The organism is Caulobacter sp. GW821-FHT10A06, from assembly GCF_059415805.1.
Map to the genome: position 1 here is coordinate 278504 of NZ_JBWKNY010000002.1, position 56020 is coordinate 334523.

Genomic DNA, 56020 nt, shown 5'->3' on the forward strand with positions numbered 1-56020 from the left:
CGGTAGCTCAGTGGTAGAGCAGCCGGCTGTTAACCGGCTGGTCGTAGGTTCGAATCCTACCCGCGGAGCCACTCTTCCTCTCGAGGAATTTCTCAGACTTTTTATGAGTTTGAACGCCCTCGCGGGCGCGCGTCCTCGCGCGTCGCGGCGTTTCGTCCAAGGCCGATGATCGCCGCTTGCATCGACTCGAGTCGGCGGCTATCATCCGGCCTCTTCTGAAAGAGCGACCTGTTCCGCGGTAGCTCAGTGGTAGAGCAGCCGGCTGTTAACCGGCTGGTCGTAGGTTCGAATCCTACCCGCGGAGCCACTCTTCCCCAGGCGGGGATTCCCTGAAAATTAGTCCCAGGACGGTCTCGACCGGATCGTCAGCGGCACGCCGCCATCGGCGTGGACCGAGATCTTGTCGCCCTGGCGTTCGAAGGTCAGGTCGACCGTCTCGTCGCCGACCCGGAAGCGATCGACGCGCAGGCGATCGATGCCGATGGGCAGGCGCGGGTCGACCAGCTCTATCTCGCCGCGATTGGCGTCGACGCTGATCCCCAAGCACGCCTGCAGCAGCATGAACACCGAGCCGGCGGCCCAGGCCTGGGGCAGGCAGGCGACCGGATAGGCTACGGGTGGCTCGCCGGGCGAGCGCGGGAAGCCGCAGAACAGCTCGGGCAGGCGCATGCCCATGCGGCTGGCGGTTTCGAACATGTCGGCCGTCAGCTTCACCACCCCGTCACGCTCGCCGTAGCGCGACAGGCCCATGACGCACAGCGCCGAGTCGTGGGGCCAGACCGAGCCGTTGTGATAGCTGATCGGGTTGAAGCGGGCTTCGCCCGTCGCCAGCGTCCGCAGGCCCCAGCCGGAGTTGAACGGCGAAGACAGCAGTTGGTCGGTGACCTTGCGGGCCCGTTCGGGCGTGGGCAGGCCGCAAAACAGCAGGTGGCCGGGGTTGGACGACAACGGCCGGCACAGCTGGCCCTGGCCGTCGACAGCGATGCCGTAGAAGCCGCGCTCCTCCATCCAGAAGAGCTGTTCGACCTTTTCGCGCAGCGTGGCGGCCTTCTGCTTCCAGATAGTCGCTTGGCCGATCTCGCCGCGACGCTCGGCCAGGCGAGCCATGCCGCGATAGGCGGCGAAAGCGTAGCCCTGCACCTCCACGAGGGCGATGGGGCCGGACGGATAGCGGCCGTCGGTGTGGAAGACGCTGTCCTCGCTGTCTTTCCAGCCCTGGTTGGACAGGCCACTGTCCTGGCCGCGGGCGTAGTCGATCAGGCCATCGCCGTCGCTGTCGCCGTCGTGCTCGATCCAGTGCATGGCGGCGGTCAGGGCTGGCCACAGCTCATCGATCAGCTTGTCGTCGCCGGTGCGCTGCTGGTAGGCGCCGGCCAGGGCCACGAACAGCGGCGTGGTGTCGACCCCGCCGTAATAGCGGCCAAACGGCACCTCGCCCATGGCCGGCATCTCGCCCTTGCGGGTCTCGTGCATGATCTTGCCAGGCGCGCTGTCGCGGAAGGTCGAGCGCTCATGGGCCTGGTGGGCCGCCAGGTAGCGCAGCACCCCCTTGGCCAGCGAGGGTTCGAACCACAGGATTTGCCAGGCGGTGATGATCGCGTCGCGCCCGAAGGCGGTCGAGAACCATGGGATGCCGGCATAGGGGTAGGGGCCGGTCTCCATCTTGGTGGTTAGCAAGGCCAGGTCCGAGCGGGACTTGCCCAGCCACTCGTTGAACAGCCGGCCCGAGCTGTTCAGCCGCGCCCCGTGCCGGCGGCGCGAACGCATGTCCCAGCGCGCGCGGGCGGCGGCGTCGCGGAAGCGCTCTCGGCTGGGCGTGTGGCCGTCGACGATGCCGATCTCGATATAGAGCTCGGTCTCGCCCTCGGCATGCAGCGAGAACATGAACTCGGCCTTGTGCGCGCTCAGGCGATAGGGCGCGTCCGAGAAGGTGATGAACGAGGCGCGCTCGACGCCATCCAGGCCGATGTAGCTGTACGCCACGCGGCGGCCGTCGACATGGGGCGGACCCTTCACGCCGCGCTTGGCGCGATGGCTGCCGCGCACCTCGAACATGTCGCGGAAGTCGGCGTCGAACTCGAGCGCCATCGGCAGCAGCACGGTGTCGCGACTGTAGTTGACGAAGCGCACGCGCTCATACAGCCGCTCGCCCCACAGGAAGCGCTTGCGCTCGATGTGCAGCACGCCGGGCGGCCCCATGCGCTCGCCCGGATAGGGCAGGGCCTGGTTGGTGCCGTTGCAGGTGAAGAACACGTTGTCGTGCGCCACGGCCGCTGACAGCAGCGACATGGGACGACCGCCCAACGTCATCCGGTAAAACGACAGGATGCGGGTGTCGTTGTGGAAGAGACCATCGCCCTGGCCGGCGATGTCGCCGAACTCGTCGGCGACGATGAAGGTGTCCTTGTCCTTCAGGGCATAGAGATTCTGTGGCGCGCGGACCTCCGCCGTCACACCGTAGTCGACGGGGGCGTCCAACGCCGGCGCCAGATTCTCCATGGCCCCTCCTAAAAGCTGTTTCTAAGCACTGGCGGCCAGGTCGACGAGGGATGGGTAGACGGCGGCGCCGTCGCACAGCTTTTCGTAAAGCGCGACGTAGCGTCGGGCCATCGCCTCGGACGAGAACCTTGTGTCGAAACGCCGACGTACGAGGTTCCGATCCAGAGCCGACGCACGAATGATGGCTTCGGCCGCCTGATCGTCATTGTCGACGATGAAGCCGGTCACGCCGTCGTCGATGACCTCCGGCACCGAGCCGCAGCGATAGGCGACGACGGGCGTGCCGCAGGCCATGGCCTCGATCATCACCAGGCCGAAGGGCTCGGGCCAGTCGATCGGGAAGAGCAGGGCGTCCGCCCCGCCCAGGAAGGCCGACTTCTGGTGGTCGCCGATCTCGCCGATGAATTCGATCAGCGGGTCGCCGTTGATCATCGGCTCGATCTTGTCCTCGAAATAGGCGCGGTCGGCGGCGTCGACCTTGGCGGCGATCTTGAGCTTCTTGCCCAGGCGCTTGGCCAGCATGATCGCGCGGTCGGGACGCTTCTCGGGCGAGATGCGGCCCAGGAAGGCCAGGTAGCCCTCGCTCTTTTCCGAGAAGGTGTAGAGCTCGGCATTCATGCCGTGATGGACGGTGCCGGCCCAGTTGGCGAAGGGCAGGGGGCGGCGCTGGTCGTCGCTGATCGAAACCAGCGGAAACTGCGGGTAGCGCTTGTAGACCGCCGGCAGGTCCTTGAGGTCCAGGCGACCATGCAGGGTGGTGATCGTGCGATCGGCCCGGTCGGCGAAGAACGGGAACTGCACCATGTCGGTGTGGAAGTGGACGACGTCGAACTGGTCGGCCAGGGCGCGGACCTCGGCGATCTGGGCCAGGTGGGCGGCCAGGTCGGACTTCAGCGGCGCGGGATCAAGGCGGATGGCCTGGTCGCGGACGGCGATGAGCTTGGCCTTGGTCTGAGCCTCGGCGCTGGCGAACAGCGTGACCTCATGGCCAAGGTCGACCAGGGCGTCCGTCAGGTGGGCGACGACGCGTTCTGTGCCGCCATACAGGCGCGGCGGGACGGCCTCGTAGAGAGGAGTGACCTGAGCGATCTTCATGGACGGACCTTGGGGACGGGAGGAACTGAAACGCGGCACTGGTCCGCGAGAAATCAGTTCCGTCGGTCGCGTTTGGTTCCGCCGATTGCCCTTTTACGGCCTTATTGGCCTTGGGTGCGTCGTTCCAGTTGTTCCTGGCGCTCGCGCTCCTGCCGCTGGTTGCGCTGGCGGCGGCGGTAACGGCCATAGAACTTGCGGGCCACGCCATCGAGACGGGGCAGGAAATAGATGACGATCAGGGCGCAGATCGCTCCCGCGATCACAACTGGCGCACTCAACATGGCAATTTCCCCACGAAGCCTACAGTTCCGGCTTCCTCCCCCGTTGGCGGCTTTGCCACCCACGGCTGCTTATTTACCATAGGTCGATCTTGATCAATCGATGTTCCGTGACAACGACCGTCACTACTTCTGATGACCGTCCTTTGGTCTTTTTCAGCATGCCGGGGGAAGTCGATGACGCTTTTAAGGCCGTCAGGGGGCGATAGGCGGGCGAGCGCGGCCTCGGATCGCATTGCGTTTCGGCCGGACGCGGACCTATAAGCCTGCTCGAAAGTCCAGTCCTTCGAGGGATTCCATGAGCACCGACTTCGCCGCCGCGCGGCTGAACATGGTCGAGAGCCAAATTCGCACCGCCGACGTCACCGACCTGCCGCTGCAGGACGCCTTGCGGGTGGTGGCGCGCGAAGCCGTCGTGCCGGCGTCGAAGGCCTATCTGGCCTACGCCGACGCCGACATCGAATACGCGCCGGGCCGCTGGCTGCTGCGTCCGCGTGAAGTGGGCAAGCTGCTGCAAGTCCTGAAGCCGCGCGAAGGCGAGAAGGCCCTGGCCATCGCCGCGCCGTACGCGGCCGCCGTGCTGGAAAAGATGGGCCTGGCGGTCACCCGCCTGGACGGCGACGACCTGAAGAGCGTCCCGGCCGGCTCGTACGACGTGATCATCTGCGAAGGCGCCGTGGCCGTGGCCCCGAAGGCCTGGCAGGACGCCCTGGCCGCCGGCGGTCGCCTGGGCGTGATCGAGCGCACCGGCCCGGTGGGTCGCGCGGCCATCTATCTGCGTGCGGAAGACGGCGTGGGCCATCGCCAGGCGTTCGACGCCTCGCCGCCGGTTCTGGCGGGCTTCGAGACGGAGACCGGGTTCAGCTTCTAGATCGCCGACCACCCCGGCCGCCTGCCGCAACGTCTGCGTGAAAAAAGCTTAACTGGCGACGTCTGGCGGTCCGACTTACACGCGATCATATTGTGCAGGGCGCGACCTTCGCGTGATTGGGGATAGAATCTTGATGTCGAACCGTCGACGGGCCGGATTGCTGGCCGCCGCTTGCAGCGCCGGCCTGATGGCCGGGGCGTTCTCCGCGGCTCACGCCGAGTCCCTGGCCGACGCCGCCGCCCTGGCGTATCAGACCAATCCGACGCTGCAGCAGCAGCGCGCCGTCCAGCGCGCGACCGACGAGAGCGTCGTCCGGGCCCGCACCGGCTTTCGCCCGACGGTCAACGCCACGGCCGGCCTGACCAACTCGCGCACCGACCTGGCGCACCCATCCACCACCCTGGTCGGCGGCGTGCTGGTCACCGGTTCGGACGTCAACAAGGTCGGGACCAGCAGCGCCCAGATCCAGCTGTCGCAGCCGCTCTTTACGGGCGGACAGGCGACCGCCAACCTGTCAGCCGCCGAGGCCGACGTGCTGGCCGGTCGCGAAGACCTGCGCCGCGTCGAGCAGAGCGTTCTGGCCAGCGTGGTCGCCGCCTATGTCGACGTGCGCCGCGGTCAGGAAACCCTGCGCATCGCCAACGAGAACGTCGCGGTGCTGACGCGCCAGCTCGACGAATCGAACGCCCGCTTCGAGGTCGGCGAAATCACCCGCACCGACGTCGCCCAGTCGCAGGCCCGCCTGGCCGCCGCCAAGGCCAGCCAGTCGTCGGCCCAGGGCAACCTGGCCATCGCCCGCGCCACCTACGCCCAGATCGTCGGCCAGAACCCGACCGACCTGGCGCCCGAGCCGTCGCTGGCCAGCGTGCTGCCGGCCTCGGTCGAGCAGGCCTTCGACGCCGCCGAGGGCAGCAATCCAGCCGTGCTGGCCGCCCGCTATGCCGAGCAGGCCGCTACGGCGCGCGTGGCCCTGGCCAAGTCCGCCTATCTGCCGACCGTTTCGGCCGGCGCCAGCCTGGGCTATGACGCCGCCGAGGCGAACGGCAACGGCAAGCAATTCGGCCAGTACGACCGGCAGATCGCCGGTTCGCTGACCGCCCGCGTGCCGCTGTTCACCGGCGGCCTGAACGCCTCGAACGTCCGCGCCGCCCGCGAGCGCGAGAACGCCGCCCGCGTGGCGGTTGACGGCGCCAAGCGTCAGGTCATCCAGCAAGTCTCGGCCGCCTGGAGCACCTTGTTGGCCACCCGCGCCAACCTGGGCTCCAACGAAGAGCAGGTGCGGGCGACCCGCATCGCCTTCGAAGGCGTGCGCCAGGAACAGCAGGTCGGCCTGCGCACCACGCTGGACGTGCTGAACGCCCAGCTGGAACTGTCGAACGCCGAACTGGCCCTGGTGACGGCTCGCCGCGACGAATACGTGGCCAGCACCTCGCTGCTGCAGGCCATGGGCCAACTGGACGTGACCAAGCTGGCCTCGGGCGCGACCGCCTACGATCCCAAGACCTCGTACGACCGCGTGACGCACAGCGCCGGCTGGGTGCCGTGGGAACCGGTGGTTCAGGCGATCGATAAAGTCGGTGCGCCCTCGACCAAGTCGCAGCCTGCCTCTAAGTAGGTTTCGCGCCCGCGTCGATTCCGCCCAGGCGCGGACTTACGCTTGCTTAACACGCGTAAGTCTGCACCATCGCGGCGAAGCGTGTCCTAGAGCGCGCAAGGATTCGTACCTCTTTACGACGGCCCCGCATCATGTCCGATCAGAGCTCTCAAGAACCGACGATGGAGGAGATCCTCGCCTCCATCCGACGCATCATCTCGGAGGATGACGCGCCGGCGGAGCCTGCGGCCGAGGCGGCTCCGCCTCCGCCGCCGGAGCCCGAGCCCGAGCCGGTCATTGAGGATGATATCCTCGAGCTGACCGACCCGATCGCGCCGGAGCCCGAGCCCGAGCCGCTGGAAACCGTCGGCGACATCGACGTCTATTCGCCGGAGCCCGAGCCGGAGCCGGTCTACACGCCGCCGCCGGCCGCGCCGTCGCCGGTCTTCGATCGTGATGAAGTGGCCGAGACCCTGGTCGGCGCCACCGCATCGTCGGCGGCCGCCAGCGCCTTCGGCAGCCTGAGCTCGGCTCTGCTGATGCCCAAGGACGCCCGCACCCTGGAAGACGTCATACGCGAGCTGCTGCGCCCGCTGCTGAAAGAGTGGCTGGACCAGAACCTGCCGCGCATCGTCGAGACCAAGGTCGAGGAAGAAGTGCAACGGATCGCCCGCGGTCGCGGCGTCTAAGCTTCTTCCAGCACCTGGAAAATCGAGGCGGTCGCTCCGGCGGCCGCCTTTTTTCGTTTCCAACCGTCAGAAAACCCAGGCCCGCCGGTTTCCCGACCGGGCCGCAGATGGCATATCCCCCGCCATGCTCGAAAAGACCTTCGATCCCAAATCCGTCGAACCCCGCCTGTACGCCGCCTGGGAGGCCTCCGGGGCCTTCAAGCCCAGCGAGGATCCGAACGCCGAGCCGTTCGTCATCGTGATCCCGCCGCCGAACGTGACGGGCAGCTTGCACATCGGCCACGCGCTGAACAACACGCTGCAGGACGTGCTGACCCGCTTCCACCGCATGCGCGGCAAGGCCGCCCTGTGGCTGCCGGGCACTGACCACGCGGGCATCGCTACCCAGATGGTGGTCGAGCGTCAGCTGGCCGCCGCCGGCAACATCGGCCGCCGCGACATGGGCCGGGAAGCCTTCGTCGACAAGGTCTGGGAATGGAAGGCCGAGAGCGGCGGGACCATCACCAACCAGCTGCGCCGCCTGGGCGCCTCGTGCGACTGGTCGCGTGAGCGCTTCACCCTTGATGAAGGCCTGTCAGCCGCCGTCCGCAAGGTGTTCGTCCAGCTCTACAAGCAGAACCTGCTTTATCGCGACAAGCGCCTGGTCAACTGGGACCCGCAGTTCCAGACCGCCATCTCCGACCTCGAGGTCGAGCAGAAGGAAGTCGACGGCGCCTATTGGCATTTCGCCTATCCGCTGGCCGACGGCGTGACCTACCAGCACCCGATCGCCTTCGATGACGACGGCAAGGCCACCGAGTTCGAGACCCGCGACTACATTGTTGTCGCGACGACGCGACCCGAGACCATGCTGGGCGACACCGGCGTCGCGGTTCACCCCGACGACGAGCGCTACAAGGGCCTGGTCGGCAAGTTCGTGACCCTGCCGATCGTCGGCCGTCGCATCCCGATCGTCGCCGATGACTATGCCGACCCGACCAAGGGCTCGGGCGCGGTGAAGATCACGCCGGCCCACGACTTCAACGACTTCGGCGTCGGCAAGCGCGCCGGGCTGGAGGCGATCAACATCCTGACGCCGGAAGCCAAGCTGAACGACAGCGTCCCGGCCGAATATGTCGGCAAGGACCGCTTCGTCGCGCGCAAGGAGATCGTCGCCCGCGCCGAGGAAGAGGGCTGGCTGAAGGAAATCGAGAAGACCAAGCACATGGTCCCGCACGGCGACCGTTCGGGCGTGGTCATCGAGCCCTTCCTGACCGACCAGTGGTACGTCGACGCCAAGACCCTGGCCCAGCCGGCCCTGAAGGCCGTCGAGACCGGCGAGACGGTCTTCGAGCCCAAGCACTGGGAAAAGACCTACTTCGAATGGCTGCGCAACATCGAGCCGTGGTGCGTCTCGCGCCAGCTGTGGTGGGGCCACCGCATCCCGGCCTGGTTCGGCCCGGACGGTTCGATCTTCGTCGAGGAGACGGAAGAAGAAGCCTATGCCGCCGCGCGCGCCCAGTTCGGCGCCGACGTCGAGCTGAAGCGTGACGAAGACGTCCTCGACACCTGGTTCAGCTCGGCCCTGTGGCCGTTCTCGACCCTCGGCTGGCCGGAAAAGACCCCGGACGTCGCGCGCTTCTATCCGACCAGCACCCTGGTCACCGGCTTCGACATCATCTTCTTCTGGGTCGCCCGGATGATGATGATGGGCATCCACTTCATGGGTGAGGCCCCGTTCAAGCAGGTGTTCATCAACGCCCTCGTCCGTGACGAGAAGGGCGCCAAGATGAGCAAGTCCAAGGGCAACGTGATGGATCCGCTGATCCTGATCGACGAGCTGGGCTGCGACGCGGTGCGCTTCACCATGACGGCGATGTCGGGCCAGGCGCGCGACATCAAGCTCAGCAAGCAGCGCATCGAGGGCTATCGCAACTTCGGCACCAAGCTGTGGAACGCCTCGCGCTTCGCCCAGATGAACGAGTGCGTGCGCGTCGAGGGCTTCGATCCCGCGACCGTGCAGCAGCCGATCAACAAATGGATCCGCGGCGAGACGGTCAAGACCGTGGCCGAGGTCACCAAGGCCCTGGAAGGCCCGGCGTTCGACGAGGCCGCCGGCGCGCTCTACCGCTTTGTCTGGAACGTGTTCTGCGACTGGTACCTGGAGCTGGCCAAGCCGGTCCTGAACGGCGATGACGCGGCGGCCAAGGCCGAGACCCGCGCCACCGCCGCCTGGGCGCTGGACGTGATCCTCAAGCTCCTGCACCCGGTGATGCCGTTCATCACCGAGGAGCTGTGGGAGAAGACCGCCGAGTTCGGCCCGGCTCGCGACAGCATGCTGATCTCGGCCCAGTGGCCGGACCTGCCGGAAAGCTGGATCGACGCGGAAGCCGAGGCCGAGATCGGCTGGCTGGTCGGCACGGTCGGCGAGATCCGCTCGATCCGCGCCGAGATGAACGTGCCGCCGTCGGCCAAGCCGGCGCTGACCGTCGTCGGCGCTGGCGCGGAGACCAAGGCCCGCCTGGCGCGTCACCGCGACCTGCTGCTGACCCTGGCGCGCCTTGACGGCGCCCGTGAAGCCGATGCGGCCCCGGCTGGCTCCGTCCCGATCGTGATGGGCGAGGCCACCGGCGCGCTCGGCATCGCCGACTTCATCGACCTGGCTGCCGAGAAGACTCGCCTGACCAAGGAAATCGCCGGCCACGTCGGCGAGATCGAGAAGGTCGGCAAGAAGCTCGGCAACCCGGACTTCCTGGCCCGCGCCAAGGAAGAGGTCATCGAGGAAAACCGCGAACGCCTCGCCGACGCCGAAGCCGCCAAGGCCAAGCTCGAGGCGGCCCTGAGCCGTCTGGAGTCGGTGGGCTAGAAGCTCAGCACGCCCTCGGGCGTAGCTTTGAGAAGACCATAGCTGGAGACGCCCGGATGCGGCGTCTCCAGCGGATGGCTATGCGTGGCGGTGATCACCACCACCTTGGCTCCCGCCGCCTCGCCGGCCGCGATGCCCGCTGGGGCATCCTCGAACACCAGGCAATCCTCGATCCTGTGACCCAGGCGCTGGGCCGCCAGCAGGAAGCAATCCGGCGCGGGCTTGCCGCGCTCGACGTCCTCGGCCGTGACCAGCACGGCGGGGATGGGCAGGCCGGCCGCCGCCAGCCGCACCTTGGCCAGCTCGCGCGGGGCCGAGGTGACGACCGCCCAGCGGTCGGCGGGCAGGGCGTTCAGGAAGGCGGCCGCGCCCTCGATGGCGTCAATCCCGTCGGTGTCGGCGATTTCGGCCTGCATCAGCCATTGGACCTCGGCGTCCTCGTCGACATCGGGGATGTTGAAGCTGCGCACCGTCTCGACCGCCCGGCGGCCGTGGATGCTTTTGCACACCGCCTCGACGTCCAGGCCGTGTTTCCGAGCCCAGGTCCCCCAGACCCGCTCGCTGGCGACGATCGAGGTCAGGACCGTGCCGTCCATGTCGAACAGGAAGGCGGCGAACTCGCGATCGGGGAACAGCAGGGACTGGGACAACGCTACGCTCCGGTTCATGACCAAGGATTAACTGGGCCGGGACAGGCCAGGCTGTTCTCTTGCCGCCCTCGACGAGGGAGTGCGGCGATGAGAGTTCTGAGTCTGGGATTGCTTATACTGGGCTTGGCTGCCGGAAGCGTCCAGGCCGCGCCGGACCCGGTCGAACGGGCCGATGCGATCGTCCGCCGGGCCATGGCCGAGCAGCACATCCCCGGCCTCCAGATCGCCGTCGTCAAGGACGGCAAGATCGTCATGTCCCGCGCTTATGGCGTCGCCGACCTGACCAAGCAGACGCCGGTGACGCCCGGAACCGTCTTCCCGATCAACTCGATCACCAAGGCCTTCACCGGCGTGGCCGCCATGCGTGAAGTCGAGGCCGGGCGGCTGGACCTGGCCAAGCCGATCGGCGGCTATGTCACGGACCTGCCGGAGGCCTGGCGCGGGATCGAGGTGCGGCGTCTGCTGAGCCACACTTCCGGCCTGCCGGATTTCAAGGACGACGACGGTGACGGCGACGCCGCCTGGACGGCCACCCTGGCCAAGCCGATCCGTTTCCAGCCCGGCCAGCGGTTCGAGTACAACCAGACCAACTACGCCCTGGTGCAGATGGCCATCAACGGCCTGCGCGGGCGCCCGCGCGACGCGACCCTGGCCGGCGAGCAGTTCAGCCTGGCAGGCATGGCCCACAGCGGCTTCGGGGACACCCGCGACCAGGACCCGAACAAGGTGACCTCCTACGGCTATCGGAAGGCCGCGCCCGACCAGCCGACCGTGCGCACCGAGATATTCTCGCCGCTGCACCGCGCCGCGGCGGGCATGAACAGCACCGCCGGCGACATGGCCAAATGGCTGATCGCCCTGCAGGACGGCAAGCTGCTGAAGCCGGCCGCCCGCGCGACCATGTGGACCCCTGTCGCCTTCAACGATGGCAAGAAGGGCCAGTGGGGCATGGGCTGGCTGGTCATGGACCGGCCGACGCACCGCGCCGTGGCCATGACAGGCGGCAGTCGCTCGGCCATGTACCTCTATCCGGACGACAAGGTTGGCGTGGTCATCCTGACCAACCTGGCCGGCTCGACGCCCGAGGACCTGGTCGACGAGATCGCCCAGGGCTTCATCCCTGGCATGACCCTGACCGGCGTCGCCGCGTTGCGCGAAGCGCTGACGGGGCAGGAAAGGGCGGACCCAGCCGCGACCGTCGCCGCTTTCCGCAAGGCCAACCCCGGCTTCGCCGCCGACGAGCACGAGCTGAACGACTGGGGTTATCGCCTGATGGGCTTCGGCAAGCCGCGCTCGGCCCTGGCGGTGCTGAAGCTGACCGCCGACCTCAACCCGACCAGCGGCAACGCCTTCGACAGCCTGGGTGAGGCCTATGCGGCCAATGGCGACACGGCCTCGGCGATCGTCGCCTATGACAAGGCCCTGGCGCTGGATCCCGCCAACAAGAACGCGGCCCAATGGCTGCAGAAGCTGAAAAAGTCGCCCGGCTAGGGTTGTAACTTATCAATGTTCTCCTAGCGTCAAACGGACGTTTGCATCCCGCTTCCGGCTGTGCTCTCTGGTCGTCGAACGCGCTCGATCAAACAGGGCGCGACACCGATACCGAGGGAGTTTCCGTATGACCCAGGCCGCCTCCAAGCCCGCGCCGTGGCCCGCGATGTCCGTCCAGCAGGCCTATGCGCTGATCACCGCGCCCGGCACGCCCGGCGAGATGGAGGAGGTGGAGATCCGGGGCGTGAAGACCCGGACCTGGAAGAACGCTCCCCCCACGCTGCGCGACACCGTCGCCTTCGGCCGTTCGCACGGCGAGAAGATCTTCCTGGTTCACGAGGACGAGCGGGTCAGCTTCGAGGCCTTCTACCGCGCCGTGACCCACATGGCCGCCGAGCTGGAAGCGGCTGGCGTCCAGAAGGGCGACCGCGTCGCGATCGTCATGCGCAACTTGCCCGAATGGCCGGTGGCCTTCTATGGCGCGCTGTCGCTGGGCGCGATCGTCACGCCGCTGAACGCCTGGTGGACCGGCGCGGAACTGGAGTACGGCCTGGTCGATTCCGGGGCCAAGGTCGCCATCGTCGACGTCGAGCGCTTCGAGCGCCTGGCCGAACACTTCGACCACTGCCCGGCGCTGGAGCGCGTCTATGTCAGCCGCTCGAAGGAAGAGATCGCCCACCCCTACGTGAAGCGCCTGGAGAAGGCGATCGGCTGCCCCAACGACTGGATCAAGCTGGACGAGAAGCCGCTGCCGACGGTGGCCATCGCCCCCGATGACGACGCGACGATCTTCTACACCTCGGGCACCACGGGTAAGCCCAAGGGCGCCATCGGCACCCATCGCAACGTCAACAGCAACATCTTCGCCGCCGCCGCCGCCGGGGCGCGCAGCTTTCTGCGTCGGGGCGAGGCGCCGCCCCAGCCCGATCCCAGCCTGCCTCAGAAGGGCTCGCTGATCTCGGTGCCGTTCTTCCACGCCACGGGCTGTTTCGCGGTCTTGAACCCCTCGCTGTTCGGCGGCGCCAAGCTGGCCATGATCCGCAAGTGGGATCCCGACAAGGCCATGCAGCTGATCCAGGACGAGCGCCTGACCCAGATGGGCGGCGTCCCGACCATTGCTTGGCAGATCATCGAGCATCCCAACCGCGAGAAGTACGACCTCTCCTCGATCGAAGCCGTGGCCTATGGCGGCGCGCCGTCGGCGCCGGAGCTGGTGCGCAAGATCAAAGAAATCTGGCCCAAGGCCTCGCCGGGCAACGGCTGGGGCATGACCGAGACCTCGGCCACGGCGACGTCCAATTCGGCCGAGGACTATGAGAACCGTCCCGACTCTTGCGGCCCGGCCGTGCCGGTGACGGACCTCAAGATCATGACCGTCGAGGCCCCGTACCGCGAGCTGCCGATCGGCGACGTCGGTGAGCTGTGGTGCAAAGGCCCGCAGGTGGTGCGCGGCTACTGGAACAAGCCCGAGGCCAGCGCCGACACCTTCGTCGACGGCTGGGTGCGCACCGGCGACCTGGCGCGCCTGGACGCCGAGGGCTTCTGCTTCATCATCGACCGCGCCAAGGACATGCTGATCCGCGGCGGCGAGAACATCTACTGCATCGAGGTCGAGAACTGCCTCTACGACCACCCGGCGGTGATGGACGCGGCCCTGGTCGGCATCCCGCACAAGACCCTGGGCGAAGAGCCGGCGGCGGTCGTGACCCTGAAGCCTGGCGCGGAGGCCACCGAGGCCGAGCTGCGGGCCTTCGTCGCCGACCGCCTGGCGGCTTTCAAGGTGCCGGTGAAGGTGGTGTTCTGGCCCGAGACCTTGCCGCGCAACGCCAATGGCAAGATCATGAAGAACGAACTCAAGAAGGTGTTCGTCGAGGGGTAACTCCGATGGTCCAGTCGAAGGCGGCGACGGTCGATGACTTCATGGAAGAGGTCGCGCCGGAGCGCCGCCCGGCGCTGGACCAGCTGAGAGCGCTCTGTCTCCAGACCTTCGGGGCCGAGCACGAGCTGATGGCCTTCGGCATGCCGGCCTACGGCCCGCCGAAGCTGCCGTGGATCGCCTTCAACAGCCAGAAGCAACACATCGCCTTCTATGTCGGCCAGACCGCCATGGACGCCTTCGACGCGCGCTTGGCGGGTATCGATCACGGCAAGGGCTGCATCCGCTGGCGCAGGCCCGACAGGATGGACTTCGCGCTGATCGCGGACATGCTTGAGCATGTCCGCGACCGCACGCAGACTTAGAGGCCGACCGGCGGCTTGCGGTGCGCCCAGGGCTGGGCGGCTTCAAGCTGGTAGGCCAGCTGGAACAGCAGCGCCTCGCCGCCCGCACGGCCGGCGATCTGGACGCCCACCGGCAGGCTGTCGGCGGTCCAGTGCAGCGGCACGCTCATTGACGGCGCGCCGGCGACGTTGTGCAGCGGGGTGTAGCCGACGTAGGTCAGCAGCCGCGCCTGCAGCTCTTGGAACGGAACCCAGCCGGCGACATAACCCAACTCGACCGGCGGCTTGCCCAGCACCGGCGACAGGATGACGTCGTACTTGGTCAGCCAGGCGTCATAGGCTCTGGTGTCGGCGTTCAGGCGCTCGATGGCGGCGGGCAGGGCGCCTGGCGGCAGCTGCCCGACCAGCTCGGCCATGCCTAGGCTGAACGGCTCCAGCACATTGGCGTCGGGCTTGCGGCCCATGGCCTTGCCGACTCCGGCGACCAGCTCGGCCGCGCCGCTGGCCCACAGCACGGTGAAGTCCTGGCCGAACTGGGCGCCGTTCATGGGCCAGGTCGTGGGCTCGACCTTGTGGCCCAGGCTTTCCAGCAGCTTGGCGGCGTTGTTGACGGCGGCCTGCACTTCGGGATCGGGCGTCACGCCGGTGCCGGTCTGCATGACCAGGCCGATCTTCAGCTTCTTCTTGAGCGGTTCGGTGACGACGCCCACCGGCTTGAACACCTGATCAGCGCCGGTGCGCTCGGTGGCGGCGAACAGGGCGGCGGAGTCGCGGACGCTATGGCTCAGGGCGTGCGAGACCGAGATGTCGAGGCCACGCGTGCTGGGACGGCCTTGCAGCATGCGGCCGCGCGAGGGTTTCAGGCCGAACAGGCCGCAGTTGCTGGCCGGAATACGGATCGAGCCGCCGCCGTCGCTGGCGTGGGCGATCGGCACCATGCCCGACGCCACGGCCGCCGCCGCGCCGCCGGAGGAGCCGCCCGACGAGCGCGCCGTGTTCCAGGGATTGCGGGTGGGCTGGAAGCCCATCGGCTCGGTGGTCGGCAGGAAGCCGTATTCCGGCGTCGCCGACTTGCCGATCACCACGAAGCCGGCGGCGTCGAAGGCGTCGACATACTGGGTCTGGGTGGTCTCGGGCGGGCTGCGCAGGCCGCTGCGCGAGCCGTTGCGGGTGGGCAGGCCCTTGTAGGGGTCCAGGTCCTTGACCATGAACGGCACCCCCGCGAACGGACCCGACAGCTGGCCGGCCTTGGCCTTGTCCAGGGCGCGGTCGAAGTCGGAGGTGACGATCGCGCCGACCTGCGGCTGCAGGGCCTCGGCCTTGCGGATGGCGTCCTCGACCACCTCGGCGGCGCTGACCTCCTTGCGACGGATGCGGCCGGCCAGTTCGGTGGCGTCGGGAGTCCAGGGCGCGGGTGCGGACATGGTCTTGGGCTTTGCCTCCACTGAGGATGCGGCCGCCACGGCGGCGGAAGCGGCCATCAGGCCACGACGAGTGAATCGCATCGGTTGTTTCCCCCTCCTGAGCGTGGCGTCGCCACGCTCAGACCTAAAAGTATTTTGGCCGGCGTCTTGCGCGCCGGTGATCGCTGTTCAGTTGATCCCGAAGAGACCTGCGCCGCAACCCCGTGCTAGACGGCGGTCTGAACTTTCGAGGAGGCCGCGTGGCCCGCAAGCGTATCGATATGTTGCTCGTCGAGCGGGGCGTCGTCGACAGCCGCGCCAAGGCCCGTGCGGCCGTCGAGGCTGGGCTGGTCACGGTCAATGGCAAGGTGATCACCAAGCCCGCCGACACCTTCGACTCGGATGCGGAGATCGTCGCCGAGGCCGCCCATCCGTGGGTCGGGCGCGGGGCGCTGAAGCTGATCCACGCGCTGGACCTGTGGCCGGTCGCGGTGGAGGGGCGGGTGGCGCTGGACGTTGGCGCGTCGACCGGCGGTTTCACCGAGGTGCTGCTGTCGCGTGGGGCGCAGACGGTGTTCGCGGTCGATGTCGGTCGCGAACAGCTGCACGCCAAGCTGCGGGACGATCCGCGCGTGGTCGACCTGTCCGGCGTCGACGCCCGGGCGCTGGACGAGACGGTGATCGGGACCGCGCCGGCCTTGGTGGTCAGCGACGTCAGCTTCATCGCCCTGACCAAGGCCTTGCCGGCGGCCTTGGACCTGGCGGCTCAGGGCGCGGATCTGGTGGCGCTGATCAAGCCGCAGTTCGAGGCCGGCCGCGACTTCGTCGGCAAGGGCGGTCTGGTGAAGGACCCCGAGATCATCGCCCGCGTCGAGCGCGAGGTGGGCGAGTTCCTGGAAGCTTCCGGCTGGTCGGTGAAGGGCCTGACCGAGAGCCCGATCACCGGCGGTGACGGCCAGGTCGAGCGCCTCGTCTGGGCGATCAAGCGGTAGAAACGAAAACGGCCGCCCGACAGGGGCGGCCGATCCGTCTTCCACAAGAGAGGTCGGGACTTAGTCGACGACCTGGTACTTGCCGTTGGCGTCCGGGCAGACGCGCACGAAGCGCTTCTGGGTCCGGCCGTCCGGCAGGTAGATCGGGCTCTCGGCCAGGGTGCAGCCGTTGACGTCGGCCTGACCGCTGCGGTCGTTGACGCGGTAGCCTTCACGACGCTCATACGAGCGCTCGTAGTAGCTGTCGCGATCGGCGTCGCGGCGGGCGTCTTCGTACGAGCTGGAGCGGTAGCCGCGGTCGTAGTCGTACGAGTCGTTATAGGCGGCCGGCGGGGGAGGCGGCGGGGGCGGAGCGCGACCCGAGGTGCAGGCGGCCGAGTTCTTGCCGATGTTCGAGCCGATCACCGCGCCCAGCAGGCCGCCGAGGACAGCGCCCTCGGTTTTGGCGCCGCGCGCGGCGACGCCGCCGCCGATGCCAGCGCCGATGGCCGCGCCAGCCAGACCGCCGCCCGTGCCGCGCTGCGTCGTCGAGCGCTGGCAAGGATCGTAGTAGCCCTGGCTGTAGGCGCCGCCGCCGTAGGGCGTGGTGCCATAGGACTGAGCCGAGGCCAGGGTCGGCGTCAGCACGCCACAGACGAGGGCGGCGGTGACGCCCAGAACGGTCTTCATCTTGGAGGTCCTGCTCTTGGAGGCGGTCATGGTCATGAGAGAAGCTTGTCTTTTTAAGGGGCGGCCTTTTTGTGACCGCCACGCCCATCCGTTGATCTAGGTATGCGCCGGCCAAGATGAATGGTGGCTGACAGCTTTCTTCACCGAACAGAAAATCGTCCGAAGGCCGCGCTCAAGCCCCGGTTTTGGGGTATGGACGGCAGATGCAAGAACTGATGATCAACGCCATCGGCGCCCAGGGCGACGGTCTCGCCCGCTTTGCCGACGGCAAGCCGGCCTTCGTGCCCCTGACCCTGCCGGGCGAAACGATCCTGGCCAAGATGGAAGGCGCGCGCGGCGAGATCGCCGAAATCGTGAAGGCCAGCGCCGAGCGTGTCGCCGCGCCGTGCAAGCACTTTGGCCATTGCGGCGGCTGCGCCCTGCAGCACTGGGCCGCTGCGCCCTATCTCGGCTGGAAGGCCGAGCAGGTCCGTGTCCAGCTGTCGATGGAAGGTCTGGAGACCGAGATCCTGCCGGCCTTTGCCGCGCCGCCGGCCTCGCGCCGCCGGGTGGCGCTGCATGCCCGACGGGGCAGCAAGGGGCAGGGCGCATTGCTGGGCTTCAAGGAGCGCCGCTCCTGGAACCTGGTGCCGCTCGCCGAGTGTCCGGTCACCGACCCGCGCCTCATCGCGGCCTTGCCAGCCCTCGCGCGCCTGGCCGAGCCGTTCCTGGAGCACCCCAAGTCCGCGCCGACCCTGCACGTGACCCTGACCGCCACGGGCCTGGACATCGACGTCACCGGTGTCGAGCGCAAGAGCGGGGGCCTGTCGGCCGACGCCCGCATGCGCGCGGCCATGGCGGCCAGCGACGGCGACTTCGCCCGCGTCACCCTGGCCGGCGAGACCGTCTATGGCGCGCGCCAGCCGATGGTGAAGCTGGGCCCCGCCGTGGTCGCTCTACCGCCGGGCAGCTTCCTGCAGGCCGTGCCGGCCGCCGAGCGGGCGATGGTCGAGTTCGCCGTGGCGGAGAGCCAGGCCGCCAGTCGCATCGCCGACCTCTATTGCGGCGTTGGCACCTTCACCTTCCGCCTGGCCGAGGTCGCGGCGGTGCACGCCGCCGAGATGAGCCCGCAGGCCGTCGCCGCCTTGAAATCCGCGATCGGCGCCGCGCCGGGCCTGAAACCGATCAACGCCGAGGCACGCGACCTGGTCAAACGTCCGGTGCTCAGCACCGAGCTCGCCAAGACCGACGTGGTCGTCATCGACCCGCCGCGCGCCGGGGCCGCCGAGCAGACGGTCGAGATCGCCAAGTCCAAGGTCGCCAAGGTGGTCAGCGTCTCGTGCAATCCGGCGACCTTCGCCAAGGACGCCCGCGCTCTGGTCGACGCCGGCTTCCGCCTGGACAAGGTGCTGCCCGTGGACCAGTTCGTCTGGTCGCCGCATATTGAGTTGGTCGGGGTGTTCACGCGCTAGGAGCGGGCATGGACGAACGTCGGTCGAGGGCGGCTTTCACGGTCGACGCCGCCAGCCAACGGGCCAGGGCGATGGTCAAGGCGGCCTGGTGGACGGCGACCGGTTCGCTGGCCCGCTCCCTGACCCGGCCGACCCAGGGCGAGCAGGCCCGCAGCTTTTCGCCCAAGTCCGCTCCAGCCGCGAAGGGCAGCTTGCGGAAGGCCTATCTGGAGGCGTTCGAGAAGGACGCCCGCGACGTCGCCGCCGGGCTCTATCCCGCCATCGAGGATGGGTTGGTCCGCCCCTCGGCCGCCCTGCGCGAAGCCGCCGACTTCATTGCCGACGCCTTCGAGGTCGATCAGCGCCGCCGCCGAGGTGACGGCGTCGAGGTTCGTGATGCGGTCGATAGTTCAGCCTATCCAACCTATTATCGCCAAAACTTCCACTACCAGTCGGGCGGCTGGTTCACCGAAGAGAGCGCCCGCCGCTACGACGCCCAGGTCGAGGCGCTGTTCTCCGGCACGGCCGGGGCGATGCGCCGACGGGGGCTGTCGCTGCTGGCCAAACATTGGCGCGGTCGCGACCATCGCGACGCGAAAATCCTCGACGTGGCCTGCGGTTCGGGCGCTTTCCTCAAGGACCTGAAGTCGGCCTTTCCGCGCGCGGCGACCGCTGGTCTGGACCTCTCGGAAGCCTATCTGGCGCAGGCTCGCAAACGCACCGGCGCGGGCGGCGTCAAAGCGAATGCAGAAGCTTTGCCGTTCGCGGATTCCTCTTTGGACGCGGTCAGTTGCGTCTATCTCTTCCACGAACTGCCGCCGCGTGTTCGCCCCGTCGTGGCGGCCAGCCTGGCGCGGGTGCTCAAGCCCGGCGGGGTGCTGGTCTTCGCGGAATCGGTGCAGCCGACCGACACGCCGGACCTGGCCCGGCTGCTGGAAGCTTTCCCGGTCTACTTCCATGAGCCGTACTACGGCAGCTACGCCGAGACCGATCTGGTCGCCCTGTTCGCCGAAGCTGGCCTGCGGGTCATCGGCGAAGACCGCGCCTTCCTGACCAAGGCCTTGCTGCTGGAGAAACCCGTCGGCTAAGCAAGGGCGGGGCGCGGGGGCGGACAGTTTGCAAGCGTACGAAGCGGGGCGACGATACGAGACGCTGGACGGGCTGCGCGGCGTCGCGGCGGTCGGCGTCATGCTGTACCACATCGGCAGCTGGACTGGCCGGCCGTGGGTGGTCGCGCACGGCTACCTGGCCGTCGACTTCTTCTTCTGCCTGTCGGGCTTCGTCCTGGCCCACGCCTATGGCCGGCGCGAGATCGGCTGGCTGGGCTTCATGCGCCAGCGGCTGGTGCGGCTGTGGCCGCTGATCGCCGTGACCATGCTGGCGGGCGCGACGGTGATCATCCAGCATCGCGAGCACGTGCCGGGGTGGCTGGGCCTGGGCCTCTTGATGATCCCCAGGGTCTGGGTGGACGACACCGGCTTCTCGCCGCTTTTCCCTTTGAATCCGCCGGCCTGGTCGCTGTTCTTCGAGCTGGTCGTCGGCGCGGCCTGGTTCCCGCTGCGGCGGCTGGGCGTGATGGGTCACGTGCTGATGATCGTGCTGCTGATCCCGATCATGGCCTATGTCGCGCACGGCATGGGCGGGGTGCTGACCGGCTGGGACCGGGGCACCTTCGTGATCAGCTTCCTGCGCACGATCTTCGCCTTCCTGCTGGGCTGGGGCTGCTATCGGGTGCAGCCGTTCACGAGCCTGGCGGTCCCGGCCTGGGTGCTGGCGGTCGTGCTGGCCGTGGTGATGAGCGTGCCGTGGACGCCGCTGAACTGGCTCTACGACTTCGCCTGCGTGAGCGTCGTCTTCCCGCTGATGGTGCTGGCCGGACGGCAGGATCCGGAGGGTTTCCAGGGTGTGCTCTGCCGCATCTCGGGCGCGATCTCGTATCCGCTGTACGTCCTGCACTGGCTGGGCTGGGAGCTGATGCTGCGGCTGTTCCGAGCGATCGGCGGCAAGGGCTATCCGTTGGGCTTCGCCGCCGTCGCCATTCCCGTGATCCTGGTCTTCGCCTGGGCGGTGCTGAAGGTCTACGACGAGCCCGTTCGCCGCCGGCTGAGGCGTCTCTAAAAAATTCTCGAGGCGATGTCGGATATGGGCATAGTCCGCCGTCCTAGAGACGGAGAAAGAGGACCGCCCATGCTCTACGCCATACTCTGCTACAACCAGGAAGACGTGATCTGTGGCTGGTCCAAGGACCACGAGGACGAGGTCATGGGCAAGCTGATCGCCGTCCAGGAGAACCTGGCCAAGCAGGGCCGCCTGGGTCCCGTCGCCCGCCTGATGCCGACCACGGCCGCCACGACCCTGCGCAAGGACCGCGAGCCGCCGCTGGTGCTGGACGGTCCGTTCGCCGAGACCAAGGAGCAGCTGCTGGGCTTCTACGTCGTCGACTGCGACGACCTAGAAGGCGCGCTCGACATCGCCAAGGACCTGGGCAAGGCCAATCCGGGCGGCTCGTATGAGATCCGTCCGATCGCGCTGTTCAACCCGGCCCCGACTCCGGAGGTGGCAGGCGCGTGACCGACCTCGGTTGGATCGAGGGCGCGATCACCGCCGCCCGGCCCCAGGCCATGGCGGCGCTGCTGCGCTACTTCCGCGACATGGACGCGGCCGAGGAGGCGTTCCAGGACGCCTGCCTGCGCGCCCTGAAGAGCTGGCCCAAGAACGGCCCGCCCCGCGATCCGACCGCCTGGCTGATCATGGTCGGTCGCAACGCCGCCATCGACTCGATCCGCAAGACCAGCCGCAACACCGTCCTGCCGCCCGAGGAACTGCTGTCCGACCTCGAAGACGCCGAGGCCGAGGCGGCCGAGCGGCTGGACGGTTCGCACTATCGTGACGACGTCCTGCGGCTGCTGTTCATCTGCTGCCATCCGGATCTGCCGGCGACCCAGCAGATCGCCTTGGCCCTGCGCATCGTTTCGGGCCTGTCGGTCAAGGAGATCGCCCGCGCCTTCGTGGTCGGCGAAGCGGCCATGGAGCAGCGGATCACCCGGGCCAAGGCCCGCATCGGGGCCGGCGACGCGCCGTTCGAGGCGCCGGGGCCGGTCGAGCGCGCTGAGCGCTTCGCGGCCGTGGCGGCGATGATCTACCTGGTCTTCAACGAAGGCTATTCGGCCAGCGGCAAGGCGGTCGAGGCTCGGGGCGGTCTGTGCGACGAGGCCATCCGCCTGGCGCGCCTGCTGCTGCGTCTGTTCCCGGCCGAGCCGGAGATGATGGGGCTGACGGCGCTGCTGCTAATCCAGCATGCCCGCTCGGAGGCTCGGTTTACCGCCGACGGCCAGGCGATCCTGCTGGAGGATCAGGACCGAAGCCTCTGGAATCGCACGATGATCGGGGAGGGGCTGGCGCTGATCGACAAGGCGATGCTGAAGCGTGATCCCGGTCCCTATCAGGTGCAGTCCGCCATCGCCGCCCTGCATGCTCGCGCCGAGACGGCGGCGGACACCGACTGGGCCGGCATCGACGCGCTGTACGCCACGCTGGAGATCATGCAGCCCTCGCCGGTGATCACCCTGAACCGCGCGGTGGCGACGGCCAAGGTGCGCGGCCCCGAGGCAGCGCTGGCGATGATCGAGCCGCTGGGCGCGCGGCTGGAGGGCTACTTCCACTATCACGGCGCACGCGGGGCCTTCCTGCTGCAGGCGGGTTGCAAGGCCGAGGCCCGCCAGGCGTTCGACCGCGCGATTTCGCTGGCCAATACCGCCGCCGAGGCGGCCAATATCCGGCAATACCTCGATCGGGTGACCGCCGAGGCGGAAAAGAACTAGGGGGAGAGACTGATGCTGAAGACCATTTTTATCGTGATCGTCGTCGCCATCGTGGCGGTGCTGGCCTTCGCCGCCACGCGGCCGGGCGACTTTGTCGTCACCCGTACGGCGCAGATCAACGCGCCGCCGGAAAAGCTGGAGGCCATGGTCTCGGACTTCCACCAATGGGGCGCCTGGTCGCCGTGGGAGAAGATCGATCCGGGCATGAAGCGCACCTATGGCGGCCCGGCCGCTGGCGTGGGCGCGACCTATGCCTGGGTGGGCAATGACAAGGTCGGTACGGGCGGCATGGAGATCACCAAGGTCACGCCAGGCCGCGAGGTGATCTTCGACCTGCACTTCATCAAGCCGTTCAGGGCGGACAATGTCGGCCGCTTCACGTTCGAGCCGCAGGGCGCGGGCACGAAGGTCACCTGGTCGATGTCAGGCAAGAACCCCTACGTCGCCAAGCTGATGGGGCTGGTCTTCAACATGGACCAGATGATCGGCAAGGACTTCGAGGCGGGCCTGGCCAACATGAAGGCCGCCGCCGAAAAGTGAGGGCCTAGTCCAGGATCAGCTCGTCGTTCGAGGGCTCCGGCGTCTTGGCCGGCGCGGAGCCCTTCAGGACGGTCTCTATCCGCTTGAGCAGGTCCTGCGGCTTGAACGGCTTGGCCAGGTAGCCGTCGGCGCCTTGCTCCAGGGCCTTCATGATCGTGGCCGGATCGCGATGGGCGGTCATCATCAGGATCTTCGGCCGGCCGGGGCGGACGCGCATCAGGCGCAGGACGTCAAGGCCGCTCATGCCGGGCATGTTGATGTCCAGCAGCACCAAGGCGAAGCCTTCGCGGCCCAGTAGCTGCATGGCCGTGTCGGACGAGGCGGCGGTGACCACCTTGAAGCCCTGCTGCGTCAGCACCAGGTCGACGAAGTGCCTGATCATCGGGTCGTCGTCGACGATGAGGATCCTGTTCGGCATCAGGCGGCGACCTCTTGCGGGAGGACGCCCTCCAGGCGGGCGATCCAGGTCGCCAGAACCCGCTCGGCCGCATCCGCCGCCGTGCGGGCCGCGGCGAAGGCGTTGGCCGAGGGCTCGCCGGCGCGCAGGCAATCCTCCAGCGCCCGCGCCGCGCCCGACAGGCGCATGAAGCCCAAGAGGCCCGCCGAGCCGGCGGTGGTGTGGGCTTCCTCGCTCAGGGTCCGCGAGGCGGGATCGTGCAGGACAGCGCCCAGCTGGCCGCGCAGCAGGCGGGCCATCTTCAGGCTGGCCTCGGCGCCCATCAGGGCTTCAAGGGCGTCGCGGGCCTGGCGCTCGTCGTCTAGCTCATCGGCCGGCGAGGAGGCGGGCGCATCGTCGCCCAGCAGGTGCTGGGCCAGGGCCTGCTCCAGCTGCTGCTCCGACAAGGGCTTGAGCAGGTAGTCGGTCATGCCGGCGGCCTTGCACGCGGCGATTTGATCGGGCGTGCCGCCGGCCGTCAGGGCCAGGATTGGCGCGTCGGTCAGGCCTCGGCGGCGGATCTCGCGGGTGGCGGCGCGGCCGTCCATCACCGGCATGTGCACGTCCATTAGGACGAGGTCGTAGCGGGCGGTCTCGAGGGCGGCGACGGCCTCGGCGCCGTCGGCGGCCAGGCCGACCACGCAGCCGCGCCGCTCCAGCAGGGCCTTGAAGAGCTCGCGGTTCAGCTCGGTGTCGTCGACCAGCAGGACGCGGCGGCCTTCGAACCGGCGCAGGGCCTTTGGCGCGCCGACCGACACGATCGGGGCGGCGATCGCGAAGTCGATCTCGAACCAGAAGGTCGAGCCTTCGCCCAGCGTGCTCTCGACGCCGATCACCCCGCCCATCAGCTCGACCAGCTCGCGCGAGATGGCCAGGCCCAGGCCGGTGCCGCCGAACTTGCGCGAGATCGAGTCGTCGGCCTGCGCGTAGCGGGTGAACAGGCGGCCCAGGGCGTCGGGCGCGATGCCGACCCCTTCGTCGATCACCGAGACACGCAGGCGACGGCGGCCGGCGGTCGCGTCCAGCGGCGTGACCTCGACGCTGACGGCGGCGTCCTTGGTGAACTTCACCGCGTTCGACAGCAGGTTCAGCAGCACCTGGCGCAGGCGGAAGGCGTCGCCCTCGACCCAGCCGGCGGTGCGGCCCGCGCGGCGCAGGGACACGCCGCGTTCCGAGGCCTGAGGCTCGACCATCGCCAGGGTATCGGAGACCAGGTCGTCCAGGCTGAAGGGCTTGGCCTCCAGCGCCACGGCCCCGGCGTCCAGCTTGGAGTAGTCGAGGATGTCGTTGATCAGGACGTTCAGGCCCTCGCCGGCCGAACGCACCCGCTCGGCGTTGCGGCGGTCGGCCGAGGTCAGCTCGCGGCTGTCGGTCAGCAGGCGGGCGAAGCCGATGACGCTGTTCAGCGGGGTGCGCAGCTCGTGGCTCATGGTGGCCAGGAACTCGGCCTTGGCGCGGGCGGCGTCCTCGGCCACGTCCTTGGCGACGGCCAGCTGCTCGGCCATGGCGGCCAAGCTCAGGGTCTGGCGCTCCAGGGCGTCCTGGGCCTCGATGCGGGCGGTCTGGTCCTGGACCTGGGCGATGAAGTGCTTGGGCGCGCCGTCCGGCCCACGCACCAGCGACACCGACAGGTGCACCCAGACCAGGCGGCCATCCTTGTGCAGGTAGCGCTTGTCCATGCCGTACGTGGAGATCTCGCCGGCCAGCAGCTGCTGCAGCAGGGTGAGATCCTTCTCCAGGTCATCGGGGTGAGTGATGGTCTGGAAGTCGGTCGCCAGCAGCTCCTCGGGCGAATAGCCGACAATGCCGCAGAAGGCGTCGTTGATCTTGTGGAAGCCGCCTTCCAGCGTGACCAGGGCCATGCCGACGGCGGCGTGGTCGAACGAGGTCTCGAAAATCTCCATCTGCGCCTTGCGGGCCGAGATATCGTGCATCAGGGCGGTGAAGGCCCAGCCGTCCGGACCTTCGGCGCCGCTGATGGCCAGTTCGATCGGGAAGGTCTCGCCGGACTTGCGCTGAGCCGGCACCTCGATGCGCTGGTCGATGACCGCGCTCTCGCCGGTGCGCAGGAAGCGGGCCATGCCCCGGTTGTGGGCGGTGCGGTGTTCCTCGGGGATGATGAAGTCGCTTAGGCGCTTGCCGATCGCTTCTTCGGCCGTCCAGCCGAAGGTCTGCTCGGCGAAGCGGTTCCAGCCGGTGACCTGGCCGGCCTCGTCGATGGTGACGATGGCCTGGTAGGCGTTGGCCACCACCTTGCGGGCATGGGCCTCGCTGGCGCGCAGCTGGTTCTCGCTGCGGCGCAGGGCCTCGAAGGCGGCGTTGCGGGCGGTGACGTCCTCCAGCACGCCGAAGACGGCCACGACCTTGCCGGTCTCGTCATATTCGCAGGTGGCGCGGCCCAGGCCCTGGCGGACCTCGCCGTCGGCGCGCATCAGGCGCAGCTGGTGCTCGACCAGCGGCTCGCCCTTCACGACCCGGCCGAAGGCGGCGCGGGCGGCGACGCGGTCGTCGGGGTGATAGAGGTCCAGCCAGTTGTCGGACGACGGCGTGAAGGTCTCCGGCGTCAGGCCGTAGATCTTGTAGACCTCGTCCGACCAGTGGATCGCCCCGGTCAGCAGGTTGGCGCGCCAGTGGCCGACACCAGAGATGGTCTCGGTCATCTGCAGCAGGCGGCTTTCCTCCTGCAGGCGGCGCTCGTAGCGGGTCTTTTCCAGCTGGGCGACGACAGCGCTGGCCAGCACCCTCAGCTGCGTTTTCTGGGCGTCGGTGATGGCCGGACGAGGCTTGTCGTCGATCACGCACAGCGTGCCCAGATTGTAGCCCTCGGCGGTGGTCAGCACCGCCCCGGCATAGAAGCGGACCTTGGGATCGCCAGTGACCAGCGGATTGTCGGCGAAGCGGGGGTCCTGAGTGGCGTTCTCGACCACCATGATCTCGTGCGGCGGCAGGCGGATCGCATGATCGCAAAAGGCCTGGTCACGCGGGGTCGAGCAGCCGTCCAGGCCGTGCTTGGACTTGAACCACTGCCGCTCACGATCGATCAGCGAGACCGTGGCCATCGGGGTGTCGAAAAGCTGGGCGGCCAAGCGCGTGATGTCGTCGAACACCGGCTCGGGCGCGGTATCCAGAACCCGGTAGGAGACGAGCGCGGCGAGGCGGTCGTGTTCGGACATTCAACGCTTCCAACTTGGCCACGCAAACCTTTGCGCAGTCAGGTGTTCAGGATCGTCCAAAGGAGCTTTCCAAAGGTTGAGCCGGGTGGTGAACGGGCTGCGACGGATTGGCGCAGTTCTGCCTGCTGAAATGAAGTTCTTGTTTTGTTCCGAATGGCGCGCATAATCGCGTCATGGCCGAGGCAGTGAAATCGGCGCCGGCTCCAAGAGGGCGGGGCGCCAAGTCCAATCGAACCGGGCGTTTCGAGGCCCAGGAACGCGAGGCGTTCGACGACGGCTGGGGCGAGGAGGAAGAGCCCAAGCAGCTGAAGACCGAGCTGCAGGCCATGAAGTCGCGGACGATCATCGCCCGCAATCAGAGCCCCGACGTCGGCTTCGACCGCTCGATCAACCCGTATCGCGGCTGCAGCCATGGCTGCATCTATTGCTACGCCCGCCCGGCCCACGCCTATCTGGGCCTGTCGCCGGGCCTGGATTTCGAGAGCAAGATTTTCTTCAAGCCGCACGCGGGCGAGCTGCTGGAGAAGGAGCTGGCCAAGCCCAGCTACAAGCCGGCGACGATCCATATCGGTGGCGACACCGATCCTTACCAGCCCGACGAGAAGCAGCTGCGGGTGACGCGGCAGGTGATCGAGGTGCTGGAGCGCTACAGCCACCCGTTCACGATCATCACCAAGTCGGCCTTGGTGCTGCGCGATCTCGACATCTACAGCCGGCTGGCCGAGCGGAAGCTGGCGCGGGTGGCGATCTCGATCACCACCCTGGACCGGGCCCTGGCCCGGAGCATGGAGCCGCGCGCGGCCACACCGGGCAAGCGGATCGAGGCGGTGCGGCGGCTGACCGAGGCGGGCGTGCCGGTGACGGTGATGTTCGCGCCGGCCATTCCGGGCCTCAACGACCACGAGGTCGAGGCCGTGCTGGAAGCCGCCGCCAAGGCCGGTGCGCGCGGGGCGGGGTATGTGGCCCTGCGCCTGCCGCGCGAGATCGCCCAGCTGTTCGAGGAATGGCTCCAGACGGATCACCCCGACCGGGCGCGACGGGTGATGTCCCTGGTGAGGCAGATCCGTAAGGGCGAGGTGAACAACTCGACCTGGGGCGAGCGGATGGTCGGCGACGGGCCGGTGGCGGAGGTGCTGCGGCAGAGGTTTCATCTGGCGGTGAAGAAGTTCGGGCTGGACCAGCCGTGGACGCCGCTCGATGCGAGCCAGTTCACGCCGCCGCGGTTGGGGGGTAGTGGGCAGATGGATTTGTTCGGCTGAGGGGCCGCAACCTCGTCCTTCGACAGGCTCAGGATGAGGTTTCTACTGAGAGGCTGAATTGGTCCTCATCCTGAGCCTGTCGAAGGACGAGGGCCACGCGAGGCCTTGACCGCATCGCCGCCGCTAGCCCAAGCAGGGCCATGATCTCCGTCGTCCTAATCGCTTCCGAAGACCTGACCGGCCTCGCCGCCCAGATGGCCATGCTGGTGCCCGCCGCCGTGGACGGTCTGGTCAAGGAGGTGATCCTGGTCGCCGATGGCGAGCCTGGCGTGGACGCCCTGGCCGAGGACAGCGGGGCGCGGCTGGTGACGGCCTCTGGCGACCGCCTGGCCGCCGGCGCGGCCGTCGCGCGGGGCGACTGGGTCCTGACGTTGCGGTCGGCTCCAGCGCTGCGCGAGGGATGGCGCGAGCCGATCGAGAAGCACCTGGCCGGCGGGGCAGGGGCGCCGGCGGTTCTGACCGTTCCCGGCGGGATGCTGAGCAAGCTGTCGCCGCGTCTGCACGGGGTGCTGGTGCGGCGGCTGGATTGGCCCACGAGCGGTGGTGACGAGAAGGCGATCGCGAAGGCTCTGCGGGCCAAGCGGTTGGACTACTGAGGCTTTACCCCAATCCGATCATCCCCGCGAAAGCGGGGATCCAAGCTGAGCGGGGGGATGAATTCGAAGCCGTGCCGCTAGGCTGAGAAGCCGCATGGATCCCCGCTTTCGCGGGGATAGTCGGTTAGGGTTTTAAGGCTGAGCTGACGCCAGCGACGTCATCAGCTGATCAATGCTCGTCGGCGCCGCCACCTGCGGATCCAGCCGGAAATCCACCGTCCGCGCGCCCGACGCCACGGCGTCCAGGGTCTTGTTCTCCGCACCCATCAGCCGGCGATAGGTCCAGTAGCTAGCCATCACCTTCTCGACGTAGTTGCGGGTCTCCTTGAAGGGCAGGCTCTCGATCAGCAGCAGGGTGTCGCAGTCGGCGCCCAGCTGGGCGGCGGTGCGGTTCAGCGTGGCCGGGCCGCCGTTATAGGCCGCCACGGCGCGTAGTAGATCTGGGCTCTTGACGCCCCGGTCCATCAGCCAGGTGAAGTAGTCCTGGCCGGCCCGCAGGTTATAGGCCGGGTCGAACAGCGGGCTGTTGTCGGCCAAGAGCTTGTCGTCGCCCACCACGTCGGCGGCCGAGGACGGGCGCACCTGCATCAGGCCCATGGCCCCGGCGGCCGAGACGGCCATGGGGTCGAAGCGGCTTTCCTGGCGGACCAGGGCGTAGACCATGGCCTTGTCGATGGTGAAGCCGCCGACCGGATCCAGCGGGGGCAGGGGATAGTCCTCGCCGCCGACCCGGCGCACGGGGCGGCCAGCGTTCAGCGGGGCGTTGGCGTTCAGGGCCAGGGCCAGGGCGGTCCAGTCGTCGCGCAGTTCCGGGGTGTCGGCCAGCGACAGGCCGGCGCGCAGCTCCATGCCGGCCTCGCGCCAGCGGCCGACCTGGGCCAGGGCGGTGGCGCGGCGGGCGCGGGGATCGTTGCTGACCAGGCGGTCCAGCGAGGCGGTGTCCGGGCCGGCATAGCTGGCGCGGGTCAGCAGGCTGGCGATCGGGTCGAAGCTCTCTTCGGTCGGCGTGACCCCGGCCAGGGCCAGCTGGCGCAGAGCGATCATGCCGTAGAAGGTGTGGGGCGAGCGGGCGGCTTCGCTGAGCAGGGTCTGGGCGTCACGGCCGTGGCCGGCCTGGCTGGCGGTGCGGGCGGCCCAGAAGGCGCCGGCGGCGCGCAGCCACTCGTCCTCGTTCTGGTCGTGGGCGACCTGCTCGAAATAGGCCTGGGCGGCGCGATAGTCGCCCAGGCGATAGGCCGAAAGACCAGCGATCCAGGTCTCGCCGCCGGCGATGGCCAGGCTCAGCGCCTTCTGGACATCGCCGGAGTAGTACGCCTCACGCGAGGCGCGGCCCTTGTCGGCGGGCGGCGGCGCGGTGTCGTCGCCGATGAACAGCTCGGGGATCGGCGCGGCGGCGATACGCTTGCCGGCCGGCTTGCGCTTGATGGCCAGGGCATAGACTCGGTCGGCGCCAGCTTCGTCGCTGTAGCGTTTCAGCCAGCCCGTCAGGTCGTCATAGCTGGCCGAGTAGCGGCTCGGGTGCATGACCTTGGCGAAGGCCAGGCGGCCGACCAGGCTGTGGTCACGGGCGTTGGCCAGGGCGGCTTCAGCGGCGTCGAAGTCACCGCGGTCGGTCGCGGCGAAGGCGGCGCGATAGGCGCGGACGTCTTCTGGAGTCAAAGGGTCGAGGGCGCCCGCATGCGCGACGGAGGCCGTCGCGCACAGCAGAACGGCCGACAAAACGGCCAGAGGGCGAGCCCAAAGCTTCAAAAGTGATCCGCGCTCCCCCGCAGGCGCGCGTCCCCCATTCCCACCAATTGGCGTTATTTTAGTGCGGACGCTCGGGGCGATCAAGTCGCTCGGTCAGCGTCAGAAGGTCCTGCCAGGCCTTCTTCTTCTGCGCGGGCGTGCGCAGCAGGAAGGCCGGGTGCAGGGTCGGCATGGCCGGAAGCTCGATCGACTTGTCGTCCGAGACCCATTCGAACCAGCGGCCGCGCATCGACAGGATGCCTTCCTCGCGCTTCAGGACCGACTTGGCCGAGGCACCGCCGGCCAGCATCAGCATCTTGGGTTTGACCAGGGCGATGGCGCGCTCGACGAAGGGGGCGCAGGTCGCCTGCTCCTGCGGCGTGGGCGTGCGGTTGCCCGGCGGGCGCCAGAAGACGGTATTGGTGATGAAGACGCGGTCTTCCAGGCCGGCGGCCTTGAGCATGCGGTCCAGCAGTTTGCCGGCCCGGCCGACGAACGGTTGGCCTTGGGCGTCCTCGTCGGCCCCGGGGCCTTCGCCGATGATCATCAGCGGCGCGTCGGCGGCGCCGCGCGAGAACACGGCTTGCTTGGCGCCTTGGGTCTTCAGCGGGCAGCCGTCGAAGGCGGCGATGGCGGCGGCCAGGGATTCGAGATCGTCACAGGCGGCCGCGGCGGCCTTGGCCATGGCGACGGCCGAGCCGACGTCCGGCCCACGCACCATCACCGGCCGCGCGACGGCCACCGGAGGCGGCGGCTGGCTCTTGGCGCGCAGCATGGCCGCGCCCTCGGCCAGGCGGTCGATCGGGGCGTCCGCGTACAGGGCCTCGACGCCCGCATCGGCCCAGAAGGCCAGCAGGCTTTCGACAGCGCGTTGATCGGCGGCGAGGCTCATGAGACCGTCTTAGCGCGGAATAAGACTGGGCTCCACGCTGCGATGCAGCAAAAAAGAGACGCTAGGCGCTTGACCGCCACTACGTCACGTTTGGATAAGCTCTGATTCAAACAGTCATAAGACGGGCGGCCGAGCCCGATCGGGAGACCTTATGAGCGAAGACCTCGAACGCGAGTCGATGGAGTACGACGTCGTCATCGTCGGCGGCGGTCCCGCCGGGCTCTCCGCCGCGATCCGTCTGAAGCAGCTGGCCGAGAAGGCCGGGACCGAGATTTCGGTGGCCTTGCTGGAAAAGGGCTCGGAAGTCGGCGCCCACATCCTGTCGGGCGCGGTGATCGATCCCAAGGGTCTGGCCGAGCTGTTCCCGAACTGGAAGGAACTGGGCGCGCCGCTCGAGACGCCGGTCACCAAGGACCGCTTCAAGCTGCTGGGTCCGCAGGGCGAGATGTCCCTGCCGATGTTCGCCATGCCGCCGTTCATGCACAACCACGGCTGCTACATCGCCTCGCTGGGCAACCTGACCCGCTGGCTGGCCGGCAAGGCCGAGGAGCTGGGCGTCGAGATCTATCCAGGCTTCGCGGCCTCTGACCTGGTCTGGAACGAAGACGGCTCGGTAAAGGGCGTCGTGGTCGGTGTCGTCGGCATCGCCAAGGACGGCCACCACAAGCCCGACTTCCAGCCGGGCATGGAGCTGCACGGCAAGTACGTCTTCATCGCCGAGGGCGTGCGCGGCTCGCTGGCCAAGCAGCTGATCGAGAAGTTCGACCTGTCGGCCGGCAAGTCGCCGCAGAAGTACGGCATCGGCATCAAGGAGCTGTGGCAGGTCCCGCCCGAGCAGCACCAGCCCGGCCTGGCCGAGCACACCACCGGCTGGCCGCTGGACAACAACACCGGCGGCGGCAGCTTCATGTATCACTTCGGGGACAACTACGTGGCCATCGGCTACGTCGTGCACCTGAACTACAAGAACCCGTGGATCTCGCCGTTCGACGAGTTCCAACGATTCAAGCAGCACCCGGGCGTGCGTCCGTACCTGGAAGGCGGCAAGCGCATCGCCTACGGCGCGCGGGCCATCACCGAGGGCGGCTACCAGTCGGTGCCGAAGCTGACCTTCCCGGGCGGCGTGCTGATCGGCTGCTCGGCCGGCTTCGTCAACGTGCCGCGCATCAAGGGCAGCCACAACGCCGTCAAGACCGGCATGCTGGCCGCCGAGGCCGCCTATGAGGCTGTGCAGGCCGGCCGCGCCAGCGACGAGCTGACCGCCTACCAGACGGCCTACGACAACTCGTGGGTGGCCAAGGAGCTGAAGGTCGTCCGCAACGCCAAGCCGATGCTGGGCAAGTTCGGCACCGCCCTGGGCGGCGCGGTCAGCATGTTCGACATGTGGTGCACGCACCTCTTCGGCGGCTTCTCGTTCTTCGGCACCATGAAGCACGAGAAGACCGACGCGGCCTCGACGGGCCTGGCCAAAGACTTCGAGCCGATCGTCTATCCCAAGCCCGACGGCGTGATCAGCTTCGATAAGCTGAGCTCGGTGTTCCTGTCGGCCACCAACCACGAGGAAGACCAGCCGGCGCACCTGAAGCTGAAGGACCCGTCGATCCCGATCTCGGTCAACCTGCCCAAGTACGGCGAGCCGGCCCGTCTCTACTGCCCGGCCGGCGTCTACGAGGTGCTCTACAACGAGCAAGGCCAGGACCCGCGCTTCCAGATCAACGCCCAGAACTGCGTCCACTGCAAAACCTGCGACATCAAGGACCCGTCGCAGAACATTGTCTGGACCACGCCGGAAGGCGGCGGCGGACCTAACTATCCGAACATGTAAGAGCAAAGCCTCCCGACCATCTGGTCGGGAGGCTTTTTCTTGCGGGCCGCATCGAAAGCGTCGAGGGTAGGCGGATGACGCGTATTCAAGTCCTTCTCGCCTGCGTTTCCGTCTCGGTCCTGACCGCCTGTTCGACCGCGCCCAGCTCGGTCACCTTGCGCGGCCCGGCCAGCATGAACTCCTCGCTGTTCGACACCCGCAGCTCGTACGGCCAGTTCCTGGCGGGGCAGGCGGCGCTGCGCGACGGCAAGAGCAAGGAAGCGGCCGGCTACTTCGGCACGGCCGCGGTGCTGGGCGAGGATCCGGGCGTGCTGGGCGAGCGCTCGTTCACGGCGCTGCTGCTGGCCGGCGAGATCACCCGCGCCGCCGCCGTCGCCCCGACCGACCCGGACGCCACCGAAGCGGTCAAGCGCCTGGGCGTGCTGACCCGCGTCGTCGAGAACCTCGCCATCGGCAAGGGCAAGGACGCCCAAGTTCTCTTGAAGACCCAGGCTCCGGGTTTCCCGCACCAGCAGGCCGCCGCGCTGTTGGGGCCGTGGGCCGCCGCCGCGGCCGGCGATAGCGAAGGCGCGATCGTCCAGCCGACCCTGCGCACCGACAAGCTGGTCCAATATTTTGGCCAACAGGGCCAGGCCCGCCTGTTCGAGCGCGCCAAGCGCTATGACGAGGCCGAGACCGACTACAAGGCCCTGGTCGCCAACGCCGCCACGGCCAGCATCTTCACCCTCGACTACGGGGCGTTCCTGGAGCGCCGCAAGCGTCACGCCGACGCCGTGGTCCTGTACGACAACGCTCTCCGTACGGCTCCGAGCGACACCGGCCTGCTGCGGGCCCGCGCCCGCGCGGCCGCCAAGGGCGCGCCGCCGGCGTTGCCGACCATCCGCCAGGGCGCGGCCGAGGGCCTGGTGGCCTGCGCCGCGACCTTCGCCGGCGAGCGCCAGACCCAGTTCGCCTTGGCCTATCTGCGTCTGGCCCTGCGCCTGGACCCCGCCCGCGACGAGGCGTGGGTGCTGGTCGGCGACCTGCTGAACCAGAGCGAGGACCCGCAGGGCGCGATCGAGGCCTATGCCCACGTCCAGCCGGGCTCGCCGCATTACGCCTCGGCCCAGAGCAAGACCGCCTGGGCCTGGAACGACATCGGCGACAAGGCCAAGGCGCTGGAAGTGGCCAAGGCCGCCTCGGCCGCCGCGCCTAGCGACCGCGACGCCAGCGTGGCCCTGGCCGATCTGCTGCGCGCCGGCGGCCAGTGGAACGAGTCGGTGGCCGTGCTCGACCCGATCATCGCCCGCGAGACCGAGACGCCCGACTGGCGGCTGCTGTATCTGCGCGCCGTGGCCCTGGAGCAGGCCAAGCGCTGGCCCGAGGCTGAGCGCGACCTGAAGTCGGCGCTGAAGGCCAATCCGGACGAGCCGGAGCTCTTGAACTTCCTCGGCTACAGCTGGATCGACCGCAACGAGAACCTGGCCGAGGCCTTAGGGATGGTCCAGAAGGCCGTTGCGGCGCGACCGCAGTCGGGGGCCATGCTCGACTCTCTCGGTTGGGCCTATTACCGCCTGGGCGACTACAAGACCGCCGTCCAGAAGCTGGAAGCCGCCGTCGAGATGGAGCCGGGCGATCCGGACGTGAACGGGCACCTGGGCGACGCCTACTGGAAGGTCGGGCGCCAGACCGAGGCGCGGTTCCAGTGGCAGCGGGTCCTGAGCCTGGAGCCCGACGACAAGCAGAAGGTCGAGTCCGAGGCCAAGCTGAAGAACGGCCTGGGTCCGACGGGCGCGGCGGCGACCAAGTCGACGGTGGCGCACAACTGAGCTATCGGCGGATGATCCGTCGTTCCAGCTGAGTCAGAGAGATCATGCGGCTGTCAGCCTTTGCTCCCGCCAAGGTCAATCTGTTCCTGCACGTGGGCGGGCCGGACGCCGAGGGCTATCACCCGATCTCAAGCCTGATGGTCTTCGCCGATGTCGGCGACCAGGTGGCGATCCAGCCCAGCGACGCGCCGGCCTTCGAGACCTCGGGACCGTTCGGCGGGGCGATCCCGGCCGATGGCGACAACCTGGTGGTCCGCGCCGCGCGGGCCTTCCACGCCAAGCTGGGCGGGCCGGTTCCGCCGTACCGGCTGATCCTGGACAAGCGCCTGCCGATCGCGGCGGGCCTGGGCGGCGGTTCCAGCGACGCCGGCGCGGCCCTGAAGCTGCTACGTGACGCCCTTGCGCCGCATTTCACTGACGACGACCTGGAGCCCCTGGCCGCCGGCCTCGGCGCGGACGGCGCGGCCTGCCTGCGGGCCACGGCGCTGATGGCCGAGGGGCGCGGGGAGATCCTGTCGCCCGCGCCGATGCTGCCAGAGTTGAACGCCGTGCTGGTCAATCCCGGCGTCCCGTCGCCCACGGGTGCGGTCTATCGCGCCTATGACGCCGCCGTGCATCCGGACGGCGCCGAGCGGCCGTTCATGCCGTCCGACCTGGAAAGCGCCGAGGAGGTCGCCGCCTGGCTCTCCGTGGCCACCCGCAACGACCTGGAGGCGCCGGCCGTGGCGCTGGAGCCCCGCATCGGCGAGGTGCTGGACGTCCTGCGCGAGGAGCCCGAAAGTCTGCTGGTCCGGATGTCCGGCTCGGGAGCCACCTGTTTCGCCCTGTGTGCCAGCGACATCGAGGCCGAGGGGCTGGCCGAACGCCTCGAGACGATGCGACCCGACTGGTGGGTGCGGCGCTGCCGCTTGAGCTGAGGAGCTACGAATGAAGCGCCGTGACGTTCTCGCCGCCCTTGGAAGCCTGGCCTCCGCCGCGCCGGCGTCCGCCCAAGTCTTGAGCCTGCCGCCGACGCCGATCGTGCCCGGTCCCGGCGATGTCCTGGTCAGCCTGGAGACCAGCCTTGGCGCGATCATCATCGCCCTGAAGGTCAAGCAGGCCCCGCTGACCACGGCCAACTTCCTGCAATATGTCGACGGCAAGCTCTATGACGGCTCCAGCTTCTGGCGCGCGGCCAAGGCCCCCAGTTCGGTCGACTACGGCCTGATCGAGGGTGGCCTGGCGGGCGACCCGAAGAAGGTCCTCAAGCCCGTGGCCCACGAGCCGACGACCCAGACGGGCTTGCGCCATGTCGACGGCACGCTGTCGCTGGCGCGCCGCGAACCCGGCAGCGGCGACAGCGACTTCTTCATCTGCGTGGGCGAAGCGCCGTATCTGGACGCCAATCCAGCCGCCGAAGGCGACAACCTGGGCTTCGCGGCCTTTGGCCAGGTGATCAAGGGCATGGAGGTCGTCCGCAAGATCCTGAACCTGCCCACGCCCGGCGAGGCGACCAATCCGGTGATGAAGGGCCAGATGCTGATGCCCGTGGTGCCGATCGTCACGGCCCGTCGGATCTAGATAACCCGCGCCAGCATCACGACGCCGGTCGCAGCCGGGACCAGCAGCAGCTGGGCCAGCACCGTGCCGGCCACGCGGCTGCCGGCGAACCAGACGACCGCGCGACGGAAGGCCGGCTCGCTGACACGGCCGTCCATGACGTCGTCGGTCATGATCGACAGGGCCGGATCGATCAGCACGAACAGCAGGATCGTCGCCACGCCGTTGATCACCGACGACAGGCTGACGGCCGTGACCCGGAACTGCGGGTCCAGATAGCCCGCATACAGCGAGGCGAAGACGCCCACGGTCAGCAGGGCCTGGGCCAGGACGTTCAGCACGATCACCCGCGCCGGGACTTCGATCTTCTGCTTCAGGCTGGTGAGGTGGCCGGGCGAGGGCAGGGCGACCGCGTCGCGGACATAGGACAGCCCGCCCTTGGCGAAAGCGTGCATCAAGAGCTTCGGGACCGAGCGATGGACCTGGAAGTGGGCGACGGCGCGGGTGAACAGGCGCTGGGCCGTCGGGATCATCAAGGCGCCGACCAACGCCGCCAGGCTGGCGCTGGCCATCAGCCACTGGAAGTCGGCCAGCAGGTTCTGGCCCGTGCCGGCCAGCAGCTCGGTCTCGATCCGCTTGGACAGGAACGGTCCCTGAAAGGCGTTCGAGGCGCGCGACAGCAGCACCAGCACGTTGAACAGGGCGAACGACATGGCGATCCGCCGCGTGCGGACGCCGACGATGCGCACGGCGTAGGCCAGGGCCCCGATCAGGTGGATCACGAAGGTCAGGACGCAGAGCAGGAACAGTTGGGCGTCCACGACGGTCTCCAGGCGGGAAGGCGCGGAGCTTGGCTGAATGGCGGGCAAAGAGAAAGGGCGTGGAGATCGCTCTCCACGCCCTTCCGGTCTTCGACGAGGACCTATCCCCAGCTTAGCTGTGGTAGGCGCGTTCGCCGTGTTCCGAGATGTCCAGGCCTTCTTCTTCGGCTTCCGGCGAAGCCTTCAGGCCGATGACCAGCTTGATCACGAAGAAGACGATCAGCGAGGCGACCAGCGACCAGACGATGGTGACGCCAACGCCCTTCAGCTGGGCCAGCACTTGCGTGCCCATGTTGTAGACGGCGTTGTCGCAGGTCGAGATATCGCCGTCCTTGGCGCAGCTGGTGTAGTCGACGATGCCGGCGCCGCCCCAGGCGGGGTTGACCAGGAAGCCGGTGCCGATGGCGCCGACGATGCCGCCGATGCCGTGGATGCCGAAGGCGTCCAGGCTGTCGTCATACTTCAGGGCGTTCTTCACGACCGAGCAGAAGAAGATGCAGATCGGCGAGACGATCAGGCCCAGGATCACCGAACCCATCGGGCCAGCGAAGCCGGCGGCCGGGGTGACGGCGACGAGGCCGGCGACGATGCCCGAAGCCAGGCCCAGGGCCGACGGCTTCTTGCGGGTGACCCACTCGACGACGATCCACGACAGGCCGGCGGCCGCGGTGGCGACGAAGGTGTTGATCATGGCCAGCGAGGCGTAGCCGTTCGATTCCAGGTTCGAGCCGGCGTTGAAGCCGAACCAGCCCACCCACAGCAGGCCAGCGCCGACCAGGGTCAGGGTCAGCGAGTGCGGGGGCATCGGCTCCTTGCCGTAGCCTTGGCGCTTGCCGAGGATCAGGGCGCCGACCAGGGCGGCGATACCGGCGTTGATGTGGACGACGGTGCCGCCGGCGAAGTCCAGGGCGCCGAAGCTCCAGATCAGGCCCGACTTGACCGGCGCGGTCGGAGCCAGCGCGATCGCGTCAGGACCCGGCCACCACCAGACCATGTGCGCCATCGGATAGTACGACAGCAGCGGCCACAGGACGGCGAAGGCGACGATGGCGGCGAACTTCATGCGCTCGACCAGCGAACCGACCACGAGGGCGGCGGTGATGGCCGCGAAGGTCGCCTGGAACGAGATGAAGGTGAACTCGGGGATCACCACGCCGGTCGAGAACGTCGCGACGTTGCTGGCCGGGGTGACGTCCTTGAGGAACAGACGGCCAAGACCGCCCACGAAGCTGTCCCAGCTGCCGCCGTCGGTGAAGGCGAAGCTGTAGCCCCACAGCACCCAGGCGACGAAGCCGATCAGGGCGACGGTCGAGACCTGCATCATGACCGACAGCATGTTCTTCGAACGGACCAGGCCGCCGTAGAACAGGGCCAGACCCGGCAGGATCATCAGCAGGACGAGCAGCGCGGAGGTGAGCATCCAAGCGTTGTCGCCCTTGTCGTTCTTGTCGACGATGGCGGGAGCCGGAGCTTCAGCGGCAGCAGGCGCGGCGGCCGGGGCCGGCGCAGCCTCGGCGGGCGCGGCGGTGGCGGCAGCGGCGGCCGGCGCGGGCGCGGCCTCCTGGGCGAAGGCGGTTGCGCCCAGCGGCGCCCCCGCGAGCGTCGCGGCGAGCATGAGCCCGGCCAGCGGTTTGAAGGTGAGTTTCATCGTCGGTATCCCCTTTTCCCGATGCTTACAGAGCGGCCGAGCCGGTTTCGCCGGTGCGGATGCGGACGGCTTCTTCGACGTTCAGGACGAAGATCTTGCCGTCGCCGATCTTGCCGGTGGCCGCGGCGGCCTTGACCGCCTCGACGGCCTTCGCGGCGGACGCGTCGTCCACGACCGCTTCGAGCTTCACTTTCGGCACGAAGTTCACTTGGTACTCCGCGCCACGATAGATCTCGGTCTGGCCCTTCTGGCGGCCGTAGCCCTTCACTTCCGAAACCGTCAGGCCTTCGACGCCGGCGGCGACGAGCGACTCGCGCACCTCGTCCAGCTTGAAGGGTTTGACGACCGCTATGATCAGTTTCATCCGCCTTGCTCCGACCCGCGTCGCCACGGGCTTTCTTTGCTTGGTTGTCGGAAGCGTTAGAGAGATCGCCCCCAGTTTGATCACCGCCGACGCCGCCACTACGCGCTGCATCGTTTCCCCGGCTTGGCCACGCTATCGGCGACGGTTCCGTGACGTGTCTCGCGCACAAGGTTTTGGAAACGAATTGGGCGAGGCGCCTAAATTATGAGCGCTAGACGCTTCATTTGCGTCAGAAACTGGCGATTTTGCCTGACGGGAGGGTGGTGGCGCAGGGGGCGCCCCTTGTCCTAGTTTGCCGGAATCCTACCGCCCAGCTCCGGAGCCCGCGCCATGCCGCCCCTCGTTATGAAGATCGCGCCCTGGGTGCTGCTGGTGATGTCCAACGTCTTCATGACCTACGCCTGGTACGGTCACCTGAAGGGCAAGCCGATGGCTCTGCCGATCGCGATCCTGTCCAGCTGGCTGATCGCGCTGCCAGAATACATGCTGGCGGTTCCGGCCAATCGTATCGGCCACAACGTGTATTCGACAGCGCAGTTGAAGGTGGGACAGGAAGTCATCACCTTATTGGTCTTCATCCTGTTTTCGTATTTCTATCTGGGTGAAGCCATTAAATGGTCGACCCTTGCCGGCTTCTCATTGATCGTCGCCGGGGTGGCGGTCGTGTTCTTCTTCAGGTGAAGCTTTGATGTGATCACGAGCCCGTGATCACGGAACCGAGTCCCTTGTCCGGGCGTACACCGCTCGAACCGAGAGGAACTCGACCATGAACACCAAGCGTCTCCTGACCGCCGCCGCGGCTATCGCCCTGCTGGCCGGCGCCGCCCAAGCTCAAGACATGGCTGCTCCGGCGCCCGCCGCGCAGGCGCCGGCCGCCGCTTCGCCCGTCGTGGCCAAGGGCGACCTGATCGACACCGCCACGGCGTCGGGCCAGTTCACCACCTTCCTGAAGGCCGTCGGCGCGGTGAACCTGACCAGCGTCCTGAAGACCAACCAGAACCTGACCCTGTTCGCCCCGACCGACGCGGCCTTTGCCGCTCTGCCGGCCGGCGAGCTGGACAAGCTGATGCTGCCCGAGAATGGGCCGATGCTGCAGAAGGTGCTCACCTACCACCTGATCAACGCCAAGGTGGACTCCACCAAGATCAAGGGCGCCAAGGGTGAAGTGAAGAGCGTCGAGGGTTCGTCGCTGCTGCTGGACGGCTCGGGGACGACCCCGATGGTCGACAGCGCCACGATCACCCAGACCGACGTGATGGCCAGCAACGGCGTGCTGCACGTGGTCGACAAGGTGCTGATCCCCAAGGACGTGCCCGGCCTGCAAGCCGCCGCCTCGGCGACCGACGCCGGCGCGACCATGAACGTGGCGGCCAACGAGCAGATGGCTCCGGCCGCTCCGGCCCAGACCATGCCGGCCGATCCGAACATGCCCTCGGCCCAGGCCGCGCCGACCACGGCCACTGACATGGCCGCCGACCCGGCCGCTTCGCCGACGGCGACCTCGGCGGGCGTGAACACCTCGGGCGTCGTGCCGGTCTCGTCGCAGTCGCCGGACGCCCAGGCCTCGCTGAAGGCTGGCGATCCCAATGTCGTCTCCAACCCGCCGGTGGCCGACACCCCGGAAAACCGCGCCAAGTACGGCAAGCCGATGTCGAACGCCGGCAAGCGCACGGCGCCGAAGGGCAACTAAGCCCTTACGCTTCGGACATCGCTTGAAGCAGCAGTCGGCGGGCCCTATGGTCCGCCGACTTTTTTCTAGGCCTGCTTCGATTGATGTCGCGCGAAAAACCCAAGTCCTTCCAAAGCCTGATCCTGACGCTCCATGACTATTGGAGCCGACAGGGCTGTATCATCCTGCAGCCGCACGACGTGGAAGTGGGGGCGGGGACCCTGCACCCGGCCACCGTGCTGCGCGCCCTGGGCCCCAAGCCCTGGAACGCGGCCTATGTGCAGCCCTCGCGCCGTCCGGGTGACGGCCGCTATGGCGAGAACCCCAACCGCCTGCAGCACTATTACCAGTACCAGGTGATCCTGAAGCCGAACCCCGAGAACATGCAGGACCTGTACCTGGGTTCGCTGGAGGCGATCGGCCTGGACCTGCGCACCCACGACATCCGCTTCGTCGAGGACGACTGGGAGAACCCGACCGTCGGGGCCTGGGGCCTGGGCTGGGAAGTCTGGTGCGACGGCATGGAAGTGTCGCAGTACACCTACTTCCAGCAGGTGGGCGGCCTGGACGTCTCGCCGGTGGCCGGCGAGCTGACCTACGGCCTGGAACGCCTGGCCATGTACGTGTTCGGCGTCGACAACGTCTACGACCTGCCGTTCAACGACCCGGACTCGCCGCTGGGCGCGACGACCTATGGCGACGTGTTCCTGGAGAACGAGCGCCAGCAGTCGGAAGCCAACTTCCACGGCTTCGACGTCTCGGTGCTCAAGCAGCAGTTCGAGCAGATGGAACAGCAGGTCCCGCTGATGCTGGAGCGTTCCTATCAGAACAAGGCGCTCGTCCTGCCCGCCTACGACATGGTCCTCAAGGCCAGCCACCTCTTCAACCTGATGAACGCCCGCGGCGCGATCGCCGTCGCCGAGCGCGCCAGCTACATCGGCCGCATCCGTGACCTCTGTAAGATGTGCGCCAGCGCCTGGGTCGATCAGCAGGAAGCCGCGTAAGTCACGATGCCCCAACTTCTCCTCGAACTGTTCTCGGAAGAGATCCCCGCCCGCATGCAGGCCCAGGCCGCCAAGGACCTGGAGCGCATGGCGCGCGAGCACCTGGCCGCCGCCGGCTTCCTGCCCGAGGCCCTGAAGACCTTCGCCGGCCCGCGCCGCCTGACCCTGGTGGCCGAAGGCCTGCCGCTGGCCCAGGCCGACCGCAAGGAAGAGCTGAAGGGCCCGCGCGTCGGCGCCCCGCCGCAAGCCATGGAAGGCTTCCTGCGCAAGGCCGGCCTGACGCAAGACCAGCTGGTCGAGCGCGACGGCGTCTACATGGCCTTCATCGAGAAGAAGGGCCGTCCGACCCCGGAGATCGTCGCCGAGATGGTCGAAGCCATCGTGCGGGGCTTCCCGTGGCCCAAGTCGATGATCTGGGGGACCAAGAAGCTGCGCTGGGTGCGTCCGCTGAAGCGGATCCTCTGCGTGCTGGACCGCGAGGTCGTGCCGTTCGCCATCGAGGGCATCCCGAGCGGCGACGTCACCGAGGGTCACCGCTTCATGGGTGACGCCCAGCCGTTCACGGCCAAGGACTTCGACGAGTATGCGGCGGGCCTGGAAGCCCACTTCGTCGTGCTCGACGTCGAGGAACGCAAGGAGCGTATCCTCGAAGGCTGCAAGACCCTGTGCTTCGCCCGTCACCTGGAACTGGTCGAGGACCAGGGCCTGCTGGAGGAAGTCGCCGGTCTCGCCGAATGGCCGACGCCGGTGCTGGGCGACATGGACCCGGTGTTCCTCAGCCTGCCGCCCGAGGTCATCCGCACCTCGATGCGCACGCACCAGAAGTACTTCGCCGTCCGCAAGGCCGGTGAGACGGGCCTGGCTCCGCACTTCATCACCATCGCCAACATCCAGGCGGCCGACGGCGGCGCGGTGATCGCGGCCGGCAACGCCAAGGTGCTGTCCTCGCGCCTGTCCGACGCCCGTTTCTTCTGGGACGAGGACGTCAAGGTCGGCTTCGAGCCGTGGCTGGAAAAGCTGAACGGCGTGACCTTCCACGCCAAGCTCGGCACCATGGCCCAGCGCGTCGAGCGTATCGTCGCCCTGGCCGGCGAGATCGCCCCGCTGGTCGGCGCCGATGTCGCCAAGACCAAAGAAGCCGCGCGTCTGGCCAAGGCCGATCTCGCTTCGCAGATGGTCGGCGAGTTCCCCGAGCTGCAGGGCGTCATGGGCGGCTACTACGCCCGTCAGTTCGGCCTGGACGCCGAGGTCGCCGCCGCGATCGAAGGCCACTACAAGCCGCAAGGCCCCTCGGACGCCGTGCCGACCGCACCGGTCAGCATCGCCGTGGCCCTGGCGGACAAACTGGACACGCTGGTCGGCTTCTTCGCGATCGATGAGAAGCCGACGGGTTCCAAGGACCCCTATGCGCTGCGTCGCGCGGCCCTGGGCGTGATCCGGATCATCCTGGAGAACGGCGTCCGCGTTTCGCTGCAGACCGAGATTCAGGAACATCTCGTGAAATACGCTCAGCGGCTTCCGCTCAAGGGCGTCACGCAAGAACAGTCGAGGGATTGGGCGGCTCTGCAGGGGCGGCCTGAAGTCGCTGGCGCAACTGTGGTCGGTGCGACCTATTCGTCCGACGGTGAAGTCTTTGCGCTCGTCGCCATGACTTCATCAAAGCAGGTCCTGGAGTTCTTCGCCGATCGTCTGAAGGTCACCCTGCGTGACCAAGGCAAGCGGCACGACCTCGTCGACGCCGTCTTCGCCCTAGGCGATGACGACCTGGCGCGCATCGTCGCGCGGGTCGAGGCCCTGGACGGCTTCCTGAAGACCGACGACGGCAAGACCCTGATGGCCGGCTACAAGCGCGCCTCGAACATCCTCAAGGCCGAGGAGAAGAAGAGCGCGCTGCCGGTCGGGGCTCCCGAGGCACCGACCGCCGACAGCGATGCGGAAGTGGGTCTCTACAACGCCCTGCGCCTGCTGGATAAGCCGCTGAAAGAAGCCCTGGCCAAGGAGGACTTCACCGGCGCCATGACCCAGCTGGCCGAGCTGCGCGGCCCGGTCGACGCCTATCTGGACGGCGTCTTCGTCAACGAGCCCGAGCACCGCGACAACCGTCTGAAAACCCTGGCCGCCGTGCGCGATGCCATGGGACAGGTGGCGGACTTTGGTTTGATCGGGGGCTGATCTCCTCGGCAGCACAAACGGAAACGGCGGCCTTTCGGGCCGCCGTTTTTGTTTCTACGCCACCGCCGCGTCGAACTCGGCTTTCCAGCCGGCGAAGGCCTCCCGGTCGTCCTGGTCCCACGGATGGAAGCCGGGGCGGTACCAGGCGAAGTAGGTCTTCCAGCCGCGGCGGAAGAGGCCAGGATTGCCCCACACGAACGCGTTCACCGCCTTCAGCGCGGCCTTGGGCGTATAGCCGTCGGCCTCCAGCAGGCGGGCGGCGTAGCGGCAGATGTTGCGGGTGAACATGATCGTCACCAGGAACATCGCCCGGCAGCGCATGAAGTAGCGGCGGCGGGCCGACCAGTCCTTGGTCGCGACCATGAAGACGTCGTAGGCGACCGCCTTGTGCTCGGTCTCCTCCATGGCGTGCCAGCGCCACAGCTTCTCGACCTCGGGGTGGGCCTTGTCGAACAGGTCCTGATGGCGCACGTGCATCTCGGCCATCATCGCCGTGAAGTGCTCCAGGGCGATGGTCGACAGCAGCATGCCCATCTTGCCGCGCTCGCGGGCCATCTTCACGCGGCCCTTCACCGTCTCCTCGATCTCGGCGACCGGGTAGCGCTCGCGGTCGATCAGGCTGTTCAGCTGATGGTGCTCGCGCGAGTGGATGGCTTCCTGGGCGATGAAGTTCTTGGCGTCGTCCAGCAGCTTGCCGGTCAGCAGGTGGCGGTAGTTGCGCACCGCGTCCATGAACAGGCGCTCGCCGTCGGGGAAGGTCAGGGACAGGGCGTTGAACACCGCCGTGCCGACGGGATCGCCGCCCAGCCAGTGACCCTTCTGGGCGTCGGCCAGGTCGAAGCGGATGTCGCGGGGCGTGACGTCCAGGTCCGTGGGGGTGGTTTTGGTGTCGCTCATGGCGTTCTGCGCTCCGCCGGTTTAGGGCTGTCTCAGCCTCTTGATGGGCGCAGAGTGAGTTGTACTGACAAAAATGTCAATAGCGCCAACCGTCGCTCCGAAGACCCGTGTCCGCCGCACGCCCGAGGCCGCGCGAGAGAACATCCTGGCCGCCGCCGAGGCGCTGCTGGTCGAGCACGGCCCGCAGGCCATCAAGCTGGCCGACGTGGCCAAGGCCGCGGGCGTGGTCCACGCCAACGTCATCCACCACTTCGGCTCGATCGCCGGGGTCGAGACGGCGCTGATGGAGCGGATGATCCGGCAACTGACCGACAAGGTGCTGGCGGCGCTGGACCGACCCGATGCGGTGCTGGGCGTCGGGGCTCAGGCGCTGTTCGACGCCTTCGAAGCCAAGGGCGCGGCAAGGCTGGCAGCCTGGCTGGAGCTGACGGGCGAGGGCGCGCGCATGACCCTGGTGCGCGAGGTGGTCGACGAGATCGTCCAGACCCGCCTGGCGCGCGACAGCGGCGTCGACCGCGACGCGGCGGTGGACTTCATCCTGCTGAACATCATTCTGGCGGTGGGGGTGGGGCTGTTTGGCCCCACGCTCAGCGCCCTGCTGGGCCGTCCGCCGGAGCGGGCCCGGGAACTGGCGCTGGAACTGATCGAAGGCCGGCTGACCGGCGGGCGTTAGATCCTGGAGGGGACCATGAAAGCTCTGTTCGCTTGCGTCGCGGCGGCCTTGACGCTGATCGCCGCGCCGGCCCTGGCGCAACAAGCGCCGCCGGCCAGCTACTACGATAATACCGGCCATCCAGACGCCTGGGCGGGCGGGGTGAAGATGGTCGACATCGACACGCCCAAGGGCAAGTTCCGGGTCTGGACCAAGCGCGTCGGCAACAATCCGAAGCTGAAGCTGCTGTTGCTGCACGGCGGGCCCGGCGCGACGCACGACTATTTCGAGGCGTTCGACAGCTACCTGCCGCGCGAGGGCGTCGAGTACATCTATTACGACCAGCTGGGCTCAGGAAACAGCGACAAGCCGACCGACACCGACCTCTGGACCACCGAACGCTTTGTTGAGGAGGTCGAGCAGGTCCGCAAGGGGCTGGGCCTGACCAAAGACGACTTCTGCCTGCTGGGCCACAGCTGGGGCGGCATCCTGGCGATCGAATACGCCCTGAAGTACCAGGCCAACGTCAAATGCCTGGTCATCTCGAACATGATGGCCTCGATCCCGGCCTACAACGCCTACGCCCAGAAGACCCTGATGCCGGCCATGGATCCGAAGCTGCTGGCCGAGGTGAAGGCGCTGGAGGCGGCGGGCAAGACCAGCGATCCGCGCTACATGGAGATCCTGGTCCCCATGCACTATGAGAAGCACATCCTGCGGCGGCCGCAGGCGCAGTGGCCCGAGCCGGTCGTGCGCTCGTTCGCGCACCTGAACGGTGAGCTGTACACCCTGATGCAGGGCCCCAGCGAACTGGGCGCCAGCGGCCGGCTGGAAAAGTGGGACCGGTTCGAGGACCTGGCGAAGATCAACGTTCCGACCCTGGTGATCGCCGGCGCGTACGACACCATGGACCCGGCCTATATGGCGTCGATGGCCAAGAAGCTGCCCAAGGGCCAATACGCCCTGATGCCGAGCGGCTCGCACATGTCGATGTACGACGACCAGGCCAACTACTTCGCGGCGCTGGCGAAGTTCCTCAAACCGATGAAGTAAGCAGAGCCGGCAGTACCTGCTCAGTCAACAGCGGCGCCAGGCGCAGGTCGCCAGGCGCTGCCGGATCGATCCAGGCCAGCTCCTCGATTTCGGCGCGGGCGGTGATATCGCCCTCGACCGAGGCCAGGTAGGTCGCCGACTGGACGGTGAACCCGGCCTCGTTGGCGGCTGGAGCGGAGAAGTTGCCCAGCAGCTCGGCATGGACCAGTCGGCAGCCCAGCTCCTCGTCCAGTTCGCGAGCCAGGGTGGTCAGGTCGTCCTCGCCGCCGTCGCGCTTGCCGCCGGGCTTCATGAAGGTGCTCGTGCCGCGCTTGCGGACCAGCAGCATGCGGCCGTCCGCATCGCGGATCACGGCGGTGACGATGTCGAGGACGCGGCTCATCCCAAGAGCCTAGCCGAGTCGCTACTTCTCGACCGCCGCCAGGATGTGTTCGGCCAGCAGCTTCTCGGAGATGGCGTGCGGCTGGCGGACGCCGAAGTTCGTCGTGGTGATCACCGCCACCAGGTCGAGGTCGGGCACGATCGCCACCTTCTGGCCGCCCGAACCGCTCATCAGCCAGGCCTTGTGACCGGCCAAGCTCTGCAGCCAGACCAGATAGCCGTAGTCGGTGTTCTCCCGCGCATTGGCGTGCGGCGTGACCGAGGCCTTGACGAAGTCGGCCGGCAGCAGTTGCTTGCCCTCCCATTGGCCGCCATTGGCGTACAGCTGGCCCAGCTTCAGCAAGTCGCGACTACGCAGGCCCAGGCCCCCACCGCCCATGGCCAGGCCCGTCGGCGACATCTGCCACTTCGGGTTCTCGATGCCGAGCGGCTTGAACAGCACCTCGTCGGCGAAGGCGGGCAGGGGCTTCTTCACCGCGTTCTGGACGACCTGGCCCAGGGTCACGACGCCAGCGGTGCAGTAGCTGAAGCTGCGGCCATAGGGCGAAGCCTCGGGCTTGGGGCTCCAGTCCGGGAAGCCGCGCACCGGCAGGTCGAGATAGAAGCCGACCCAGTCCTCGATCAGGTACATCCGCTCCTCGTTGCCGCGCGAGAAGGTGTTGTCGTCGTCGCACTCGGCGATGGAGCTCATGGTCAGCAGGTCCTCGACCGTGACCTTGTCCTTGCGCGGATCGGGATTGGCAGCCGGCTTGCGGTCCTTGAGGTAAGCCTTGATCGGCACATCGACGCTGGGCAGGGCGCCACGGGCGATCGCGGCTCCAGCCAGCATGGCGGTGACGGTCTTGGTCGCCGAGCGGGTGTTGCGGCGGGCCTCGGCGCCGTCCGCATCGTAGTAGGCCTCGAACACCAACTTGCCGTGGCGGGCGACCAGGACGCTGGTGATCTTCTGGAACTCGCCGGCCTTGATGGCGGCGGACATCGCGTCGAGCTTGGCGGCCGAGACGCCCTCGGCGGCCGGCGCGGCGGTGGTCCAGTCGGCGGCCTGGGCGGAGAGCGGGGCGAGCACGAGGGCGGCGGCGAACGCGAAGGCTTTCAAAGCGGGAACTCCAGGAGGGACCTTGGCCGTCTAGGCCGCGCCGACAGCCTCGTCTTGGACGCTTGCAACAACCGGCCGACGACCGCACAGCCGCGCGAACTCGCCGGGCGTGACGCCATAGGCCTTCACGAACTGGCGATTGAGGTGGCTCTGGTCGCAGAAGCCCGAGGCCAGGGCGATCTCGCCGATCGGGTCGCGACCACGCATCAAGAGGTCGGCGGCGCGCTCTAGCCGGCGGGTGCGCAGGCGGTCGCCCGGCGCGGCGCCCAGCCAGCGACGATAGCCGCGCGCCAGGTGGACCGGATGCACGCCGGCGATCTGCGCGAGAACCGCGACATTGATCGGCTGGTCGAACGTGTCGGCCAGATAGGTTTCGGCGCGATCCAGCCAGGACGGGCGCTTGTCGCCATCCGATACGGGGGTGATCGCTTGCGAGGCCAACTCCAGGCTCAGGCCTTCCAGCGACAGCGCCTCGTTGTCCTGAGCCAGCAGCGAGCGGGTCAGGCGCAGGGCGGCGCGACGGGCGGGCGGACCGGTCAGCCGCAGGGCGTCGATCGCCGCGCCCCTCCCGGCGTCGGCCAGGGCGCGCCAGTCGGTGGGGCTGAAGCTGACGGCCAGGAAAAAGCCGCCGCCGTCTACGAAGCGATCGCGGTGCACGACGCCGGGCGGGTTGTAGACCAGCACCGGGCCTTCGGTTTCAGGCCCCGCGGCGGTGGTGATGTAGCGGCCATGGGTGGCCAGCACGAAGTGGGTGTCGTCGTGGCTGTGCTCATCGACGTCGTCGGCGCGCTTGGTGGCTTCCAGGTGCGCCAGGCGCACGCCCGGCAGTTGCCGTTCGACGGTCGGCGCGCCGTAGAACCGGCCTTGGCTGAAGGCGGTCCTCGGCGCGGCCATGTCAGCCCAGCTTCTCGCCGGCCCAGGGGGCGAAGTAGGTGATGATCCCCGCCGCGCCGGCCCGCTTGAAGGCGGTCAGGCTTTCCAGGATGGCGCGGTCCTGGTCGATCCAGCCGTTCTGGGCGGCGGCCATGATCATCGCGTACTCGCCCGACACCTGGAAGGCGTAGGTCGGCATGCGGAACTCGTCGACCAGGCGGCGCAGGATGTCCAGGTACGGCATGCCCGGCTTGACCATGACCATGTCGGCGCCCTCGGCGATGTCGAGCGCGACCTCGCGGATGGCTTCCTCGGTGTTGGCCGGGTCCATCTGGTAGGTCTTCTTGTCGCCCTGGCCGCCAGCGAGCTTGGCCGAGCCGATCGCGTCGCGATACGGGCCGTAGAAGGCCGAGGCGTATTTGGCGGCGTAGGACATGATCATCACGTCCTGGTGGCCCGCGCCCTCCAGCGCCGCGCGCAGCTTGCCGATGCGGCCGTCCATCATGTCGGAGGGGGCCAGGATGTCGGCGCCTGCCTCGGCTTGCATGATGCCCTGTTCGATCAGGCGCTCGATGGTCGGGTCGTTGAGGATCTTGCCGCCCTCGATCACGCCGTCGTGGCCGTGGTCGGTGAAGGGGTCCAGGGCGACATCGCACATGATGCCGACCTCGGGGGCGGCGTCCTTCATGGCCTTGACGGCGCGGGGGATGACGCCGTCCGGATCGGCGGCGATCGAGCCGGTCGCGTCTTTGCGCGAGCCGTCGATGTGAGGGAAGATGGCGATGGCCGGGATGCCCAGATCGCGGGCGCGGACAGCAGCCTTGGCGGCTTCCTTGACGGAGAGACGCTCGACGCCCGGCATCGAGGCGACGGGGATCACGCCTTCGCCCTCGTGCACCACCATCGACCAGATCAGGTCGGACGGTCGGACTTCGCTCTCGCGGACGAGGCGGCGGGTCCAGTCGGCCTGGCGCACGCGGCGCAGGCGGGTGTGCGGATAGGGAGCGAGGGGCGGAACGGTCATGCGCCTGATGTCGCGCGGGAGGCCGCGCGAGGCAAGACGCATGCGTCCTTAAGTGAGTGGATTAGGGAGCCGCCCGCGAGGCCAGCACCGACGGACCTTCGATGCGGGTCCACAGCTGCGACTTGCACAGGAAGTTGCCCAGCACGCAGCCCTTGGCGCGCATGGTGCGGGTGTCGACGATGTCGGCCGAGCCCACCAGGGTGACTTTCAGGGTCGGAACCCAGACGCGGCCCTTCAGCGTGCCGTTGTCCTGGGCTTCGAAGTCACGCAGCAGCTGCTTGCCGATCAGGGTGTCCGTGCCCGACTTGCGCGCATCGGCTTCGGCCTTGGGGCTGGCCCACACCACGACACCGCAGGTGCTGGGGCCGCAGTCCTTGATCTCCAGATGCACGGAGTTCTTCGGATTGCGCCAGACGCCATACGAGCGCGAGATATCGCCGCCAGCGTAAGCCGGCGCGGCGAGCGCGGTCATTCCAAGGGCCACCGTCATGGCGGCAAGAGCAAGTTTCAGGAAACGCATAGTCGTTGATGCAGTTTTTTGTGTTTGAGAACGCCCAGACTCGAGACGGGCATTTGGGCTCAAAGACGATGGTTATCAAGAGGGTGTGACGCCTCAGCCGCTACACACCGTGTAACGGAGGATTTCAGGTCACACTTGAACCGCTCTGCGAGACGCGTTGACACCGGGCTTTCGGCACGGCACGTCAGCGACCAAGAAGGCGAGGGCGGTTCTGCCCCATACGGGAGGAAAAGCGCATGGATTTCGCGCTGAACGAAGATCAAGTCGCAATCCAGGACGCCGCTCGCGCTTTCGCGGAAGGACAGCTTGCCCCGTTCTCGGCGCAATGGGACGAGCAGAAACACTTCCCGGTCGACACGTTACGCCAAGCCGCCGAGCTGGGCTTCGCCGGTATTTATGTAACAGAGGACGTCGGGGGCTCGGGCCTGTCGCGTCTGGACGCCTCGATCATCTTCGAAGCCCTGAGCTACGGCGACGTGCCGACGGCGGCCTACCTGACCATCCACAACATGGCCTCGTGGATGATCGATCGGTTCGGCTCCGACGAGCTGCGCCAGCGCTACCTGCCGCGCCTGACGACCATGCAGCTGATCGCCAGCTACTGCCTGACCGAGCCGGGCTCGGGCTCGGACGCGGCCAACATGCGCACGACGGCCAAGCTGGACGGCGACCACTACGTCCTGAACGGCGGCAAGGCCTTCATCTCCGGTGGCGGCGTGTCGGACGTCTATGTCGTCATGGCCCGCACGGGCGGCGACGGCGCCAAGGGCGTGTCGGCCTTCGTGATCGAGAAGGGGACCGAAGGCCTCAGCTTCGGGGCCAATGAGCGCAAGATGGGCTGGAACGCTCAGCCGACCGCCCAGGTGAACTTCGACAACTGCCGCGTGCCGGTCGCCAACCGCATCGGCCAGGAAGGCGAGGGCTTCCGCTTCGCGATGATGGGCCTGGACGGCGGGCGCCTGAACATCGCCTCTTGCTCGCTGGGCGGCGCCCAGTTCGCGCTCGACACGGCCAAGGCCTACATGGAGACCCGCAACCAGTTCGGCAAAGCGCTGAAGGATTTCCAGGCCCTGCAGTTCAAGCTGGCCGACATGGCCACCGAGCTGGAGGCCGCCCGCCTGATGGTGCGCCGCGCCGCTCACGCCCTGGACAACAAGCATCCCGAGGCGACCAAGCTGTGCGCCATGGCCAAGCGTTTCGCGACCGACGCTGGCTTCCAGGTGGCCAATGACGCCTTGCAGCTGCACGGCGGCTACGGCTACCTCCAGGACTATCCGCTGGAGCGCATCGTGCGCGACCTGCGGGTGCACCAGATCCTGGAAGGGACGAACGAAATCATGCGCGTCATCATCGCCCGCGAGATGTTTCGGCAGTGATCTATCTCTGTCGTCACGGCCAGACCTTCCACAACCGCGAAGGCCGCATGCAGGGCCAGACCGAGTCGGACCTGACCCCGCTGGGGCGTCTGCAGGCGGCGGCGATGGCCGATCTGCTGCATGACCTGATCGCGCGAGACCCTCCCGCCGAGTGGCGCATCGTCGCCAGCCCGCTGCGCCGGGCGCGCGACACGGCGCAGACGATCGGCGCGCGCCTGGGCCTGCCGGTGGCCTTCGAGGATCGCCTGATGGAGATCAGCGTCGGCGACTGGTCGAACCGCCTGCGCGATGAGGTCAAGGCCGAGAACCCGGCGCTGCTCACCGATCCGGAATGGGCCTTCAAGTCGCCGAACGGCGAGACCTATGACGCCATCATGGGCCGCATCTCTGGCTGGCTGGCCGAGCAGGCGCCGGAGCCCGAGCGCAAGCTGATCGTGGTCAGCCACGGCATCGCCGGCTGGGTGCTGCGCGGCGCCTATGCGGGCTTGGCCCGCGAGCAGGTGATCCGCTTGGATACGCCGCAAGACGCCATTTTCCGTCTCAGCAACGGTCAGATCGATCGGCTGGCCTGCGCGCCTGTCGTCGAGCCTGTCTAGGATTCCCATGACCGACGAACCCGAAGTCTTGATCAGCGTCGAGAAGAACGTCGGCCGGATCACCCTGAACCGCCCAAAGGCGCTGCACGCCCTGACCCAGGGCATGTGCGAGATCATGATCGGCGCGCTGCTGGACTGGCAGGAGGATCCCGAGATCTACCTGGTCCTGATCGACCATGCGGGCGAGCGGGGCTTCTGCGCCGGCGGCGACATCCGCATGCTGGCCGAAAGCGGGGCCAAGGACGGCGTCGAGGCGCGGGCCTTCTTCCACACCGAGTACCAGCTGAACCATCTGCTGTTCACCTACGACACCCCGGTGGTGGCGGTGATGGACGGCATCGTCATGGGCGGCGGCGTCGGCATCTCGATGCCGGCCCACGTGCGCATCGCCACCGAACGCACGACCTTCGCCATGCCCGAGACCGGCATCGGCCTGTTCCCCGACGTTGGCGGCGGCTGGTACCTGCCGCGCCTGCCGGGCAAGGCGGGGCTGTGGCTGGCCCTGACCGGCGCGCGTATCAAGGGCGCGGACTGCATGCGCCTAGGGATCGCCACCCACCATGTCGAGTTCGGCGCCATCGCGGGGCTGAAGAAGGCCATCATTGCCGACCCGCGCCGCATCGAGGAGATCCTGAAGAAGTACCGCGCCGACGCTGGCAAGGCCGCGCTGCTGGGCTTCGAGCAGGACCTGAACCGCCTGTTCGTCGGCGAGACCGTCGAGGAGATCTTCGAGTTTCTGACCCTCGATTCCAGCGACTGGGGCAAGGCTCAACTGGAAGTCCTGAAGACCAAGTCGCCCCAGACGCTGAAGGTGGCCTTCGAACAATTGAAGCGCGGCGAGGCCATGACCGACTTCGCCGAGAACATGGCCATGGAATACCGGATCGGCTCGCGGGTGGTGATGAAGCACGACTTCATCGAGGGCGTTCGGGCCGTGATCGTCGACAAGGACAACGCGCCCAAGTGGAACCCGGCGACGTTGGAAGAGGTCACCGACGCGATGATCGAAGAGATTTTCGCGCCGCTTCCCGCAGCGGAAGAATGGGTACCGCTGACGTAACCGATTGCGTAGGCTAACGTCGCTTCAATTAAGAACACGTCGGTTCGGAAGGATTGCCATGCGTAAGCCGCTTCTCAGTCTCATCGCGGTGCTGGGCCTCGCCGCCTGCGCCACGCAACCGATGCTGGGCCCGCCGCCTCCGCCGCCTCCGGGCCCCGTCGCCGCCAGCATTCCGGCCAACATCGCCGCCGCCACGAGCGATCCGTCGCGTCCGGCCGCCGACATGATCCGGGACAACGATCGCCGCCCGGCCGAGGTGCTGGCCTTCGCCGGCGTGCGCCAGGGCGCCAAGGTCGCCGACCTGATTCCCGGCGGCGGCTACTTCACCCGCATTCTCTCCAAGGCCGTCGGCCCGCGCGGGGCTGTCTATGCCTATGTGCCCGACGAGCTGACCAAGCTGGCCAAGCGCGAACCGGCCGTGAGCGCCATCGCCCGCGATCCAGAATATTCGAACGTGAAGGTGGTCCTGAACACGCTGCCCAACTTCTCGGCTCCCGAGAAGCTGGACCTAGTGTTCACGGCGCTGAACTATCACGACATGCACGACAAGTTCATGGGCCCGGCCGACCTGTCGGTTGTGAACCGCCAGATCTTCCGCTCGCTGAAGCCGGGCGGCGTCTACATGGTCATCGACCACTCGGCGGAAGCTGGTTCGGGCCTGCGCAACACCGAGGACTTGCACCGCATCGACGCCGCCGTCGTGCGCGCCGAGGTCACGGCCGCCGGCTTCATCTTCGAGGGCGAGAGCAAGGTGCTGCGTCACCCCGCCGACAACCGTAAGACCAACGTCTACGACGCCTCGATCCGCGGCAAGACCGACCAGTTCGTCTACAAGTTCCGCAAGCCGGCGACGGCGCGCTGAGATAAAAACGCATAAAATACAACGATAAGAGCCGCGCCCATGAGGCGCGGTTCGCATTTGCAGGGAGCTTCACGATGACGCGCATCGCCTTTATCGGCCTGGGCAACATGGGCGGCGGCATGGCCGCCAACCAGGCCAAGGCCCAGCACCATGTCCGCGCCTTCGACCTATCGACGGCGGCGGTCGAGCGGGCCGTGGCGGCCGGCTGCCACGCGGCGGCCTCGGTGGCCGAGGCGGTGACCGACGCCGAGGTGGTGATCACCATGCTGCCGGCCGGTCCGCATGTGCGCTCGGTCTATGCCGAGCAGGTGCTGGCCCATGCGCCCAAGTCGGCCCTGCTGATCGACTGCTCGACCATCGACGTCGAGAGCGCCCGCGTCGTGGCCAGGCAGGCGGCCGAGGCGGGTTTCCGCTTCGCCGACGCGCCGGTGTCTGGCGGCATCATGGCCGCCGAGGCCGGGACCCTGGCCTTCATGGTCGGTTGCGACGCCGCCGACTTCCCGGCCATTGAGGCCGCGCTGGCGCCGATGTCGCGCGTGACGATCCACGCCGGCGACCACGGGGCAGGGCAGGCGGCCAAGATCTGTAACAACATGCTGCTGGGCGTCTCGATGCTGGGGACGTGTGAAGCCTTCGCCCTGGCCGAGAAGCTGGGCCTGGGCGCCGACCGGTTCTTCGAGATCGCCAGCAAGTCGTCGGGCCAGTGCTGGTCGGTGACCAGCTATTGCCCAGTGCCGGATGTCGGCCCGCAGACCCCGGCCGACCGCCACTACGAGGGCGGTTTCGCCACGGCGATGATGCTGAAGGACCTGAAACTGGCCCAGGACGCGGCGGCCAAGGCCGGGGCCTCCACGCCGATGGGCGCCCAGGCCGAGGCTCTGTATGCCCTGTTCGACGGCAACGGCTTTGGGGGGAAGGACTTTTCCGCGGTGATCCAAATGCTGCGCGGCAGGCTGGCGGACTTGAACTGAATCGACCAAAACGCTGCGTTCGTCGCAGAGCTATCGGTTTCGTCTATGCGTCCAATCGCGCAATTCTATTTGCTAGGTAAACGCCCTTAGATGGACACTAACGATGCTTGGTGCGAAAAGCCGAGCCTGGAATTAAGGGGACTGACGGACGATCGCCCGTCGGTTTGGAAGATCGACATGGACTACAAAGCCGCGTTCCGCAGCGCCGTCGACCAGATCCGCGAAGAAGGCCGTTACCGCGTCTTCGCCGACCTGAAGCGTCAGCGTGGGCAGTTCCCGCGAGCCACCTGGACCCGCCAGGACGGCTCGGAGCGCGAAGTCGTGGTCTGGTGCAGCAACGACTACCTCGGCCAGGGCCAGAACCCGATCGTACTGGACGCCATGAAGGCGGCCGTCGACGAACACGGCTCGGGCTCGGGCGGCACTCGCAACATCTCGGGCACCAATCACGACCACGTCCTGCTGGAGCAGGAACTGGCTGATCTGCACGGCAAGGAAGCCGGCCTGCTGTTCACCTCGGGCTATGTCTCGAACGAGGCGACCCTGTCGGTGGTGCAGAAGATTCTGCCCGGCCTGATCATCTTCTCGGACGAGCTGAACCACGCCTCGATGATCGCCGGCATCCGCAACGGCGGCGG

Annotated in this window: 51 protein-coding genes and 1 tRNA gene (1 of these 52 only partly in view); 33 read left to right on the plus strand and 19 right to left on the minus strand. The window is 67.9% G+C overall.

Going from position 1 to position 56020, the window contains the following annotated elements:
• The first annotated feature begins 232 nt into the window (after positions 1 to 232).
• Positions 233 to 307, plus strand: a tRNA-Asn gene (locus tag AC07NF_RS05245).
• Between the two features lie 29 nt (positions 308 to 336).
• On the opposite strand, the gene AC07NF_RS05250 is transcribed toward AC07NF_RS05245, so the two are convergent.
• From AC07NF_RS05250 to AC07NF_RS05260, 3 genes are all read right to left on the minus strand, one after another.
• The gene (locus tag AC07NF_RS05250; protein WP_494628407.1) at positions 337 to 2499 is read right to left on the minus strand and encodes an amylo-alpha-1,6-glucosidase; all 2163 of its coding nucleotides are present in this window, start codon (positions 2497 to 2499) and stop codon (positions 337 to 339) included.
• 21 nt (positions 2500 to 2520) lie between these two features.
• Complete coding sequence (locus tag AC07NF_RS05255; protein ID WP_494628405.1) at positions 2521 to 3594, minus strand: glycosyltransferase family 4 protein; 1074 nt, start codon at positions 3592 to 3594, stop codon at positions 2521 to 2523.
• 101 nt (positions 3595 to 3695) lie between these two features.
• Positions 3696 to 3875 (minus strand): hypothetical protein, encoded by a 180-nt coding sequence (locus tag AC07NF_RS05260; RefSeq protein ID WP_492810016.1) that lies wholly within the window; start codon positions 3873 to 3875, stop codon positions 3696 to 3698.
• Between the two features lie 295 nt (positions 3876 to 4170).
• Here AC07NF_RS05260 and AC07NF_RS05265 point away from each other — a divergent pair, with 295 nt between their 5' ends.
• The 4 genes from AC07NF_RS05265 (at position 4171) to AC07NF_RS05280 (ending at position 9871) form a co-directional block, all read left to right on the plus strand.
• Positions 4171 to 4743 carry a protein-L-isoaspartate O-methyltransferase family protein gene (locus AC07NF_RS05265; protein WP_492810018.1) on the plus strand — a complete coding sequence of 191 codons (573 nt, stop codon included), beginning with the start codon at positions 4171 to 4173 and terminating at the stop codon, positions 4741 to 4743.
• 133 nt (positions 4744 to 4876) lie between these two features.
• Complete coding sequence (locus AC07NF_RS05270; RefSeq protein ID WP_494628402.1) at positions 4877 to 6358, plus strand: TolC family outer membrane protein; 1482 nt, start codon at positions 4877 to 4879, stop codon at positions 6356 to 6358.
• Between the two features lie 131 nt (positions 6359 to 6489).
• Positions 6490 to 7026, plus strand: a complete 537-nt coding sequence (gene popZ / locus AC07NF_RS05275; RefSeq protein WP_494628400.1) for a pole-organizing protein PopZ — start codon at positions 6490 to 6492, stop codon at positions 7024 to 7026.
• A gap of 124 nt (positions 7027 to 7150) precedes the next feature.
• Positions 7151 to 9871: a valine--tRNA ligase gene (locus AC07NF_RS05280; protein WP_494628398.1), complete on the plus strand. Its 2721-nt coding sequence runs from the start codon at positions 7151 to 7153 to the stop codon at positions 9869 to 9871.
• On the opposite strand, the gene AC07NF_RS05285 is transcribed toward AC07NF_RS05280, so the two are convergent.
• Positions 9868 to 10521, minus strand: a complete 654-nt coding sequence (locus AC07NF_RS05285; RefSeq protein WP_494628396.1) for an HAD-IA family hydrolase — start codon at positions 10519 to 10521, stop codon at positions 9868 to 9870. The two genes, AC07NF_RS05280 and AC07NF_RS05285, sit on opposite strands and share 4 nt — an antisense overlap.
• An 87-nt stretch (positions 10522 to 10608) precedes the next feature.
• Here AC07NF_RS05285 and AC07NF_RS05290 point away from each other — a divergent pair, with 87 nt between their 5' ends.
• The 3 genes from AC07NF_RS05290 to AC07NF_RS05300 all read left to right on the plus strand — a co-directional run bounded on the left by AC07NF_RS05290 (position 10609) and on the right by AC07NF_RS05300 (position 14253).
• Positions 10609 to 12012, plus strand: coding sequence for a serine hydrolase (locus tag AC07NF_RS05290; protein WP_494628394.1), 1404 nt, complete (start codon positions 10609 to 10611; stop codon positions 12010 to 12012).
• Positions 12013 to 12139: 127 nt separating this feature from the next.
• Positions 12140 to 13891, plus strand: a complete 1752-nt coding sequence (locus tag AC07NF_RS05295; RefSeq protein WP_494628392.1) for a class I adenylate-forming enzyme family protein — start codon at positions 12140 to 12142, stop codon at positions 13889 to 13891.
• A 5-nt stretch (positions 13892 to 13896) separates the two neighbouring features.
• Complete coding sequence (locus AC07NF_RS05300; protein WP_494628390.1) at positions 13897 to 14253, plus strand: iron chaperone; 357 nt, start codon at positions 13897 to 13899, stop codon at positions 14251 to 14253.
• On the opposite strand, the gene AC07NF_RS05305 is transcribed toward AC07NF_RS05300, so the two are convergent.
• Positions 14250 to 15737, minus strand: coding sequence for an amidase (locus tag AC07NF_RS05305; RefSeq protein ID WP_494628388.1), 1488 nt, complete (start codon positions 15735 to 15737; stop codon positions 14250 to 14252). The genes AC07NF_RS05300 and AC07NF_RS05305 overlap by 4 nt on opposite strands.
• Positions 15738 to 15895: 158 nt before the next feature.
• On the opposite strand from AC07NF_RS05305, the gene AC07NF_RS05310 reads away from it, so the two are divergent.
• Entirely contained in the window at positions 15896 to 16627 is a 732-nt protein-coding gene (locus AC07NF_RS05310; protein ID WP_494628386.1) for a TlyA family RNA methyltransferase, read from the plus strand.
• Between the two features lie 60 nt (positions 16628 to 16687).
• On the opposite strand, the gene AC07NF_RS05315 is transcribed toward AC07NF_RS05310, so the two are convergent.
• Positions 16688 to 17332, minus strand: coding sequence for a hypothetical protein (locus tag AC07NF_RS05315; protein WP_494628384.1), 645 nt, complete (start codon positions 17330 to 17332; stop codon positions 16688 to 16690).
• 167 nt (positions 17333 to 17499) lie between these two features.
• Between AC07NF_RS05315 and AC07NF_RS05320 the strand changes: the two genes are divergently transcribed.
• The 6 genes from AC07NF_RS05320 to AC07NF_RS05345 all read left to right on the plus strand — a co-directional run bounded on the left by AC07NF_RS05320 (position 17500) and on the right by AC07NF_RS05345 (position 23087).
• Positions 17500 to 18747 carry a class I SAM-dependent RNA methyltransferase gene (locus tag AC07NF_RS05320; protein WP_494628382.1) on the plus strand — a complete coding sequence of 416 codons (1248 nt, stop codon included), beginning with the start codon at positions 17500 to 17502 and terminating at the stop codon, positions 18745 to 18747.
• Between the two features lie 8 nt (positions 18748 to 18755).
• Entirely contained in the window at positions 18756 to 19814 is a 1059-nt protein-coding gene (locus AC07NF_RS05325) for a class I SAM-dependent methyltransferase (RefSeq protein ID WP_494628380.1), read from the plus strand.
• 28 nt (positions 19815 to 19842) lie between these two features.
• Positions 19843 to 20844 (plus strand): acyltransferase family protein, encoded by a 1002-nt coding sequence (locus AC07NF_RS05330; RefSeq protein ID WP_494628378.1) that lies wholly within the window; start codon positions 19843 to 19845, stop codon positions 20842 to 20844.
• Between the two features lie 69 nt (positions 20845 to 20913).
• Positions 20914 to 21297, plus strand: coding sequence for a YciI family protein (locus AC07NF_RS05335; protein ID WP_494628376.1), 384 nt, complete (start codon positions 20914 to 20916; stop codon positions 21295 to 21297).
• The gene (locus AC07NF_RS05340) at positions 21294 to 22547 is read left to right on the plus strand and encodes an RNA polymerase sigma factor (protein ID WP_494628374.1); all 1254 of its coding nucleotides are present in this window, start codon (positions 21294 to 21296) and stop codon (positions 22545 to 22547) included. Before AC07NF_RS05335 ends, AC07NF_RS05340 begins: the two co-directional genes overlap by 4 nt.
• Before the next feature lie 12 nt (positions 22548 to 22559).
• Positions 22560 to 23087 (plus strand): SRPBCC family protein, encoded by a 528-nt coding sequence (locus AC07NF_RS05345; protein WP_494628372.1) that lies wholly within the window; start codon positions 22560 to 22562, stop codon positions 23085 to 23087.
• A gap of 4 nt (positions 23088 to 23091) precedes the next feature.
• On the opposite strand, the gene AC07NF_RS05350 is transcribed toward AC07NF_RS05345, so the two are convergent.
• Positions 23092 to 23505: a response regulator transcription factor gene (locus AC07NF_RS05350; RefSeq protein WP_494628370.1), complete on the minus strand. Its 414-nt coding sequence runs from the start codon at positions 23503 to 23505 to the stop codon at positions 23092 to 23094.
• A complete protein-coding gene (locus tag AC07NF_RS05355) occupies positions 23505 to 26696 on the minus strand; it encodes a PAS domain S-box protein (protein ID WP_494628368.1) in 3192 nt (1063 codons plus the stop codon). The genes AC07NF_RS05350 and AC07NF_RS05355 overlap by 1 nt, the downstream gene beginning before the upstream one ends.
• Before the next feature lie 173 nt (positions 26697 to 26869).
• On the opposite strand from AC07NF_RS05355, the gene AC07NF_RS05360 reads away from it, so the two are divergent.
• Positions 26870 to 27955: a PA0069 family radical SAM protein gene (locus AC07NF_RS05360; protein WP_494628366.1), complete on the plus strand. Its 1086-nt coding sequence runs from the start codon at positions 26870 to 26872 to the stop codon at positions 27953 to 27955.
• Positions 27956 to 28095: 140 nt separating this feature from the next.
• Positions 28096 to 28551, plus strand: a complete 456-nt coding sequence (locus AC07NF_RS05365; protein ID WP_492810053.1) for a cell wall biosynthesis glycosyltransferase — start codon at positions 28096 to 28098, stop codon at positions 28549 to 28551.
• Positions 28552 to 28683: 132 nt separating this feature from the next.
• On the opposite strand, the gene AC07NF_RS05370 is transcribed toward AC07NF_RS05365, so the two are convergent.
• Both AC07NF_RS05370 and AC07NF_RS05375 read right to left on the minus strand, forming a co-directional pair.
• The gene (locus tag AC07NF_RS05370; RefSeq protein ID WP_494628683.1) at positions 28684 to 30348 is read right to left on the minus strand and encodes a lytic transglycosylase domain-containing protein; all 1665 of its coding nucleotides are present in this window, start codon (positions 30346 to 30348) and stop codon (positions 28684 to 28686) included.
• A 10-nt stretch (positions 30349 to 30358) separates the two neighbouring features.
• Positions 30359 to 31171 (minus strand): uracil-DNA glycosylase, encoded by an 813-nt coding sequence (locus AC07NF_RS05375; RefSeq protein ID WP_494628364.1) that lies wholly within the window; start codon positions 31169 to 31171, stop codon positions 30359 to 30361.
• A 151-nt stretch (positions 31172 to 31322) separates the two neighbouring features.
• On the opposite strand from AC07NF_RS05375, the gene AC07NF_RS05380 reads away from it, so the two are divergent.
• The 4 genes from AC07NF_RS05380 to AC07NF_RS05395 all read left to right on the plus strand — a co-directional run bounded on the left by AC07NF_RS05380 (position 31323) and on the right by AC07NF_RS05395 (position 36364).
• Positions 31323 to 32996, plus strand: a complete 1674-nt coding sequence (locus tag AC07NF_RS05380) for an electron transfer flavoprotein-ubiquinone oxidoreductase (protein WP_494628362.1) — start codon at positions 31323 to 31325, stop codon at positions 32994 to 32996.
• Between the two features lie 74 nt (positions 32997 to 33070).
• Entirely contained in the window at positions 33071 to 34804 is a 1734-nt protein-coding gene (locus tag AC07NF_RS05385; RefSeq protein WP_494628360.1) for a tetratricopeptide repeat protein, read from the plus strand.
• A 44-nt stretch (positions 34805 to 34848) separates the two neighbouring features.
• Positions 34849 to 35721 carry a 4-(cytidine 5'-diphospho)-2-C-methyl-D-erythritol kinase gene (locus tag AC07NF_RS05390; protein WP_494628358.1) on the plus strand — a complete coding sequence of 291 codons (873 nt, stop codon included), beginning with the start codon at positions 34849 to 34851 and terminating at the stop codon, positions 35719 to 35721.
• 10 nt (positions 35722 to 35731) lie between these two features.
• A complete protein-coding gene (locus AC07NF_RS05395) occupies positions 35732 to 36364 on the plus strand; it encodes a peptidylprolyl isomerase (RefSeq protein ID WP_494628356.1) in 633 nt (210 codons plus the stop codon).
• On the opposite strand, the gene AC07NF_RS05400 is transcribed toward AC07NF_RS05395, so the two are convergent.
• From AC07NF_RS05400 to AC07NF_RS05410, 3 genes are all read right to left on the minus strand, one after another.
• A complete protein-coding gene (locus tag AC07NF_RS05400) occupies positions 36361 to 37164 on the minus strand; it encodes a lipid II flippase Amj family protein (RefSeq protein ID WP_494628355.1) in 804 nt (267 codons plus the stop codon). The two genes, AC07NF_RS05395 and AC07NF_RS05400, sit on opposite strands and share 4 nt — an antisense overlap.
• A 112-nt stretch (positions 37165 to 37276) precedes the next feature.
• Positions 37277 to 38812, minus strand: a complete 1536-nt coding sequence (locus tag AC07NF_RS05405; protein ID WP_492810067.1) for an ammonium transporter — start codon at positions 38810 to 38812, stop codon at positions 37277 to 37279.
• Positions 38813 to 38837: 25 nt separating this feature from the next.
• On the minus strand, positions 38838 to 39176 hold the full coding sequence (locus AC07NF_RS05410) for a P-II family nitrogen regulator (protein ID WP_291879143.1): 339 nt from the start codon (positions 39174 to 39176) through the stop codon (positions 38838 to 38840).
• A gap of 330 nt (positions 39177 to 39506) precedes the next feature.
• Between AC07NF_RS05410 and AC07NF_RS05415 the strand changes: the two genes are divergently transcribed.
• From AC07NF_RS05415 to glyS, 4 genes are all read left to right on the plus strand, one after another.
• Positions 39507 to 39857, plus strand: a complete 351-nt coding sequence (locus tag AC07NF_RS05415) for a DMT family protein (protein ID WP_492810069.1) — start codon at positions 39507 to 39509, stop codon at positions 39855 to 39857.
• Positions 39858 to 39942: 85 nt separating this feature from the next.
• The gene (locus AC07NF_RS05420; protein ID WP_494628352.1) at positions 39943 to 40866 is read left to right on the plus strand and encodes a fasciclin domain-containing protein; all 924 of its coding nucleotides are present in this window, start codon (positions 39943 to 39945) and stop codon (positions 40864 to 40866) included.
• Between the two features lie 83 nt (positions 40867 to 40949).
• Positions 40950 to 41849, plus strand: coding sequence for a glycine--tRNA ligase subunit alpha (locus AC07NF_RS05425; protein ID WP_494628350.1), 900 nt, complete (start codon positions 40950 to 40952; stop codon positions 41847 to 41849).
• Between the two features lie 6 nt (positions 41850 to 41855).
• A complete protein-coding gene (gene glyS, locus AC07NF_RS05430; protein ID WP_494628348.1) occupies positions 41856 to 44021 on the plus strand; it encodes a glycine--tRNA ligase subunit beta in 2166 nt (721 codons plus the stop codon).
• A 54-nt stretch (positions 44022 to 44075) separates the two neighbouring features.
• Here the strand turns inward: glyS and AC07NF_RS05435 are convergent, their stop codons facing one another.
• Positions 44076 to 44918 (minus strand): metal-dependent hydrolase, encoded by an 843-nt coding sequence (locus AC07NF_RS05435; RefSeq protein WP_494628346.1) that lies wholly within the window; start codon positions 44916 to 44918, stop codon positions 44076 to 44078.
• Positions 44919 to 44991: 73 nt separating this feature from the next.
• Here AC07NF_RS05435 and AC07NF_RS05440 point away from each other — a divergent pair, with 73 nt between their 5' ends.
• Together AC07NF_RS05440 and AC07NF_RS05445 are read left to right on the plus strand one after the other, a co-directional pair.
• Entirely contained in the window at positions 44992 to 45591 is a 600-nt protein-coding gene (locus AC07NF_RS05440; protein WP_494628344.1) for a TetR/AcrR family transcriptional regulator, read from the plus strand.
• A 15-nt stretch (positions 45592 to 45606) separates the two neighbouring features.
• On the plus strand, positions 45607 to 46623 hold the full coding sequence (locus AC07NF_RS05445) for a proline iminopeptidase-family hydrolase (protein ID WP_494628342.1): 1017 nt from the start codon (positions 45607 to 45609) through the stop codon (positions 46621 to 46623).
• On the opposite strand, the gene AC07NF_RS05450 is transcribed toward AC07NF_RS05445, so the two are convergent.
• The 5 genes from AC07NF_RS05450 to AC07NF_RS05470 form a co-directional block, all read right to left on the minus strand.
• Positions 46607 to 47005, minus strand: a complete 399-nt coding sequence (locus AC07NF_RS05450; RefSeq protein ID WP_494628340.1) for an NUDIX hydrolase — start codon at positions 47003 to 47005, stop codon at positions 46607 to 46609. The genes AC07NF_RS05445 and AC07NF_RS05450 overlap by 17 nt on opposite strands.
• A gap of 21 nt (positions 47006 to 47026) precedes the next feature.
• Positions 47027 to 48100: a serine hydrolase domain-containing protein gene (locus AC07NF_RS05455; RefSeq protein ID WP_494628338.1), complete on the minus strand. Its 1074-nt coding sequence runs from the start codon at positions 48098 to 48100 to the stop codon at positions 47027 to 47029.
• A 30-nt stretch (positions 48101 to 48130) separates the two neighbouring features.
• Entirely contained in the window at positions 48131 to 48994 is an 864-nt protein-coding gene (locus tag AC07NF_RS05460; RefSeq protein ID WP_494628336.1) for a helix-turn-helix transcriptional regulator, read from the minus strand.
• Between the two features lies 1 nt (position 48995).
• Complete coding sequence (gene hemB, locus AC07NF_RS05465) at positions 48996 to 49997, minus strand: porphobilinogen synthase (protein ID WP_494628334.1); 1002 nt, start codon at positions 49995 to 49997, stop codon at positions 48996 to 48998.
• A 61-nt stretch (positions 49998 to 50058) separates the two neighbouring features.
• Entirely contained in the window at positions 50059 to 50517 is a 459-nt protein-coding gene (locus AC07NF_RS05470) for a DUF2147 domain-containing protein (protein WP_494628332.1), read from the minus strand.
• Positions 50518 to 50753: 236 nt separating this feature from the next.
• Here AC07NF_RS05470 and AC07NF_RS05475 point away from each other — a divergent pair, with 236 nt between their 5' ends.
• The 6 genes from AC07NF_RS05475 to hemA all read left to right on the plus strand — a co-directional run.
• Complete coding sequence (locus tag AC07NF_RS05475; RefSeq protein WP_494628330.1) at positions 50754 to 51893, plus strand: isobutyryl-CoA dehydrogenase; 1140 nt, start codon at positions 50754 to 50756, stop codon at positions 51891 to 51893.
• Positions 51890 to 52489: a histidine phosphatase family protein gene (locus tag AC07NF_RS05480; RefSeq protein ID WP_494628328.1), complete on the plus strand. Its 600-nt coding sequence runs from the start codon at positions 51890 to 51892 to the stop codon at positions 52487 to 52489. Before AC07NF_RS05475 ends, AC07NF_RS05480 begins: the two co-directional genes overlap by 4 nt.
• A 7-nt stretch (positions 52490 to 52496) precedes the next feature.
• Positions 52497 to 53549, plus strand: coding sequence for an enoyl-CoA hydratase/isomerase family protein (locus AC07NF_RS05485; RefSeq protein WP_494628326.1), 1053 nt, complete (start codon positions 52497 to 52499; stop codon positions 53547 to 53549).
• A 58-nt stretch (positions 53550 to 53607) separates the two neighbouring features.
• Positions 53608 to 54411: a class I SAM-dependent methyltransferase gene (locus tag AC07NF_RS05490; RefSeq protein ID WP_494628324.1), complete on the plus strand. Its 804-nt coding sequence runs from the start codon at positions 53608 to 53610 to the stop codon at positions 54409 to 54411.
• Between the two features lie 11 nt (positions 54412 to 54422).
• Complete coding sequence (gene mmsB, locus AC07NF_RS05495; protein ID WP_494628682.1) at positions 54423 to 55382, plus strand: 3-hydroxyisobutyrate dehydrogenase; 960 nt, start codon at positions 54423 to 54425, stop codon at positions 55380 to 55382.
• Between the two features lie 177 nt (positions 55383 to 55559).
• Positions 55560 to 56020, plus strand: partial view of a 5-aminolevulinate synthase gene (hemA, locus tag AC07NF_RS05500; RefSeq protein ID WP_454715736.1) — the beginning only. Its footprint extends 766 nt past the window's final position; the window shows 461 of its 1227 coding nt (coding positions 1–461); it begins with the start codon at positions 55560 to 55562; its stop codon lies beyond the right edge, outside the window.

Excerpts from the sequence above, each read along its gene's own strand:
- AC07NF_RS05300 (WP_494628390.1), top strand. The coding sequence starts at position 13,897 with ATGGTCCAGTCGAAGGCGGCGACGGTCGATGACTTCATGGAAGAGGTC.
- AC07NF_RS05305 (WP_494628388.1), bottom strand. The coding sequence starts at position 15,737 with ATGCGATTCACTCGTCGTGGCCTGATGGCCGCTTCCGCCGCCGTGGCG.
- AC07NF_RS05280 (WP_494628398.1), top strand. The coding sequence starts at position 7,151 with ATGCTCGAAAAGACCTTCGATCCCAAATCCGTCGAACCCCGCCTGTAC.
- AC07NF_RS05415 (WP_492810069.1), top strand. The coding sequence starts at position 39,507 with ATGCCGCCCCTCGTTATGAAGATCGCGCCCTGGGTGCTGCTGGTGATG.
- AC07NF_RS05360 (WP_494628366.1), top strand. The coding sequence starts at position 26,870 with ATGGCCGAGGCAGTGAAATCGGCGCCGGCTCCAAGAGGGCGGGGCGCC.
- AC07NF_RS05335 (WP_494628376.1), top strand. The coding sequence starts at position 20,914 with ATGCTCTACGCCATACTCTGCTACAACCAGGAAGACGTGATCTGTGGC.
- AC07NF_RS05435 (WP_494628346.1), bottom strand. The coding sequence starts at position 44,918 with ATGAGCGACACCAAAACCACCCCCACGGACCTGGACGTCACGCCCCGC.
- popZ (WP_494628400.1), top strand. The coding sequence starts at position 6,490 with ATGTCCGATCAGAGCTCTCAAGAACCGACGATGGAGGAGATCCTCGCC.
- AC07NF_RS05490 (WP_494628324.1), top strand. The coding sequence starts at position 53,608 with ATGCGTAAGCCGCTTCTCAGTCTCATCGCGGTGCTGGGCCTCGCCGCC.
- AC07NF_RS05295 (WP_494628392.1), top strand. The coding sequence starts at position 12,140 with ATGACCCAGGCCGCCTCCAAGCCCGCGCCGTGGCCCGCGATGTCCGTC.
- AC07NF_RS05485 (WP_494628326.1), top strand. The coding sequence starts at position 52,497 with ATGACCGACGAACCCGAAGTCTTGATCAGCGTCGAGAAGAACGTCGGC.
- AC07NF_RS05325 (WP_494628380.1), top strand. The coding sequence starts at position 18,756 with ATGGACGAACGTCGGTCGAGGGCGGCTTTCACGGTCGACGCCGCCAGC.
- AC07NF_RS05265 (WP_492810018.1), top strand. The coding sequence starts at position 4,171 with ATGAGCACCGACTTCGCCGCCGCGCGGCTGAACATGGTCGAGAGCCAA.
- AC07NF_RS05475 (WP_494628330.1), top strand. The coding sequence starts at position 50,754 with ATGGATTTCGCGCTGAACGAAGATCAAGTCGCAATCCAGGACGCCGCT.
- AC07NF_RS05255 (WP_494628405.1), bottom strand. The coding sequence starts at position 3,594 with ATGAAGATCGCTCAGGTCACTCCTCTCTACGAGGCCGTCCCGCCGCGC.
- AC07NF_RS05440 (WP_494628344.1), top strand. The coding sequence starts at position 44,992 with ATGTCAATAGCGCCAACCGTCGCTCCGAAGACCCGTGTCCGCCGCACG.
- AC07NF_RS05345 (WP_494628372.1), top strand. The coding sequence starts at position 22,560 with ATGCTGAAGACCATTTTTATCGTGATCGTCGTCGCCATCGTGGCGGTG.
- AC07NF_RS05460 (WP_494628336.1), bottom strand. The coding sequence starts at position 48,994 with ATGGCCGCGCCGAGGACCGCCTTCAGCCAAGGCCGGTTCTACGGCGCG.
- hemB (WP_494628334.1), bottom strand. The coding sequence starts at position 49,997 with ATGACCGTTCCGCCCCTCGCTCCCTATCCGCACACCCGCCTGCGCCGC.
- AC07NF_RS05290 (WP_494628394.1), top strand. The coding sequence starts at position 10,609 with ATGAGAGTTCTGAGTCTGGGATTGCTTATACTGGGCTTGGCTGCCGGA.
- AC07NF_RS05425 (WP_494628350.1), top strand. The coding sequence starts at position 40,950 with ATGTCGCGCGAAAAACCCAAGTCCTTCCAAAGCCTGATCCTGACGCTC.
- AC07NF_RS05355 (WP_494628368.1), bottom strand. The coding sequence starts at position 26,696 with ATGTCCGAACACGACCGCCTCGCCGCGCTCGTCTCCTACCGGGTTCTG.
- AC07NF_RS05270 (WP_494628402.1), top strand. The coding sequence starts at position 4,877 with ATGTCGAACCGTCGACGGGCCGGATTGCTGGCCGCCGCTTGCAGCGCC.
- AC07NF_RS05395 (WP_494628356.1), top strand. The coding sequence starts at position 35,732 with ATGAAGCGCCGTGACGTTCTCGCCGCCCTTGGAAGCCTGGCCTCCGCC.
- AC07NF_RS05445 (WP_494628342.1), top strand. The coding sequence starts at position 45,607 with ATGAAAGCTCTGTTCGCTTGCGTCGCGGCGGCCTTGACGCTGATCGCC.
- AC07NF_RS05405 (WP_492810067.1), bottom strand. The coding sequence starts at position 38,812 with ATGAAACTCACCTTCAAACCGCTGGCCGGGCTCATGCTCGCCGCGACG.
- AC07NF_RS05470 (WP_494628332.1), bottom strand. The coding sequence starts at position 50,517 with ATGCGTTTCCTGAAACTTGCTCTTGCCGCCATGACGGTGGCCCTTGGA.
- AC07NF_RS05375 (WP_494628364.1), bottom strand. The coding sequence starts at position 31,171 with ATGAGCCTCGCCGCCGATCAACGCGCTGTCGAAAGCCTGCTGGCCTTC.
- AC07NF_RS05385 (WP_494628360.1), top strand. The coding sequence starts at position 33,071 with ATGACGCGTATTCAAGTCCTTCTCGCCTGCGTTTCCGTCTCGGTCCTG.
- AC07NF_RS05450 (WP_494628340.1), bottom strand. The coding sequence starts at position 47,005 with ATGAGCCGCGTCCTCGACATCGTCACCGCCGTGATCCGCGATGCGGAC.
- AC07NF_RS05320 (WP_494628382.1), top strand. The coding sequence starts at position 17,500 with ATGCAAGAACTGATGATCAACGCCATCGGCGCCCAGGGCGACGGTCTC.
- AC07NF_RS05380 (WP_494628362.1), top strand. The coding sequence starts at position 31,323 with ATGAGCGAAGACCTCGAACGCGAGTCGATGGAGTACGACGTCGTCATC.
- AC07NF_RS05250 (WP_494628407.1), bottom strand. The coding sequence starts at position 2,499 with ATGGAGAATCTGGCGCCGGCGTTGGACGCCCCCGTCGACTACGGTGTG.
- glyS (WP_494628348.1), top strand. The coding sequence starts at position 41,856 with ATGCCCCAACTTCTCCTCGAACTGTTCTCGGAAGAGATCCCCGCCCGC.
- AC07NF_RS05410 (WP_291879143.1), bottom strand. The coding sequence starts at position 39,176 with ATGAAACTGATCATAGCGGTCGTCAAACCCTTCAAGCTGGACGAGGTG.
- AC07NF_RS05350 (WP_494628370.1), bottom strand. The coding sequence starts at position 23,505 with ATGCCGAACAGGATCCTCATCGTCGACGACGACCCGATGATCAGGCAC.
- AC07NF_RS05390 (WP_494628358.1), top strand. The coding sequence starts at position 34,849 with ATGCGGCTGTCAGCCTTTGCTCCCGCCAAGGTCAATCTGTTCCTGCAC.
- AC07NF_RS05420 (WP_494628352.1), top strand. The coding sequence starts at position 39,943 with ATGAACACCAAGCGTCTCCTGACCGCCGCCGCGGCTATCGCCCTGCTG.
- AC07NF_RS05365 (WP_492810053.1), top strand. The coding sequence starts at position 28,096 with ATGATCTCCGTCGTCCTAATCGCTTCCGAAGACCTGACCGGCCTCGCC.
- AC07NF_RS05315 (WP_494628384.1), bottom strand. The coding sequence starts at position 17,332 with ATGACCATGACCGCCTCCAAGAGCAGGACCTCCAAGATGAAGACCGTT.
- AC07NF_RS05260 (WP_492810016.1), bottom strand. The coding sequence starts at position 3,875 with ATGTTGAGTGCGCCAGTTGTGATCGCGGGAGCGATCTGCGCCCTGATC.